Raw genomic sequence first — 41,224 nt, forward strand, 5'->3', positions numbered from 1 at the left:
CGTAAGGGCGAAACCCTAAGCAGCCGTTACCGCAGCAACGGATATTCACCCAAAACGATCAAACAACATCCACACCAACATGAATCGCATCATGCCGCCAAAACTCCAGATCACAATCAATCAACCGCTCATGCTGATCATAATTGACCCGAGCAATCCGTAACCCCGGACTCCCCACAGAAACACGCAAAGCCGCCGCCGCATCCACCGACAACGACGTCGGCACAATCTCGAACCGCACCCGCCCATAGTGCAAATCGTAATGCCGCGCATACAACTCGGTCATCGACTGATTCAAATCAAACCCCAGAATCCCCGGAAAATACTGCGGGTTCAGATAATGCTCCACATACAACACCAGCCGCCCATCAATCCGCCGCGACCGACAAATCTGAATCACGCTCGACAAAGCAGGTAACTGCAACAACGCACACACCGCCACCGACGCCGGCTGCAAGCGCGCCGAAATCACCTCGGTCGACGGCACCCGCCCCTGCGCACTGACCATCGCGTGAAAATGACTGCGCTGCATCAGGTTGTACGCCAGACGTGGTGGCGAAACGAACCAGCCACGGCGCTCCTCGCGATAAATCTGCCCCTGCGCCTCCAGCTGCAACAACGCCTCACGCACTGTAATGCGCGTAGTGCCGAACAACTCACTGAGCTTGCGCTCGGCCGGCAACTTGCTCCCGGGCGCGAGCAGGCCGTGATCAAGTTGCTCCTGCAACACCTGACCAATCGCTGTCACCGCTTTTGTTGCCTCATCGCGCATCAACGTTACCTATCTGGACTAGACCAGCACTGTTTCGGGGCAAAAACCGTACGGCCTGCAAGCCGTTTCCATGTGTTGCAAGCCTAGGCAGTGCAGATGACCGAGAGATGACAAACCTGCCCGACGGTCGCCCTCATGACTTGCAATACATCGGCCAAGTCCCTTGTCTGCCGGGGCTTTGACCTTGGTCTACGCTTACCGGGCAAGCGCCGAAACCGGGCAAATAAAAGGCCTGCCGGGCGACCGCCGACATCAAAGTGTCATCCAGCCCCCTTAAATTGGCTCAGGTATTGCTGACCTAGACCAACACAAACCGCAATCGCAGCGTTGAACACGACCAAGGAGCTTCGGAATGAAACAGCTTTTCCTGGCAACACTGTTAGGCTCGACCATTGCAATGTGCACCTCCGCCATGGCGGCGGGTACCGATTTGAAAACCCTCGAAGCCGCTGCGAAAGCGGAAGGCGCCGTCAACAGCGTCGGCATGCCCGATGACTGGGCCAACTGGAAAGGCACCTGGGAAGATCTGGCCAAGACCTATGGCCTGAAACACATCGACACCGACATGAGCTCGGCCCAGGAAATCGCCAAGTTCGCCGCCGAGAAAGACAATGCCACCGCCGACATCGGCGACGTCGGTGCCGCCTTCGGCCCGATCGCGGTCAAGCAAGGCGTGGTGCAACCGTACAAGCCAAGCACCTGGGATCAAGTCCCGGACTGGGCCAAGGACAAGGACGGCAACTGGGCACTGGCCTACACCGGCACCATCGCCTTCATCGTCAACAAGAAGCTGCTGCACGGCTCCGAAGTGCCAACCAAATGGGCTGACCTCAAGGGCGGCAAATACAAGGTGTCCATCGGTGACGTGAGCACCGCCGCGCAAGCCGCCAACGGCGTACTCGCCGCGGCCCTGGCCAACGGTGGCGACGAGAAGAACATCCAGCCGGCCCTGCTGCTGTTTGCAGACATCGCCAGGCAAGGTCGCCTGTCGATGGCCAACCCGACCATCGCCACCATGGAAAAAGGCGAGATCGAAGTCGGCGTGGTCTGGGACTTCAACGGCCTGAGCTACAAGGCCAAGATGGCCAACCCGGATGACTACGTGGTGCTGATCCCGTCCGATGGCTCGGTGATTTCCGGCTACACCACCATCATCAACAAATACGCGAAAAATCCGAACGCCGCCAAGTTGACCCGCGAATACATCTTCAGCGACGCCGGCCAGACCAACCTGGCGCGCGGCAACGCCCGTCCGATCCGTGCCGATCACCTGCAACTGCCGGAGGACGTGAAAGCCAAGCTGCTGCCGAACGAGCAGTACAAAAAGGTCACGCCGATCAAGGACGCCGACGCCTGGGAAAAGACCTCCAAGGCCTTGCCGCAGAAGTGGAACGAAGAAGTCATCGTAGAGATGAAGTAATCCTGTAAATCCCCACTGCTGGATCCATTGGAGATCCAAATGTGGGAGCGGGATTGCTCGCGAATGCGGTGGATCAGTCAAGCATCTATTGACTGACACTCCGCCTTCGCGAGCAAGCCCGCTCCCACAGGGGATCCAGGTTGAATCTGAAATTTCCTGTTTTCGCGGAGTTTTTGCCCCTATGAAGCACAACGTCATCCTTGTCGTGCTCGACGGTCTCAACTACGAGGTCGCGCGTCACGCCATGGGGCATCTGCAGGCTTACGTTGGCGCAGGACGCGCTGCGCTCTATCAGTTGGAGTGCGAGTTGCCGGCCCTGTCCCGACCGCTTTACGAATGCATCCTCACCGGTGTGCCGCCGATCGACAGCGGCATCGTCCACAACAACGTTGCACGGCTGTCCAATCAGCACAGCATCTATCACTACGCCCGCGACGCCGGTCTGAAAACCGCCGCAGCGGCCTACCACTGGGTCAGCGAGCTGTACAACCGCTCGCCGTTTGTGGCGGCCCGTGACCGCCATACCGACAATCTGTCGCTGCCGATCCAGCACGGGCACTTCTACTGGAGTGACCACTACCCGGACTCGCACCTGTTCGCCGACGCGGAAAACCTGCGCCTGCGTCATGCGCCGAATTTCCTGCTGATCCACCCGATGAACATCGACGACGCCGGCCACAAGCACGGCCTCGATTCCGCGCAATACCGCAACAGCGCGCGCGCGGCGGACATCATCCTCGCCGACTACCTGCAAGTCTGGCTCGACGCTGGCTATCAGGTGTTGGTGACCGCGGATCACGGCATGAACAACGACCGCTCGCACAACGGCTTGCTACCGGAAGAGCGCCAGGTGCCGCTGTTCGTCCTCGGCGACGCCTTCAGCCTCAATGCTGATGCCGCGCCGAAGCAGACCGAGATCTGCGGCACGGTCTGCGCACTGCTCGGCGTGCCCCATGACAAACCTGTGTGCCGGGAGCTGCTCAAGTGAACGCCATGACTCGCGGCAAATGGCTCGCGGCCCTGTGTCTGGTGCCGTTCGCGCTGTTCTTTATCGTGTTCGAAATCGCCCCGCTGGTCTGGGTGATGATCAACAGCCTGCAATCGGAAGAGTTCGGCTGGGGCTTCGCCAACTTCAGCAAGATCTTCAGCTCGAAGTTCTATTTACAGGCGATCCAGTACAGCCTCGAGATCAGTTTCTGGTCGAGCGTGTTCGGCATCATCATCGCCGTGCTCGGTGCATATTCATTGCGCCGGGTCGACTCGAAACTGCGCAACTTCGTGAATGCCTTCGCCAACATGACCAGCAACTTCGCCGGTGTGCCCCTGGCTTTCGCGTTCATCATCCTGCTCGGTTTCAACGGCAGCATCACCATCATGCTCAAGCAGGCCGGGATAATTCAGGACTTCAACCTGTACTCGAAAACCGGTCTGATCATCCTCTACACCTACTTCCAGATTCCCCTCGGCGTGCTGCTGCTCTACCCGGCCTTCGACGCCTTGCGCGAGGACTGGCGCGAGTCTGCCGCGCTGCTCGGTGCCAACGGCTGGCAGTTCTGGCGGCATATCGGTCTGCCGGTGCTGACCCCGGCGCTGCTCGGTACTTTCGTGATCCTGCTGGCCAACGCCCTCGGCGCCTACGCCACGGTGTACGCCTTGACCACCGGCAACTTCAACGTACTGCCGATCCGCATCGCGGCGATGGTTTCCGGGGACATTTCCCTCGACCCGAATCTGGCCAGTGCCCTGGCCGTGGTGCTGGTGGCGTTGATGACTATCGTCACCGTCGTGCATCAACTGCTGCTGAAGAGGAGCTACCATGTCTCGCGCTGAATCCGGCCCGGCCGGCGTCTACCACCGCGTCGTGGTGTATCTGCTGTTCGCGATCCTGCTGCTGCCGCTGGTGGGCACGCTGATCTACTCGATCGCCAGCAGTTGGTCGGCGACCATCCTGCCCAGCGGCTTCACCTTCAAGTGGTACATCCAGTTGTGGAGCGATCCGCGCTTCCTGCATGCCTTCGGCCAGTCGCTACTGGTGTGCGTCGGCGCGCTGGTGCTGTCGGTGGTGCTGATCCTGCCGCTGCTGTTCGTGGTGCATTACCACTTCCCGAAACTCGATGCGCTGATGAACATCCTGATCCTGCTGCCCTTCGCGGTGCCGCCGGTGGTGTCGTCGGTGGGTCTGTTGCAACTGTACGGTTCCGGGCCGCTGGCGATGGTCGGCACGCCGTGGATTCTGATCGGTTGCTACTTCACCGTGGCGCTACCGTTCATGTACCGGGCGATCACCAACAACCTGCAGGCGATCAACCTGCGCGACCTGATGGACGCCGCGCAACTGCTCGGCGCCAGCACCTTTCAGGCGGCATTTCTGGTGGTGCTGCCGAACCTGCGCAAGGGCCTGATGGTCGCGCTGCTGCTGTCGTTCTCGTTCCTGTTCGGTGAGTTCGTGTTCGCCAACATCCTCGTCGGCACACGCTACGAAACCCTGCAGGTGTATCTGAACAACATGCGCAACAGCAGTGGCCACTTCACCAGTGCGCTGGTGATCTCGTACTTCTTTTTCGTGCTGGTCCTGACCTGGATCGCCAACATCTTGAACAAGGACAAAAGCGAATGAGCTATGTCAGCGTCCAACACCTGCAGAAAAACTACGCGGGCACTACGGTGTTCAGCGACATCAACTGCGAGATCAACAAGGGCGAATTCGTCACCTTGCTCGGCCCCTCCGGTTGCGGAAAGTCCACGCTGCTGCGCTGCATTGCCGGGCTGACGCCGGTGGACGGCGGCAAGATCTTGCTCGATGGCGTCGACATCGTGCCGCTGAGTCCGCAAAAGCGCGGGATCGGCATGGTGTTCCAGAGCTACGCGCTGTTCCCCAACATGACCGTCGAACAGAACGTCGCCTTCGGCCTGCGCATGCAAAAGGTCAATGCCGACGACAGCCACAAACGTGTCGCCGAGGTGTTGAAACTGGTCGAGCTCAACGACTTCGCCAGTCGTTATCCGCATCAGCTTTCCGGCGGTCAGTGCCAGCGCGTTGCCCTCGCCCGCTCGCTGGTCACTCGCCCACGCCTGTTGCTGCTGGATGAACCGCTGTCGGCGCTGGATGCACGAATTCGCAAACACCTGCGCGAGCAGATCCGGCAGATCCAGCGCGAACTCGGCCTGACGACGATTTTCGTCACCCACGACCAGGAAGAAGCGCTGACCATGTCCGACCGGATTTTCCTGATGAACCAAGGGAAGATCGTGCAGAGCGGCGATGCCGAAACCCTCTACACCGCACCAGTGGACATATTCGCCGCAGGCTTCATCGGCAACTACAACTTACTTGACGCCGACAGTGCCTCGAAGCTGTTGCAACGGCCGATTAACCACCGTATCGCAATTCGCCCGGAAGCCATCGAGCTGAGCCTCAATGGCGAGCTCGATGCGCAGATCCGCAGCCACAGCCTGCTCGGCAACGTGATCCGCTACCGCGTCGAAGCGCGCGGCGTGGAACTGGTGGTGGACGTGCTCAACCGCTCGGCGGCGGATCTGCATCCCGACGGTCAGCGTCTGGCGCTTTCCATCGATCCGACGGCCCTGTGTGAGGTAGCCTGATGACTTTGCTGACGTTGAAGAGAGAACTGCACTGATGGCCCTGGCAATTTTTGATCTGGACGAAACCCTGATCCACGGCGACTGCGCCACCCTCTGGAGCGAACAGATGGGGCGCCTGGGCTGGGTCGATCCCGAGTCGTTCATGCGCAAGAACAACGAGCTGATGGACGCCTACAGCCATGGCAAATTGCGCATGGAAGAGTTCATGGCGTTCAGCCTCGAACCGCTGATCGGCCGCACCCCGGAAGAAGTCGACCACCTGGTCGGCCCGTGGGTCGAAGATTTCATCGAACCGATCATCTTCAGCGACGCGACCAAAACCATCGCCGCCCACCGCAAGGCCGGCGACCGGATTCTGGTGATCTCGGCCTCGGGTACACACCTGGTCAAACCGATCGCCGAGCGCCTGGGCATCGACGAGATTCTGGGTATCGAACTTGAAGTCGCGCACGGCGTTTACAGCGGCCAGACCGTCGGCACGCTGACCTACCGCGAAGGCAAGATCACCCGCCTGCTGGAATGGCTGGATGCCGAGGAAGAAAATCTGGAAGGCGCGAGTTTCTACTCCGACTCACGGAACGATTTGCCGTTGCTGCTGAAGGTGGATTTCCCGCATGTGGTAAATCCGGATCCGGTGCTGCTGGAGCATGCCGAAAAAGCAGGCTGGCCGATCCATCTCTGGAAATAAACAAAGGTTTAAATGTGGGAGCGGGCTTGCTCGCGAAGGCGGCGGATCAGTCAAGAATATATCGACTGACACTCCGCTTTCGCGAGCAAGCCCGCTCCCACACAGGTTTTTCAGAGTCCTCAGGTGAGGCTGTCGTCGATCACCAACACCACCTTCCCCGAAACCGTATTACTCGCCAGCTCGGCAAACGCCGCTTCGGCATCCTTCACCGGGAAAGTCTTCGCCAGTTGCGGACGCAACCGCCCTTCGGCAAACAACGGCCACACATGCTGGCTCAGGTCACTTAACAGGTCGGCCTTGAACTGATCGTCACGACTGCGCAACGTCGAACCGAGCAACTGCACGCGCTTGGCCAGCACCTGTGCCAGATCCAGCTTCGCCTCTCGTCCGCCCATCAAACCGATCAGCACCCAGCGCCCGTCCAGCGCCGTCAACTTGAGGTTCAGCGCCGCATAATTGCCGCCGACCGGATCAAGAATCACGTCAAACGGCCCGAGGTCGCGCAGGCTTTCCAGATCATCAGTGCGCACCACCCCGCCCTGGGCCCCCAGCGCCTCGCAGTAGGCCAATCGCTCGGCAGACCCGACGCTGACCCAGCATGGATTGCCGAACGCCTTGCACAGCTGAATGGCGGCTGAACCAATTCCACTTGCACCGGCATGCAGGAGAACCTTTTCACCGGGTTTCAGCGCTGCGAGCTGAAACACGTTCAGCCAGACCGTTGCATAAACCTCGGGTAATGCCGCGGCCTCGATCAACGAAACGCCCTCGGGCACCGGCAGCACGTGCCGTCCGTCGACGACCACCTCTTCAGCCATTCCGCCCCCGGCCAGCAAGGCGCAGACCCGGTCGCCGACTTGCCAGGACGAGCCGGCGCCGACCTCGCTGATCACCCCGGAGCACTCCAGACCGAGCACCTGACTGGCGCCAGGCGGCGGTGGATAAAGCCCGGCTTTCTGTAATAAATCGGCGCGATTGAGGCCGGCAGCCGCCACGCGAATGCGCACTTGTCCTACATCACATGCCGGACTCGGCTCTTCAACCCATGCCACTTGCCCTTCAACGCCTTGCAATGCCTTCACAGTGCCTCCATAGTGAGTCTGGACTGAGCCCGAAGCTGTAGCGCCGGGCTTTTTGCATTATGCGACCGGCTCTCGTAGAACCGGCGACTTCAAAGACGGCCTAATATGCGTTATCAATTGTCCCCGCGTCGAATCAGCATGAAGCATTTGCTCCCCAGCACCGCCCTCGCTCTTTTCATCGGTATCGGTTTGTTGCCGATGTCGGGCAAAACATTCGCAGCCAACAGCTGGGACAACTTGCAGCCTGATCGCGACGAAGTCATCGCCAGCCTCAATGTCGTCGAGTTGCTCAAGCGTCACCACTACAGCAAGCCGCCGCTCGACGATGCGCGCTCGGTGATCATCTACGACAGCTACATCAAGCTGCTGGACCCGTCGCGCAGCTACTTCCTGGCCAGCGACATCGCCGAATTCGACAAGTGGAAGACCCAGTTCGACGACTTCCTCAAAAGCGGCGACCTCAACGCCGGGTTTACCATCTACAAACGCTATCTGGACCGCGTCAAGGCGCGTCTGGACTTCGCCATTGCGGAGCTGAACAAGGGCGTCGACAAGATGGATTTCACCACCAAGGAGACCTTGCTGATCGATCGCAAGGACGCCCCTTGGCTCAAATCCACGGCTGAACTGGACGACCTGTGGCGCAAACGCGTCAAGGACGAAGTGCTGCGGCAGAAGATCGCCGGCAAGGATCCCAAGCAGATCCAGGACACCCTGACCAAGCGCTACAAGAACCAATTGGCGCGCCTCGATCAGACGCGCGCGGAAGACATCTTCCAGGCGTACATCAACACCTTCGCCATGTCCTACGACCCGCACACCAACTATCTGTCGCCGGATAGCGCGGAGAACTTCGACATCAACATGAGCCTGTCCCTCGAGGGCATCGGCGCCGTGTTGCAGAGCGACAACGATCAGGTGAAAGTCGTGCGTCTGGTGCCGGCAGGCCCGGCCGACAAGACCAAGCAGGTTGCACCGGCTGACAAGATCATCGGCGTTGCCCAGGGCAACAAAGAGATGGTCGACGTGGTGGGCTGGCGCCTGGACGAAGTGGTCAAGCTGATCCGCGGCCCGAAAGGCACCGTGGTGCGTCTGGAAGTGATTCCGGCCAGCAATGCGCCGAACGACCAGACCAGCAAGATCGTGCCGATCACTCGCGAATCGGTGAAGCTTGAAGATCAGGCGGTGAAGAAATCGATCCTCAGCCTGAAACAGGATGGCAAGGACTACAAGCTCGGCATCATCGAGATCCCGGCCTTCTACCTCGACTTCAAGGCGTTCCGTGCCGGTGATCCGGACTACAAGAGCACCACCCGTGACGTCAAGAAGCTGCTGACCGAACTGCAGAAAGAGAAAGTCGACGGCGTGGTCATCGACCTGCGCAATAACGGCGGCGGTTCCCTGCAGGAAGCCACCGAGCTGACCAGCCTGTTCATCGACAAGGGCCCGACCGTACTCGTGCGTAATGCCGATGGCCGCGTGGATGTGCTTGAAGATGAAAACCCGGGCGCGTTCTACAAAGGCCCGATGGCGCTGTTGGTCAATCGCCTGTCCGCCTCGGCTTCGGAGATCTTTGCCGGCGCCATGCAGGACTACCATCGCGCACTGATCATCGGTGGCCAGACCTTCGGCAAAGGCACCGTGCAGACCATTCAGCCGCTGAACCACGGCGAACTGAAACTGACCCTGGCCAAGTTCTACCGGGTTTCCGGGCAGAGCACCCAGCATCAGGGCGTGCTGCCAGACATCGATTATCCGTCGATCATCGACACCAAGGAAATCGGCGAAAGCGCCCTGCCGGAAGCCATGCCGTGGGACACCATCAAGGCAGCGATCAAGCCTGCGGTCGATCCGTTCAAGCCGTACCTGGCGCAGCTCAAGTCCGAGCATGAGGCACGTAGCGCCAAAGATGCCGAGTTCGTGTTCATTCGCGACAAGCTGGCCCTGGCGCAGAAGCTGATGGAAGAAAAAACCGTCAGCCTCAACGAAGCCGAGCGCCGTGCCCAGCACGCGGACATCGATGCCAAGCAACTGGCGATGGAAAACATCCGTCGCAAAGCCAAAGGCGAAGAACCGCTGAAAGAGCTGAAGAAGGAAGACGACGACGCCCTCGCGGCAGCCGAGCCGGACAAGGTCAAACCAGAGGACGACGCCTACCTGGCCGAAACCGGGCGCGTGCTGCTGGATTATCTGAAACTGAGTAATCAGGTGGCCAAAAAGTAAGATGATGGCAATTTAGTGTTGACGCTCCTCGGAGCGTCATCAAACAGTCATCATTCTGTCGTGAAATAAAGGACTGGGAGCGTCTCTTCAAGCAAGAGCGCTCCCGGTCCTTTTTTTATCGCCAGAGATAGCCATGACCACGACCGAACAGCTGAGTGCCTTGAGCTCGATCCTGACTCAAAGCGGTTTGCACAGTCTGTTCCAGCCGATCATTTGTCTTTCCGAACGTCGTATTCTCGGTTACGAAGCCCTCACCCGTGGCCCGTCCAACAGCCCTTTGCACTCGCCTATCGCGTTGTTCGCCGTGGCCCGTCAGGCCGGGCGTTTAAGTGAACTGGAAATTGCCTGCCGCCAGTCTGCCTGCCGTCGTTTCAACGAGCAGCAATTGCCGGGCAAGTTGTTCCTCAACGTTTCACCGGAATCCCTGCTTGAAGCCGCGCACCAACCGGGGCGGACCCTGCAACTGCTGCAGGACTTCGGCATTCCACCAAGCCAGGTGGTGATCGAACTCACCGAACAGACGCCGATCGACGATTTCCAGTTGCTGCAAACCGCGCTGCATCACTATCGGGCGATGGGCTTTTCGATTGCACTGGATGACTTGGGTGCCGGCTATTCGAGTTTGCGTCTATGGTCGGAGCTGCGCCCGGATTACGTGAAGATCGACCGCCACTTCATCGACGGCATCCATCAGGACGCATTGAAACGCGAGTTTGTCGGCTCGATCCTGCAAATCGCCAAGGCGTCACGGGCACAGGTGATTGCCGAGGGGATCGAGTTGCCAGAGGAACTGGCGGTGCTGACCGAGATGGGCGTCGATCTGGTGCAGGGTTACCTGCTCGCTCGCCCACAGGAGCATCCACCCCGCGATGCCCGGGCCCTGATGCCCAAACACGACAGCAGCGCCGTGGCGCTGAACGACGAGGGCAGCGACCTCAGCGCCCTGCTCAACGACCAACCGGCGGTGCATCGCGACACACCGACCGCTACCGTACTGGAAGCCTTCCGCCGCCAGGCCAATCTGAACTCACTGGCGGTGCTCGATGAACAGGGCCAGCCGTGCGGCATCGTCCATCGCCATTCGCTGTCCGACGCCTTGCTCAAGCCGTTTGCCACCGACCTATTCGCCCGCAAGCCGATCAGCCGCCTGATGAACGACGACTTCCTCGCCGTGGAGATGAGCCAGTCGCTGCAACAGGTCAGCCGCCTGATCACCAGCCGCGCCCGGCAACGCATCGAAGAAGATTTCATCATCACCCTCAACGGCGGATATCTCGGCCTCGGTCGGGTGATCGACGTGCTCAAGCTGATCACCGAACTGAAAATCCAACAGGCCCGCTACGCCAATCCACTGACCCTGCTGCCCGGCAACGTGCCGATCCAGCAATGCCTGACCCGCCTGCTGCAACAAGGCCGCGAATCGATCATCTGCTACGTCGACATCGACAGCTTCAAACCCTTCAACGACATCTACGGCTACGGCCGTGGCGACGAAGTCCTGCTGTGCCTGGCGCAATGCCTCAACGAACGCGTCGACCCATCCCGCGACTTCGTCGGCCATATCGGCGGTGACGACTTCCTGCTGGTGCTCGGCCCGGAAGACTGGCGCAAACGCCTCAACCAGTTGCTCGACGACTTCCAAAGCCAATGCCGCCGCTTCTATCGCCCGGAACATCTTGAGGCCGGCTGCTTCATCGCGCCGAATCGTCAGGGGATGCGGCAGGAGTTTCCGTTGCTCTCGTTATCGATCGGCGTCGTCCACCTGCATCCCACGGCTTGCGCAGAACTGGATGCTAGTCAGCTAGCGGAAATGGCCTCACAGGCCAAGCATCACGCAAAGAATGTTCCGGGGTATAGCGTGCATGTGATTGATAGTCTTGCTGCTGCCGCCCCTCATCAACCGCAACTGATCGGCCAACGCTGATTCCATAGACGACACAGATCCCTGTGGGAGCGGGCTTGCTCGCGAAGGGGGCATTTGAATTAGCCCAACTGTTTCGGCCTTAACCCATATCTGAATCATCGGCGTGATACTTCAATAAACAACTCAACAAAACCTGCATAAACTGACGCTGGTCCTCTACGTCGTCATCAAAATAAGTAGTTATTCTTGTAAATACCTCATCAAAGCTATCACCGGCTTCCAAATAGTACTTCAGTGTGTCGATACACCACTCTCGTTCCTCAACGCTATAAAAAACAAACTCAGGCTTCATAAGAATATCAAATAGCTCAGCAAGCTCTTTCTTGTCATTGACATTCTTCGAGACGATGATTTTTTCACGAGCGTCATCATGAGTATTTTCTATATCAAATAGAAAAAGCAGACCACGCAAAACAAAATATTCAGGCTTACGTTTCAATTCACAAACTCCGTATAAGAGGTTATCGGCTCAGCTGCTCTATTGAGAACTACTACAGCATGTGTTTGCTGTCCATAAACGACTCCTCCCCTTTTGTACCCCTCGCCAACAACCTTACCCATATTCATAGGTTCTTTAGACGCGATTTGACCGTTCCGTCTGAAAATAAGCTGTGCACGATGTATTGCGTTAAGTTGATCTCGATAACTAAAAAAGTGAGTAGCCGCACTGGGTATTTTTGGCTGCCCTGCTCGCCTCCCATTGGTATAAACCTCGATAATTCCAGTTGTTGGATTTCTTCCCGTCAGTGAGCGTTCCTGCTGAGAAGCTAGTGTGGTCTGTTTGCCATGTTTCTCTAAGAAGTGTGCGTCTTGTGTGGCTCTCTCCATTTCATCCAGACGCCGATGAGCATTTTCTTCTGCCACCTCATCAAGCCTCGCCCGCCGCTCCTGCGCTGTCATCTTCGGCAGTGGAGGCGCTCCTTCTTCGACGACTGCACGACCCGCCTCGTACCGCATCGGACGGCGCGGTGTCGGCGGAGGACAGGTGCAGCTCAACCCCAACGGATCCACCCACCCCGTCGGATTCGGCACGTACCGGTACTGATTCAACCCACCCGCCAACTTGATGGGATCCGGCGTCAAATACCGCCCCAACCTCGGGTCGTAATACCGATGCCGGTTGTAATGCAGCCCACTTTCCGCGTCGAAATACTGCCCCTGAAACCGCAGCGGCTGGTCTAGGTAGTCCTCGCCGGCGAGGGTGATCGCCGCGACTTTGCCGTAGGCGTCGTACTGCGCCGACCAGACGATTTCGCCGCTGTAGTCGGTGAGTTCTTGCGGGGTGCCGAGGTGGTCGAGTTGGTAGTAGAACGGGCAGGCGCGTTTCGGGCCTTTGCCGTCGAGCAGCGCCAGCGGGCGGAAGGTGCCGGGTTCGTAGACGTAGCTGCGGTGGTGGGTTTTGCTGCTCTCGGCGACGAGGTGGTCGCCTTGCCAGAAGAACTCAGTGCTCTGCCCACCGACGGTCTTGCGGATGCGTCGGCCGAAGGCGTCGTATTGATAGGTCGCGGTTTGGCCGTCGGGGCGGGTCAGGCTGATCAGGCGGTGTTGGCAGTCGTAGCGGTACTCGGTAACGAGTTGCTGGTCGCGGCCACGACGCTCGCGGATCAGGTTGCCAAAGGCGTCGTAGTCGTAGTGTCGGTCGCCTTGCATCAGCAGGCGGTTGCCCTTGATCCGGGTGGGACCGGGGCGGTCCTGCATCAGCAGGTTGCCAGCGGGGTCGTGGGCGAAGGACTCGGGCAGTTCGTCACGCGAGTGACGCACGCGGATCAAGCGATCGAGGGTGTCGTAGGCGTAGGTGCGCTGGCCGTGACGGCTGTCGGCAATGTGCTCCAGATTGCCGTTGGCGCTGTAGGCATAGTCGCGGCGATACAGCGAGTCGTGCTGATGGCCTACAGCGTGGGCCAACAAACGGCCCTGATCGTCGTAGGCATAGTCGCTGAGCAGCAGGCCTTGCTGGCGTTGTTGTTCGCGACCGCACTGGTAGACGTGACTGGTCAGCAGTGCGCCATTGAGATCGATGGCGGTCAGCGCACCGCCCTTGGCGTAGTGATAATCGAGCTTGCTGTTGTCCGGCAGACGCTGGCGCTTGAGCTGGCCGCAGGCGTCATAGGCATACCGCAAAGTGCCCCAGCCCTGATGCTCGGTGATCAGCCGGTCTTGCAGATCGTATGCGAAGGCCAGTGGATGTTTCAGGCCGTCATCAACACCGATCAACCGCCCCAGGCGATCGTAACGGTAAGCCACCTGAACCCCGTCGGGCAGAGTCTTGAGCAGCAGACGCCCGGCCGCATCACGCTGGTAAGCGGTGACCAGCGTTGAGCCGTCATCGCCGAACTCGGTCTTCTCCAGCAGGTGCCCATTACGATCGTAGGCGTAGGCGGTGCGCCGGCCGTCGAAGCCGGTTTCCTGTCGGATCAATCCGCTCGGCGTGTAGTCCAGTCGATACTTTTCCCCGGACTCGTTCTCGATTTCCGTGAGCAGCAGTTGCGCATGGTCGTAGCGGTACTGCACCCGCGTGCCGTCGGGATTGATCTTGCGCGAGACCAGGTGCAGGTCATCGTCATACTCGTAGCGGGTGATGCGCCCGAGTTCGTCGCGCTCGGCGGTGATCTGGCCATAAGCGCCGTAGCTGTAGGCGCGGGTGGCACCTGTAGGAAAGGTCGTCTGAACCAGTCGGCCAGCCGCATCCCACTGCTGACGGGTAATCGCGCCGTGTTCGTCGCTAGAGGTCGTCCGCCGTCCCAGCGCATCGTAGGAAAAACGCCGCACACCGGCATCGGGCAGGGTTTCTTCGATCAGTTGGCCGAGGTCGTTCCAGACAAAAATGTGCCGACTGGTGTCCGGATAGCGGATCGACAGCAACTGCCCGCGAACGTTGTAGTAGTAATGGGTGACCTGGCCGTCGGGATCGACCGCTTCGGTGACATCCCCTTCAGCGTTGCGCCGGAATGTCCACACCGCCTCACCGCGAGAACGGCTGTGCAGGAAACCGTTGCGGTACTCGTAGGACGTTGGCTCGTCTTCCGGCGGAAGCAGCGCGATCAGCCGTCCGACGTCGTCGTAGCGGTATTCGGTGATCGCACCGAGCGCGTCCTGCTCGGCGATCAGCCGACCCTGATCGTCATAGGCCTTGAGGTGCTCACCGCCATCGGCCTCGACCTTGCGCACCAGCCGTGCGCTGTCATCGTGGACGTAAACCTCTTCGGTGCCATCGACGTAATGCACCGCGACACGGCCGTCGTCGTCCCAGACATACCGCGTGTCCATCTGCGAGAACGACGCCCAGTGCCGCACGCAGCGCGCCGCTTTGCCGGCACGCTCCCACTCCCAGAAAAAGCTTGCGCCGCCGGTCAGTTGCCGCTGCAGGATGACGTGCTGATCGTCGTAGTCGTAACGCTCGCTGTCACCGACGGCGTTGGTCGCGGCCAACAAACGCTGACGGGCGTCGTAGCAATAACTGACCAACGTTTGCTCGGTGCGCCAGCCATCGCCCCCAAGCACCTGGTAATCCACCGCTAACAGATGCGCCTGGTCGTAGCGCAAAAACAGCGAGCGACCTGCGCCGTTATCCAGGCGCTGCACACGGTCGGAATAATCGCGCTGTACGGTCAGACGATTGCCATACGCATCACTGACCGCCGTCAGCCGCCCAGCCCGAAAGTGATAAAACCGCGCCGTTTCCCCCGCCAGCGCGAGGATCAGTTCCTCCGGCTCATTCCCGAGAAAAATCGCCGCCCGCGACAGGCTGTTGTGAATCTGCGGCCGTTCAACGCTGGGCAACGGAAACCGCGTGCGGCGGTTCTCGTGATCGACCCAGACCACCACATCGCCATCAAACTCCAGCCGATGCGCCAGCGAATGACTCCAGCCAAACCCCAGCCCGACATCGATCTCCACCGCGCTGGTGCGGTACAACCGGGTGAACTCGAACGGCAGCAAACCATCGAGCGTGCCATCGCTCAGGGTCAGGAGTTCTTCGCCGGTGACCATCGACACCGGACAGCCGTTGGTGCAGGTCAGCGGCGCGCAATCGGCGCTGTCGCCGTTGGGGTTTTTCGCTTGATCGGGAGCGTTATCGTGGTGCTCGTTTTTCTTCAGGGCGGCATTGCGCTTCGCATCCCAGCGCAATTGCATGCGCCCCTTTTTCACGCCGGCGGCAATACCCCGCGCGGCAACGGTTTTGTACTGGTCGACGTAATGGATGAACGTGTTGACGATGCCGAAAATCGCCTTGACCAGGCGCTTTACAACCGACAGCAACTGGGCCGCGCGATCCGCCAGGCGCAGGGTCAGATAAGCGATCCCTGCGCCAGCCCCGACGAATGTCAACACAACGCCGATCAGCACATCGATCAGCACCTGCACGATCATCATCGACGCCGTTTCAGCGGTTTTGCCGGCGATCTGGCTGGGCGGCAGCATCTCGAACCAGAGGCTCGCCGCACGCAACAGCAAACACAGCGCCGCTTCATCACTGACCAGCAACTGCAGTTTCTGCATGACATCCGGAGCTGATTCTGCGAGATGGATCAGATCAGCCGCGCCGCTTCCCAGGCGCTCGGCAAATGCGCCTGGATCCTTGAGAATGTCCGACAGCATCCCGATGCTGTCCCACACCCCCTCGATCGCCGCCCAACTCCCGGCGAGCATGCCGTTGCTCGCGGCTGTCGCCAGCGACTGCGACCACTGCGGCTTGAACCCCTGCCACTCGCTGCGCAGCCAGCCATCCAGCTCACCGGTCAAGCCATCGTAGGACTTGAACAGCGCCTTGATCTGCTCCGGGGTAACGTCGCTGTGCACCTGCACGCGATAGAACTTGCCTGGCGTACCGGTGAAGGTGCCCCGGCCTTGCGCATCCAGTGCCACGGGCGAGGTTTTTCCATCATCCACCGCCACCACATCCACCACGATGTCGCCCAGCGGAATGTCGTACACCGACTCGAACTTGCTCTCGATCGCCAGCACTCCGCTCTTCGGGCACTGCACGACGCTGGTGGAAAACTCACTGTCGCCAGTGCTGACGGCAGTGACGCGATCGCCGAAGCGAATGATCCGCTCCATGCCCATCAGCGACGGCAGGTCGGCCGCGTGGCTGACCTGGTCGGCCGCGCGACTCAACCAATGCTCAAGTTGTTGGCGATAGAGGTCGAGGGTGTCGGGGAAGCTGTCGAGTTCCTGCTCGATGCGGCTGACGGCGTCCATCAGCGCACACGACGATGCGGGGTGGAATGAAAAACCGGGTCAAACATGAGCGTTCCCTCGCGCAGAAATTAGGCGCGGGGACTTTGCGGGGGATCAGCCAGGAAAGAAGTCAGGCGAGTAGGCGTTTGCTGTAGGACTAATCTGTAAAAAACCAGTTACTACAAAACGTATAGCTATAAACGTAAACGTGGCGTGAGGTTTCCCTCACGCCACGTTATCGGGCCGACACAAATGGATTTACTGGGTTTAATCGCGAGCGCTCAATTCTTTGAGTTTGAGTTCGGCCAAAGGGTGGCCGGCCTTGGCGGCCAAGGTCCACCAGCGCGCAGCCTCTGCTGGATCCGGCCCCTTGCTCGGGGTGCCTGCAAGGCAGATCACGCCGACCTGATAGGCCGCTTTGCCATCGCCGGCGAGTGCCGCCAGACGCAATAGCCGCACACCCTCTTCGCGGGCACCCAGGCCAACCCCGCGAAACGTCAGAATGTGCCCATAAAAGCTTTGCGCGCCAACATCGCCAAGATTGGCCATGCGCGCAAACTGCCCTTCGAGCCACCGCCAGCCTCTGGGCTGGCGGACGAACCACGACCAGTGAAACAGCCTACGTGCCAACCAGTAACTGGCCGACGCCTTGAGTCGTAAGAACACTCAGGCCTCCGCCGATTCCGGGTACTCGTATTCGAAAACCCTGACCACTTCCGACGCATGCCAGGAAGCAGCCGCGACGCCATCGGATGGCCCGGAAAAGCGCCCCAGACGCTCGACGCATTCAAAAAAACCGGTACGTGGCAAACGGCTGGCACCCTGGCTGATCACCAGCGAGCTGCGCAATGGCTGCTCGGCCTTGGCGTCCAGTGCGGCCAGATGCTCAAGTGCCGCGGTCAGCGTCTGCATCGCCGGCGTCGGCAGTTGCAAACGTTCGAGCAAGGCTCGATAGGTCAACAGATGGCGCTGCCTGCGCGCCTGATCCAGCTCCCCGAGCAATCCGTCCCAATGTTGACGACTGATGCGTACGCTCACGATTCATCCCTCCAACCCGGCACCGTCAATTCCCAGGCCAGGCTGCGACGAATCGCGGCGTCAGGTTGACGCTCGCCGCTTTCGATCATGGCCAGATAAGACGGGCTGATGCCTACCGTGCGGGCCAGCGCCTCGATGGCGATGCCCTTCCCTTCGCGCAAACTGCGTAGTTGATCCAGACCTGGAAGAATCGGGTCCGGCGTTGCAGCTGCCGGCGCTGGCGCCTGCTGCTGCGGTGTTTCGTTGATGCCTGCTGCTTTCAGTAGAGCCTGATACTGAACCCATGGCAGAACCGCATATTCGGGTTCGCCATCGCGTGCAATTATCTGAATATCCATGACTACCCCGTAGGACAACAACACTTAGCGAGTCGGCACTTTTCCCTAGAAGTGTAATCCTAACAGCGGCCAAGGTCGCGGGGGGTATCTATCTGTATCCAGGCGAAGTGAATCAGGGCTTTTTCGGACCCTGCAGCTGAAGTTGTTCGGGTGTATCAGGCAGGCGCTCGACCACCGCGAGCTTTTCCGGCTGCTGCCGGCTGCGCCAGAGCCGGAAAGCATTGAGCTCGTCGTCGAGGGTTTTCATCACCCAAGCCAGAACCGCGATGTCATCGAGCATGCCGAACACCGGGATGAAATCCGGGATCGCATCCACCGGACTGAGGAAGTACATCAGCCCCGCTACCACCGAAACCATGGCTTTCGGGCTGATGGCCCGATACTCGCCACGCCAGTAAGCCAGGCACAGTGCCTGGAGCAGACGCAGATCATCCTTGAGTTTGCCAAGACGATTGCCTTGCGCGGCACCTTTGCTCGCCACCGCGAACAACAGAGTCGGCAGACGCCCACGCGCCAGCAATCGACCGGCGAGGGGCAGAAATCGGGCGAAATTCCACGGCGCTTTCATCTATTTCTCCCGTTGAAATGTTATCCACACAAATTGTGGATAACCTTGTGAACAGAGCTGCATTTCAGCGCTGAAAGCCCCGTTTTATAAGGGCCGCGCTCAGATCGGGCGTTTTTTACTCACATAAAAAACCCCAATATTTCATTGACTTGGCAGCTCAGGGCGTCTAGCGCTGGCGGCCTCAATCTCTAGGACTGCTGCGAGCCGCATCCGTTCGCTCTGTTTACCGCCAGCTTCGTCCAGATGCAACAACGCCCCGCATAAGCGAGGCGTTGTTGGCGAAGCCGTTAACGATGCCTGTTACTTGGCAGCAGCGGCGTCTTCTTTGGCTGGATCCTTGATGGCCAGCAGTTCCAGGTCAAAGACCAGGACCGAGTTGGCCGGGATCGCCGGGCTCGGCGATTGCGCGCCGTAAGCCAGATCGCTAGGGATGTACAGCTTGTACTTCTCACCAACGTGCATCAGTTGCAGACCTTCAACCCAACCCGGGATCACGCCGCTGACCGGCAGATCGATCGGGCTGCCACGTTCAACGGAGCTGTCGAACACGGTGCCGTTGGTCAGCTTGCCGGTGTAGTGAACGGTCACTACGTCGGTAGGCTTAGGCTGTGGGCCGTCGGCTTTCTTGATCACTTCGTACTGCAGACCGGATGCAGTAGTGGTCACGCCGGCCTTCTTGCCGTTTTCTTCGAGGAATTTCTTGCCGGCAGCTGCCGACTCTTCGCTCATCTTGGCCATACGCTCTTCAGCACGCTTCTGCAGCGCGGCAAAGGCTTCGACCAGTTCTTCGTCTTTCAGCTTCTGTTCTTTCTTGCCGACGGCATCTTCGATGCCCTGGGCTACCGCTTTGGAGTCCAGATCATCCATGCCTTCCTGAGCAAGGCTCTTGCCCATGTTCAGGCCGATACCGTAGGAAGCTTTTTGCGCCGGGGTTTTCAGCTCTACGCTGGTCTGCGAATCACAACCCGCGAGGACCAGGCTAACCAGGGCTACCGCCGCCGCCAACCGATGCTGTTTCATGCTATTTCCTTGTTCATGCGCCGAAAGGGCAATCGAGTAAAGCCGCGAGCTTATCAGGCCGCCACGACCAATGGCTACCGGCATGAGAGCAGGAAACGTCCGATAAGTTCAGGGATTAAAACGCATTCGGGAAAAGGGACGATGAAGCTTCTGTCATCTTGGCCCGACAGAGACTGAAGAGACTTCCTACCACAGTTGGCGTAATGGCCACTTGCCGCACCCGCAACAGCTGGGGCATAACAGCGCAACAACTCGACAAGGATGTTTAACTTGCGCCTTCTCTACCGTGTGCTGACCCTGATCATCGTGCTGCTGGGCTTGGGCCTGGCCGTGGTTTTGTACTACGTCGCCAACCCGAAATTACCGTTCTACTCCCCCGCCCAAAAGGTGCATTACCTGAACCAGTGGAGTGAAGAAGAACGCCAGACCTACTACTTCACCCCGCAGGGCACACAGGTCAAAGGCCTGCGTTATGAATGGTTCGAGGCGCTGGAATTGCCCTTCTCGCAGCAGCGTTTCGCGTCCCCGGAATACCTCGCACGCTTCGGCTTTCTGGTTGATCCGCAACAGAAAGCCACACCGAACAACCCTGGCAATCTGCCGGTCGGTTTCGCCCGCCATCGAAATCCCGGCGGTAACGAGCAATATCTCGATATCACCTGCGCCGCTTGCCACACCGGCGAATTACGCTTCAAGGACCAGGCCGTGCGAATTGACGGCGGTTCGGCGCAGCATGTCTTGCCTTCCAGCGTTCCGACATTGCGCGGCGGCAGTTTCGGACAGGCATTGGTCGCCAGTCTGACCTCGACTTACTACAACCCATGGAAATTCGAGCGTTTCGCCCGCAATGTGCTGGGCAATGACTATGAGGCGCGCCACGAGCAACTGCGCAAGGACTTCAAGGCGTCTCTGAACACGTTCCTGAAAGTCGCCTGGAACGACACTCACCGAGGCCTCTACCCCACCGAAGAAGGCCCGGGACGCACCGATGCGTTCGGCCGCATCGCCAACGCCACCTTCGGCGACGCGATCTCCCCCACCAACTACCGGGTGGCCAACGCCCCGGTGGACTACCCGCAACTGTGGGACATGTGGACGTTCGACTGGGTGCAATGGAACGGCTCGGCACAGCAACCGATGGCGCGCAATATCGGGGAGGCACTGGGTGTCGGCGCCACGTTGAATTTCTTCGACAGCAATGGTCAGCCGCTGCAGGGCGATGCCCGTTACGCCTCCAGTGTCCGCGTGCGTGATCTGCACAAAATCGAAGAAACCCTGCAACACCTGCAACCACCCGCCTGGCCGGAAGAGGTCTTGGGTGCGGTGGACAAGCCACTGGCCGCCAGGGGCCGCGCGCTGTTTGCCGAGAACTGCGCCGGTTGCCACGTGCCACGCGAGACTCAGGAGGGCGAACGCTGGGTGCAGCATTTGCACATGCTGCCGGTGGAGGTGATCGGCACCGATCCGAATGCAGCGACCAACATTGCCAACCACCGTTTCGACCTGACGCCGCTGCAATGGGATCTGAAGGAGCTTGAGCAGATGGATGTGAAGCTGCATCCAACGCCCAAAGAGCCATTGGACCTGAGCCAGCTATCGGTGGCCAAGGGCCTGGCTTACGTCACCGCATTCGTCGAAAACCGCGCTTATCGCGAGGCCGGTGTCACCCCTCAGGAAAAGCCACAACTCGATGGCTTCGGTCTGCCGATCGGCGTGCGCGAAAAAGTCGCTTACAAGGCCAGACCACTGGCCGGGGTTTGGGCCACCGCGCCATTTCTGCACAACGGTTCGGTACCGAGTCTTTATCAACTGCTGTCGCCCCAGGATGAACGCGCCACCACCTTCTATAAAGGCACTCTCGAGTACGACCCACGCCACTTGGGATATCGCACCGAGGCCTTTACCAACGGCTTTCTGTTCGACACCCGGATTAGCGGCAACCACAACAGCGGTCATGAGTTCCGCGCCGGCGAGCGTGGCAATGGCGTCATCGGTCGACTGCTGCAACCGCAGGAACGCTGGGCATTGCTGGAGTACCTGAAAGTCCTGGGCGGACCGTTGGAGGCTCAATTGCCATGATGATCAATTCGTACAAAAGACCGTCCATGCTCGCCCGCCTCTGGTTGTGGCTGGGACGCCTGCTCGGCAAAACCCTGCTGGCATTGCTGATTATCGGCCTGCTGGGCTGGGCCATCGCGAGCGCATGGTTCGCCTGGCAACACCGCGGCCCGGTGTCGGCGCAAGAACAGATTCCCGCCGGTGAAGCGGCGATGACCCAGGACGTGATCCAGACGGCGGTGCGCATCGTCGATCAACACCGCGAAGGCACTCGCTACCTGCGCGACGCGCATGCCAAGGCCCACGGTTGCGTGAAGGCCGAAGTGACGGTGCTGCAGGAACTGGCGCCAGCGTTGCGCCAAGGCGTATTCAGCGAGCCGGGTAAAACCTGGCAGGCGATGATTCGCCTGTCCAATGGCAACGCCTATCCCCAGTTCGACAGCATCCGCGACGCCCGGGGCATGGCGATCAAACTGCTTGATGTCCCCGGGAAACAGCTGCTAGGCGACCGTCAGGAGCGCCACGAACAAGACTTTGTGATGTTCAGCCATGCGAATTTCTTTGTCAGCGATGTCGCCGAGTATCGTCAGAATGTAGCGGCTCAGGCTGATGGCAAAAAGATCATGGCATTTTTCCCCGGCTGGGATCCGCGCACCTGGCAGATCCGCCACTTGCTCATCGCCCTGGCAACACTGTCGCCGCCACCGGACAGCCCGACAGGGACGACTTACTTTTCGGTATCCCCCTACAAATTCGGTGAGGCCAATGCGAAGTTTCGGGTAGCACCGGATCCTGATAATTGCCCGGCGTATGCCCTGCCCCCGCAAAACCATGACCTGCCGAACTTCCTGCGCAGTGCCTTGAATCAGCAATTGTCGACGGATCGGGTGCCCGCGTGTTTCGTGCTGCAGATTCAGCGCCAGGATGCGAACAGGTACATGCCGATCGAGGACACCAGCATCGAATGGCGCGAGCAGGATTCACCGTTTGAAAGCGTGGCGCGGATTACCCTGCCTGCGCAGGACTTCGACACTCCGGCACTGAATCTAGAATGCGACAACCTGTCGTTCAACCCATGGTTTGGTATTGAGGCGCATCGGCCGATTGGCGGGATCAACCGCTTGCGCAAAGCGGTGTATGAGGCGGTGAGTGACTATCGGCACAGTCGCAATGCCGAACAGTGAGAATTCCTCTGTAGGAGCTGTCGAGTGAAACGAGGCTGCGATCTTTTGATCTCTAAAAGCAAGATCAAAAGATCGCAGCGTGCCGCAGCTCCTACAGAGGAGATCGAGTGATTTCACAAATCGCAGACAGCAAAAAGCCCGCACTAGGCGGGCTTTCTGTGGTGACCTGGCGTTCAGTGGGTCCAGGTGACCGAATATGGCGCAGCGGACGGGACTCGAACCCGCGACCCCCGGCGTGACAGGCCGGTATTCTAACCGACTGAACTACCGCTGCGCGAAACGCTTGAAACGAATGGTGGGTGATGACGGGATCGAACCGCCGACATTCTGCTTGTAAGGCAGACGCTCTCCCAGCTGAGCTAATCACCCTTCGCTTCGTTACGGGGCGCATTATGCCACAAGTTTTCGTAAAGTGTTGATTTAATTGAAGTTTTTTTCAAAAAATCCGAAAACCGGTGAAACGACACAACCCGATGGAACAAGGTACAAACGTGAGACAGAAAAAAACCCGCTTTAGCGGGTTTTTCCGTGGTGACCTGGCGTTCAGTGGTCCAGGTTACCGAATATGGCGCAGCGGACGGGACTCGAACCCGCGACCCCCGGCGTGACAGGCCGGTATTCTAACCGACTGAACTACCGCTGCGCTAAACACTTGAAACGAATGGTGGGTGATGACGGGATCGAACCGCCGACATTCTGCTTGTAAGGCAGACGCTCTCCCAGCTGAGCTAATCACCCTTCGCTTCGGTGTGGCGCGCATTCTACGGAGCGACCCAACCTCTGGCAAGCACTTTTTTAATTAATTTTCTCAGGCCTTCCAAAGGCTTAGAGAAGGGTTGGCCTATGACCCGGCGAAGACAATAATGCCCCCCTTTGTATAAAGGAGAGACTCACCCCATGTGGTTCAAAAACCTGCTTATCTATCGCCTGACCCAAGACCTGCCTGTCGATGCCGAGGCGCTGGAAACTGCACTGGCCACCAAACTGGCGCGTCCATGTGCAAGCCAGGAGTTGACCACCTACGGTTTCGTCGCGCCATTCGGCAAAGGCGAAGATGCTCCACTGGTGCACGTCAGCGGTGACTTCCTGCTGATCGCTGCGCGTAAAGAAGAACGCATTCTGCCGGGCAGCGTCGTGCGCGATGCGGTCAAGGAAAAAGTCGAAGAGATCGAAGCCGAGCAGATGCGCAAGGTCTATAAGAAGGAACGCGATCAGATCAAGGATGAAATCATCCAGGCGTTCCTGCCGCGCGCCTTTATCCGTCGCTCGTCGACTTTCGCCGCCATCGCGCCGAAACAGGGCCTGATCCTGGTCAACTCGGCCAGCCCAAAACGCGCCGAAGACCTGCTCTCCACAATGCGTGAAGTGCTCGGCACCCTGCCCGTCCGTCCGCTGACCGTGAAAACCGCGCCGACCGCCGTGATGACCGAGTGGGTCACCACCCAGCAAGCGGCCCCGGACTTCTTCGTTCTGGACGAGTGCGAGCTGCGCGACACCCACGAAGACGGCGGCATCGTGCGTTGCAAGCGTCAGGACCTGACCAGCGAAGAAATCCAGTTGCACCTGAGCACCGGTAAAGTCGTGACTCAGTTGTCGCTGGCCTGGCAGGACAAGTTGTCGTTCATGCTCGATGACAAGATGACCGTCAAACGCCTGAAGTTCGAAGACCTGCTGCAGGATCAGGCGGAACAGGACGGTGGCGACGAGGCCCTGGGCCAACTGGACGCCAGCTTCACCCTGATGATGCTGACCTTCGGCGACTTCCTGCCGGCGCTGGTGGAAGCGTTGGGTGGTGAAGAGACGCCGCAGGGGATCTAAACCCCTTGTGAAATCCCAATGTGGGAGCGGGCTTGCTCGCGAAAGCGGTGTGTCATTCAACATTGACTTGGCTGACCCGCCGCTTTCGCGAGCAAGCCCGCTCCCACAATTGGTTTTGTGGTGTAACTAATAATAAGGAACAGGCCATGCGCGCACTGGCTGCACTGAGTCGCTTTGTCGGCAATACCTTCGCTTACTGGGTTCTGATTTTCGCGGTGATCGCGTTCCTGCAACCGGCGTGGTTCCTCGGCCTCAAAGGCGCAATCGTGCCGCTGCTGGGGCTGGTGATGTTCGGCATGGGCCTGACCCTCAAACTCGATGACTTCGCCGCCGTCGCCCGCCATCCGTGGCGCGTGGCTTTGGGCGTGGTCGCACATTTCGTGATCATGCCCGGTGTGGCGTGGTTGCTCTGCCAGATCTTCCATCTGCCACCGGAAATCGCCGTCGGGGTGATTCTGGTCGGCTGCTGCCCAAGTGGCACGTCTTCGAACGTGATGACCTGGCTGGCCCGGGGCGACCTGGCGCTGTCGGTGGCGATTGCCGCTGTTACCACCCTCCTCGCCCCGCTGCTGACCCCGGCGCTGATCTGGCTGCTGGCTTCGGCGTGGTTGCCGGTGTCGTTCATGGAATTGTTCTGGTCGATCCTGCAAGTGGTGCTGCTGCCGATCGTGCTCGGCGTGGTCGCGCAACGTTTGCTCGGCGATAGAGTGCGGCACGCGGTGGAGGTGTTGCCTCTGGTGTCGGTGGTCAGCATTGTCATCATCGTCACCGCCGTGGTGGCCGCCAGTCAGGCGAAGATTGCCGAATCCGGGCTGCTGATCATGGCGGTGGTGATGCTGCATAACAGCTTCGGCTACTTGCTGGGCTACTTCACCGGGCGCCTGTTCAAGTTGCCACTGGCGCAGCGCAAGTCGCTGGCGCTGGAAGTCGGCATGCAGAATTCGGGGTTGGGCGCGGCATTGGCCAGCGCGCACTTTTCGCCGCTGGCGGCGGTGCCGAGCGCGTTGTTCAGCGTCTGGCACAACATTTCCGGGGCGTTGCTCTCGACGTACTTCCGGCGCATGAGCGAGAAAGAAGACCGTGAGGCGCTGGCGCAGCAGCCGGCCGACTGACCGGGAAGCTTGATCCCCGGATTAATGCTCGGCAGACTATTGCGCTACGCGGGGACGACCCTGCGGCTCGATCGAGTTATCAATCTGGGGACGGCCCCGTCAATCGATGGAGGTCTTTCATGTCCTGGATCATTCTGTTTTTCGCCGGCCTGTTCGAAGTCGGCTGGGCCGTCGGCCTGAAATACACCGACGGTTTCACCCGCCCGCTCCCCACCGTACTGACCGTCGCAGCGATGGCAATCAGCCTCGGCCTGTTGGGCCTGGCAATGAAGGAATTGCCGCTGGGTACGGCTTATGCGATCTGGACCGGGGTCGGTGCCGTAGGCACGGTGATTGCCGGGATCATTCTGTTTGGCGAGTCGATGGCGTTGATTCGGCTGGCCAGCGTGGCGTTGATCATTACCGGTTTGATCGGCCTCAAGGTCAGCGCTTAGGCCACTGCCGCTTTCGCGAGCAAGCCCGCTCCCACAGGGATCTCCGGTGAACACAAATCTTGTGTAAATCCAGAAAACCTGTGGGAGCTGGCTTGCCAGCGATGGGGCCAATTCAGGCAACAACTATTTGACAGTCCCGCGCAACGCCCCCACCAACCCCTGCAATTTCGCCGGCTGCGCCGCCTCCACCGCCACCGCCGAACCCGCCACCAACGTCACCCGCGACCACAACCGCTTGAACAAGCCCTTGTTCGGATCGCGACTGAAGAAGCTCCCCCACAATCCCTGCAGCGCCAGCGGAATTACCGGCACCGGGGTTTTTTCGAGAATCCGCGTCAGCCCGCCCTTGAACTCGTTGATCTCGCCATCGGTGGTCAACTTGCCTTCCGGGAAGATGCACACCAGCTCACCGTCCTTCAGGTACTGGGCAATCCGGGTGAAGGCTTTTTCGTAGATCTGGATGTCTTCGTTGCGTCCGGCAATCGGAATCGTCCCCGCCGTGCGGAAGATAAAGTTCAGCACCGGCAGGTTGTAGATCTTGTAGTACATGACAAAGCGAATTGGCCGACGCACCGCGCCGCCAATCAGCAGCGCATCGACGAACGACACGTGGTTGCACACCAGCAATGCCGCGCCCTCGTCCGGAATCGCTTCGAGGTTACGGTGTTCGACGCGGTACATGGAATGGCTCAGCAGCCAGATCATGAAACGCATGCTGAACTCGGGGACGATCTTGAAGATGTAGGCGTTGACGCCGATGTTCAGCAGCGACACCACCAAAAACAGCTGTGGAATCGACAGCTTGACCACGCTCAGCAACACGATCGAAACGATCGCCGACACCACCATAAACAGCGCGTTGAGAATGTTGTTGGCCGCGATCACCCGCGCCCGTTCGTTCTCGGCGGTGCGCGACTGGATCAACGCGTACAGCGGCACGATATAGAAGCCGCCAAAAATACCGAGGCCGAGAATATCGACCAGCACCGCCCAGGTATGGGCAAAGCCCAGCACTTGGGTCCAGCTATGGCCGGTGACGCTCTCCGGGATTCCACCGGAATGCCACCACAGCAGCAGGCCAAACACGGTCAGACCGAACGAACCGAACGGCACCAGTCCGATCTCGACCTTGCGCCCGGAAAGCTTCTCGCAGAGCATCGAACCCAGCGCAATCCCTACCGAAAACACAGTCAGGATCAGAGTGACCACGGTTTCATCACCGTGCATCCACTCCTTGGCGTAGGCCGGGATCTGCGTCAGATAAATCGCCCCGACAAACCAGAACCACGAGTTGCCGACAATCGAGCGCGACACCGCGGGCGTCTGGCCCAGACCGAGTTTCAGCGTGGCCCAGGACTGGCTGAAAATGTTCCAGTTCAGGCGCATTTCCGGCGAAGCCGCCGCAGCGCGAGGAATGCTGCGACTGGCGAAATACCCGAGCACCGCAATCCCGACAATCGCGGTCGACACCAGTGGCGCGTAATGCGTCGAAGACATGATGACGCCAGCGCCGATGGTCCCGGCAAGGATCGCCAGGAACGTGCCCATCTCCACCAGTCCGTTGCCGCCGACCAGTTCATCCTCGCGCAACGCCTGCGGCAAAATCGAATACTTCACCGGCCCGAACAGCGCCAAATGCGTGCCCATGGCAAACAGCGCCACCAGCATCAGCGACAGGTGATCGAAGAGAAAACCGATCGATCCTACGGCCATGATCGCGATTTCCGCGAGTTTGATCAGACGGATCAGCGCGTCCTTGGCGAATTTTTCCCCGAACTGCCCGGCCAGCGCCGAGAACAGAAAGAACGGCAGGATAAACAGCAGCGCACACAGGTTGACCCAGATCGAACGGTCACCTTCGATGGTCAGCCGATACAGAATGGCGAGGATCAGCGACTGCTTGAACACGTTGTCGTTGAACGCGCCCAGCGACTGCGTGATGAAAAACGGCAGAAAGCGCCGGGTGCGAAGCAGGTTGAACTGTGAGGGGTGACTCATCTTCCGTGTTTCCCTGAGGTCGGTAGAGAATGGCCTGGATCTGCTTATTGGAATCTCGATCGGCGATCCAGGCCACACATTACCTAAACTTTTCAGGTTATTTCTTCAACCCTGCAATACAAGGTGAGACAAACAGCTCGCCGCGCCACGCGCCTTGCACGGTGCGTTTACCGACGATCAGCCACATCACTGCCAGCAGGCTCACCAGCACACAGCCCATCACGCTGAAAAAACCGAGGTTCAGCGTGCTGGCGAGCTTGAGGGTCGCCAGCGAATACACGCCCAGCGGGAAGGTGAAACCCCACCAGCCGAGGTTGAACGGGATGCCGTCGCGCAGGTAACGCGCGGTGATCAGCAGCGCCATCAACATCCACCACAAGCCGAACCCCCACAGGGTGATGCCGGCGACCAGCCCCAGGCCCGCAGCGATTTCACCGATGCCCGGCAGGCCGTTGGCGGCGAAGATCGCCGGTGCATCAGCGCCCAGCAGCAACATGCCCAACGCGCCAGTGCCGATCGGACCGAGGGCCAGCCAGCTCGAGGCGGCCATGTTTTCGTGGGGCAGTTTGTGCAGCGCCATGCGCAGCAACAGGATGGTCAGAATGCTGAACGCCACGGGTAGGGAAAATGCCCAGAGCACGTAGCTTGTCGTCAGCACCACCAGTTGCGCGTGGGCATCGGCCAGGTGCGGCGCGAGCAAGCCGCCGCTGGCCGCCGCCACTTCCGCCGCCACCACCGGCAACAGCCAGACCGCCGTCATCTGGTCGATGCTGTGTTCCTGGCGGGTAAACATCATGTAGGGGATCAACACACCGCAGGCCAGCGACATCGCCACGTCGAGCCACCACAGCACTTCGGCAAGATGAATCACGCCTTCGCCCCAGCGTGGCAGGCCGAACAGCAGAAAGCCGTTGATAATCGTAGCCAGGCCCATGGGGATGGTGCCGAAGAACATCGAAACGGTGGAATGGCCGAAGATCCGCCGCGCTTCATCGAAGAAGAGAACCCAGCGCGCGGCATAGGCGAAGGTAAACAGGGTGAACAACAGAATGTTGAACAGCCACAAACCTTCGGCCACCGCGCGCAACCCGGGGATCGCCACCGGCAGTTGCGCCAGGGCCAGGGCCAGCACACCGGTGCCCATGGTCGCGGCGAACCAGTTGGGGGTGAATTGACGGATCACTTCACGCGGATGCTGAAGCTGGCTGAACGGCTTGATGCCGGGTTTGGCTATGTTGGGGCAAGTCATCATGAACTCCTGTCCTCAGGTGAGGTTGAGTCCATGGTAGAACCGAATCGAATATCTATATAACGGGTAATTTCTCTATCTGTTATCTACTTTACAGATAAGCGTCTAGACACTGCCTTCGCTTTCAATCACCAGAATCCGCGCCACTCCCTGCGGATGCGCCACGTGCTCGGTGCCGACCGAGGCGTAGAAGATATCCCCGACCTCAAGCAGCACATGCTTTTCTTCGCCCTGTTCGCGATAGCGCATCTGCACCTGACCATCGAGCACCACGAACACTTCTTCACCATCGTTGACGTGCCATTTGTAGGGCTGATCGGTCCAGTGCAGACGCGTGGTGATGCCGTTCATGTTGGCGATGTCCAGCGCACCCCAGGCACGCTCGGCGGTGAACGACTTGCTGCGGATAATCTTCATCGGTCGATCCATGCAAAGAAGGGCCGCCCAAGGCTAACTGAAACCGCCACACTTATGGAGCGCTGCAAACCTTGGTCGCTTGCGCACGCAAGCTGAGCAGGAGCGCGGCGACGGCCAGCACGATCAATGCGGCGACGTAACCGTCGGTGGTCGCGAGCAAGCCGTAGGTGCGGGTCAAGTGCCCGGCGAGCAGTGCCGGCAAGCAAAACGCCAGATAACTCAGCGCGTAATACGCCGACATCAGCCCCGCTCGTTCATGCGGCAAAGCCAGCGGCACCAGGCTGCGCACTGCCCCGAGAAACCCCGAACCAAAGCCGCAACCGGCGACCAGCGTGCCGAGGAAAAACAGCCCCAGACTGGCGCTGTGCACGCCGAGCAGAATCAGCAGCACACCGATCGGCAGCAGACTGGCGCCCAGTTGCAGGGCGCGGGTCGCAGGCCGATTGCGCAACGTGAAAATCATCAGCGCGCCCGTCACCGTCAGCGCCGAGACGGTCGCACCGCCGATCAGGTTGGAAGTCGAACCGGTGGCGGTGCGCAGCAGCGACGGCGCCAGCGAGGCAAAAAAGCCGCCGAGGGCCCAGGTTGCGGTGTTCAGCGGCAGCACACGCCACAAGGTCGAACGCGCCTGAACCGGCACATGCAGGGTCGGCCGCAGCGAAGCCCAGGCCCCGGCTTGCGGGGTGACGCTTTCCGGCAGACGCCAGACATACACTGCCTGCAACACAAACATTGCCAGCAGCAACCAGTAAGTCAGTTGCAACGGCGCCGGAGCGAACTCGGCCAGCAAGCCACAGCCCATGCTGCCCAGCGCCATGCCGAGCAACGGTGCGACGCTGTTGATCAACGGCCCCTGCTGGCGGTCGGTGTCGAGCAGCGTCGCGCTCAGAACAGCGGTGGCCATGCCGGTGGCAAAACCTTGCAGCACGCGGGCGCTGATCAGCCAGGCGACGCTGTCGGCGTGGATGAACAGCAGCATCGCCAGGGCATTGAGCAGCACCGCGGTGAAAATCACCGGTTTGCGCCCCAGATGATCGGACAACGAACCGACCGTCAGCAGCGCCGCCAGCAGACTCAGGGCATACACGCCGAAAATCAGGGTCAGCACTGCTGCCGAGAAGTGCAGTTGATCCTGATACAGGTGATACAGCGGCGTCGGCGCCGTGGAGGCGGCGAGAAAACTGAGTAAGGTGATCGCCAGAAAAATCAGGCTGGCACGGTTGGAAGCAAGGCTGGTCATGGGCACACTCCGCAAAAGCTAATTTTTTGCTTTTGCGGAGTGTGCTCTCGGCTTTGGCTTAAAGCAAATTCTTTGTGTTAAGGTCTGGCGCATGGCTATTAAAGAAGGTTTACGCCCCGGCGGCCGCAGTGCCCGGGTGCAAGAGTCGATTCATTCGGCAGTCCGCGCGCTTCTGCAAGAACAGGAGCGCAGCACCGTGACCGTCCCGCAAATCGCTGCGCGGGCCGGGGTCACGCCCTCGACGATCTATCGGCGCTGGGGCGATCTGACGGCGTTGCTGGCGGACGTCGCCCTCGCCCGCATGCGCCCCGACAGTGAACCGGCGGTGACCGGTGATCTGCGCGGTGATATCCGCGCCTGGGCCGAGCAGTATCTGGACGAAATGAGTTCGGAGCCGGGGCGCAACATGATGCGCGACGTGCAGGCCAGCGCCACGCCGGGGTATTGCGTGACGATCATTGGCGCGCAGTTGCAGACCATCATCGAGCGTCACCCAGACGAGCCGGCGCCGAGCGTTGATCGGTTGATCAATCTGGTGGTGGCACCGGTGGTGTTCCGGATTCTGTTTGCTGCGGCGGCGCTGGAGGTGGATGAACTGCATCGATTGATCGATATGGCGTTGAAACAGGACTGACGCCTTCGCGAGCAGGCTCACTCCTACAATTGGAATGCGTTCCACCTGTAGGAGCGAGCCTGCTCGCGAAGAGGCCCGACCAGTCACCTCAGAACCACCCGGTTTCAAACCTGCGACACCCCGCCACGCCACGACCTTGGTCGACACTGACTAACCGCCGCACTCATGCGAGACTGTCCGCCCGGGCAGGAATGCCGGGGAGTCTTCTGTCGGGAGTGTTGCATGTCGTTGTCCACCGGGCTGATCGCCGCCGTCGCCCTCGCCTATATGGCCATCATGTTCGCCATCGCCTTCTACGGCGACCGTCGCAGCGCGCCATTGCCGCCGCGGATGCGCGCGTGGGTGTACAGCCTGTCGCTCGCGGTTTATTGCACCAGCTGGACGTTCTTCGGTGCAGTCGGACAGGCGGCCGAACAGCTGTGGTCATTCCTGCCGATCTACCTCGGGCCGATCCTGCTGTTGCTGGGCGCACCGTGGGTTCTGCAGAAAATGGTGATGATCAGCAAGCAGGAGAACATCACCTCGATTGCCGACTTCATCGCCGCGCGCTACGGCAAATCGCAATCGCTGGCGGTGGTGGTAGCGCTGATCTGTCTGGTCGGCGTCCTGCCTTATATCGCCCTGCAACTCAAAGGCATCGTCCTTGGTGTAAACCTGCTGATCGGCGCCGGTGCCGACGCCATGGGCACCCGCGCCCAGGACACCGCACTGATCGTCTCGCTGGTGCTGGCGCTGTTCACCATCGTCTTCGGCACGCGCAACCTCGATGCCACCGAGCACCACCGGGGCATGGTGCTGGCGATTGCGTTTGAATCGCTGGTCAAGCTGTTCGCCTTTCTCGCCGTCGGCGCGTTCGTGACCTACGGGCTGTACGACGGTTTTGACGACCTGTTCAATCAGGCGATGCTCGCACCGCGCCTCGAGGAGTACTGGAAGGAAACGATTAACTGGCCGTCGATGGTGGTGCAAACCGGGGTGGCGATGATGGCGATCATCTGCCTGCCGCGGCAGTTTCACGTCACAGTGGTGGAGAACATCGACCCGCAGGATCTGCGTCTGGCCAAGTGGGTGTTCCCGGCCTATCTGGCGCTGGCCGCGCTGTTCGTGGTGCCGATCGCCCTCGCCGGGCAGATGATGCTGCCGAGTCACGTGCTTCCGGATTCGTTCGTGATCAGCCTGCCGTTGGCCCAGGCCCATCCGGCCCTGGCGTTGCTGGCATTTATTGGTGGTGCGTCGGCGGCCACCGGCATGGTGATCGTGGCCAGCGTGGCGCTGTCGACCATGGTCTCCAACGACATGCTGTTGCCGTGGCTACTGCGGCGTAATAACGCCGAGCGCCCGTTCGAGGTGTTCCGCCAGTGGATGCTCTCGGTACGCCGGGTGAGCATCGTGCTGATTCTGCTGCTGGCCTACGTCAGCTACCGCTTGCTCGGCTCCACCGCGAGCCTGGCGACCATCGGCCAGATCGCCTTTGCCGCTGTCACCCAACTGGCCCCGGCGATGCTCGGCGCGCTGTACTGGAAACAGGCCAACCGTCGTGGGGTGTTCGCCGGTCTCGCGGCGGGCACGTTCCTCTGGTTTTACACATTGATCCTGCCGATTGCCGCCCACAGCCTCGGCTGGTCACTGAGCACTTTTCCCGGTCTGGCGTGGCTGCACAGCAACCCGCTGAACCTGCCGATCACCCCGCTGACCCAAGGCGTGGTGCTGTCGCTGGCGGGCAACTTCACGTTGTTCGCCTGGGTCTCGGTGCTGTCGCGCACGCGGGTTTCGGAACACTGGCAGGCCGGGCGCTTTATCGGTCAGGAAATCAGCGCGCGGCCGAGTGCGCGTTCGATGCTGGCGGTGCAGATCGATGATTTGCTGCAACTGGCGGCGCGCTTTGTCGGCGAAGAACGTGCGCGGCAGAGCTTCATTCGTTTTGCCTACCGTCAGGGCAAAGGCTTCAATCCGAACCAGAACGCCGATGGCGAATGGATCGCCCACACCGAACGTTTGCTGGCCGGCGTGCTCGGTGCTTCTTCGACGCGCGCCGTAGTAAAAGCCGCCATCGAAGGTCGGGAAATGCAGCTGGAGGACGTCGTCCGTATCGCTGACGAAGCCTCGGAAGTCCTGCAGTTCAACCGCGCCTTGCTGCAAGGCGCGATCGAGAACATCACCCAAGGCATCAGCGTGGTCGACCAGTCGCTGAAACTGGTGGCCTGGAACCGCCGCTATCTGGAGCTGTTCAACTACCCGGACGGCTTGATCAGCGTCGGCCGGCCGATTGCCGACATCATTCGCTACAACGCCGAACGTGGCTTGTGCGGCCCCGGCGAGGCGGAAGTCCACGTCGCCCGACGCCTGCACTGGATGCGTCAGGGCCGCGCGCACACTTCCGAACGTTTGTTCCCCAACGGCCGGGTGATCGAGCTGATCGGCAACCCGATGCCTGGTGGCGGTTTCGTCATGAGTTTCACTGACATTACCGCGTTCCGCGAAGCCGAGCAGGCGCTGACCGAGGCCAACGAAGGCCTGGAACAACGGGTCAGCGAGCGCACGCAGGAGCTGTCGCAACTCAACGTCGCACTGACCGAAGCCAAGGGCCATGCCGAGGCGGCGAACCAGTCGAAAACCCGCTTCCTCGCCGCTGTCAGCCATGACCTGATGCAGCCGTTGAACGCCGCTCGCTTGTTCTCTGCCGCCCTCTCCCATCAGGACGACGGCTTGAGCAGCGAGGCGCAGAAACTGGTGCAACACCTCGACAGTTCGCTGCGTTCGGCAGAAGACCTGATCAGCGACCTGCTGGATATTTCCCGCCTGGAGAACGGCAAGATCAACCCCGATCCCAAGCCGTTCGCGCTCAATGAGCTGTTCGATACGCTCGGCGCCGAATTCAAGGCGCTGGCGCAGGAACAAGGCCTGAAGTTCCGTGTGCGCGGCAGCCAGTTGCGCATCGACAGCGACATCAAGCTGCTGCGACGGATTCTGCAGAACTTCCTCACCAACGCCTTCCGCTATGCCAAGGGCCCGGTGCTGCTGGGCGTGCGTCGGCGTGATGGCGAGCTGTGTCTGGAAGTGTGGGATCGCGGGCCGGGAATTCCGGAAGACAAACAACAAGTGATTTTCGAGGAATTCAAACGCCTCGACAGCCATCAGACCCGCGCCGAGAAGGGCCTGGGTCTGGGCCTGGCGATTGCCGACGGTTTGTGTCGCGTGCTCGGCCATACCCTGCGCGTACGTTCGTGGCCGGGGCGCGGTAGTGTGTTCAGTGTCAGTGTGCCGCTGGCCCGGGCGCAATCGCTGCCACAGAAAACTGCGGTGGAGTTGAACGGCAAGCTGCTCAGCGGCGCGCAGGTGCTGTGCATCGACAATGAAGACAGCATTCTGATTGGCATGAACAGCCTGCTGACTCGTTGGGGCTGTCAGGTGTGGACGGCGCGCAATCGCGAGGAATGCGCGGCGTTGCTGAACGAGGGTGTGCGACCGCAACTGGCACTGGTCGACTATCACCTCGATCACGGCGATACCGGGACCGAGCTGATGGCATGGCTACGCACCACGTTGGGCGAACCGGTACCGGGCGTGGTGATCAGCGCTGATGGCCGACCGGAGACGGTGGCGCAGGTGCATGCGGCGGGGCTGGATTATCTGGCCAAACCGGTGAAACCGGCGGCGTTGCGGGCGTTGTTGAGTCGGTATGTGCCGTTGTAACCGTTCGACTTGAGTGTTGCAGCGCTACCGCTGACGCCTTCGCGAGCAAGCCCGCTCCCACCTTTGGAATGCATTTCACTGTGGGAGCGAGCTTGCTCGCGAAGCTCTTCGGGTTATTCCGGGAGTTCGACCAGTCCATCGACATCGGTCATCGCCCGCTCCAGCAGATCCGCCGGCAAACTCTTGCTGGCCCGCGCACCGAGCAATTTGAGCTGCTCACTGCGGCTGACCAGGTTGCCGCGCCCTTCCGTGAGTTTGTTGCGCGCCGAGCTGTAAGCCTTGTCCAGCTGTTGCAGGCGATTGCCGACTTCGTCCAGATCCTGAATGAACAGCACGAATTTGTCGTACAGCCAACCGGCTCGCTCGGCGATTTCCCGCGCGTTCTGGCTCTGCCGCTCCTGCTTCCACAGGCTGTCGATCACCCGTAACGTCGCCAGCAACGTGGTCGGGCTGACGATCACGATGTTGCGGTCGAAGGCCTCCTGGAACAGCGTCGGCTCAGCTTGCAAGGCGGCGGAAAATGCTGCTTCGATCGGCACGAACAGCAAGACGAAATCGAGGCTGTGCAGGCCTTCCAGACGTTTGTAGTCCTTACCTGCGAGGCCTTTGACATGGCTGCGCAGCGACAGCACGTGCTGCTTGATCGCGATCTGGCCGAGGGTGTCATCTTCAGCGGCGACGTACTGCTGATACGCCGTCAGGCTGACCTTGGAGTCGACCACCACCTGCTTGTCGCCCGGCAGGTAAATGATCACGTCCGGCTGGAAGCGCTCGCCATCCGGCCCCTTGAGGTTGACCTGGGTCTGGTACTCACGGCCCTTCTCCAGACCCGCGTGTTCGAGCACTCGCTCAAGAATCAGCTCACCCCAGTTGCCCTGGGTCTTCTGGCCTTTGAGGGCGCGGGTCAGGTTGGTCGCTTCGTCACTCAGGCGCAGGTTCAATTGCTGCAGACGCTCCAGCTCCTTGGCCAGCGAGAAGCGCTCGCGAGCCTCGGCCTGATAGCTCTCTTCCACGCGTTTTTCGAAGGACTGGATGCGCTCTTTCAGCGGATCGAGCAACTGGCCGAGGCGCTGCTGACTGGTCTCGGCAAAGCGCTGTTCACGCTCATCGAAGATCTTCCCGGCGAGTTCGGCGAACTGCGCGCGCAGCTCATCGCGCGAGCCCTGCAGGTCGTTGAGGCGTTGCTGATGGCTTTCCTGCTGCTCGCGCAATTCGGCGTTGAGCGACGCAGCCTGCGCGTCGAGGCGACGCAATTCGGCTTCTTTGTTGGCGCGCTCGATGTTCCAGGCGTGCGAAGCGTCACGGGCGTCATCACGCTCGATCTGCAGCAGCTCGACTTCGCGGCGCAGTGCAGCCAGCTCCGCCTGCTTGGCGGCATTGGCCTGGCCGAGGTCGACGATTTCATCGCGGCTTGCCTCAAGCTGGGCGTTGAGCCCGTCCTGCGCCAGTTGCGCCATGGTCAGACGCTCTTCGAGCAAGGCGACCTCGGCTTGCCGGTCGCTGGCCCGCCGTTGCAGTTGCCAGGCCAGCGCCAGCAGCGGCAGTCCCGCGCCCGCCAGACCCAGCAACACGCTGGTCAAGTCCATAGCCATAGCCACTCCTGCCGATCCGATAAAGCCTGAAGGTTAACCAAGGCGTGGGACGTTGGACAGCTCAGTCTTCGAGCAGACCGAGTTCCTGTTGTGCACGCCGGTCACCGGCGCGGGCGGCCTGACGCAACAGATCCTGACCGATGCGCCGATCCCGGGCATTGCCGCACTCGCGGCACATCAACTGACCGAGACGACTTTGCGCCGCAACCACGCCTTCGCGTGCCGGTTGCTTGAGCAGACGCCCCGCCAGATGCTTGGCATTGCGGCTATCGCCCAGACGCGGGCTGTCGAGCAGCCATTCGGCCACACGCACGGAAAATCGCTTGGGAGAGGTAACACGAGGGTGTTCGGAGGTAACAGAGCCTGATACTGAGCGAAACTTCATAAAACACTGTGGGACAGATCTGAGGGCGCGCCACTCTACTCTCTTTTTCGTACAGGTAAAGTCAAAAAAAACCCGGCACGCCCGTGCTAGAGCAAGCGCTAGGGACAATCCACAGAAGCTGTGGATAACTCAGTGGACAACCGCTCCCGAACTCGCGCAAAGCCTTGTGGAATGGGGCCCGCAGTCAAACTGACGATTTTTTCACCAACAAAAAAAGACGATATTTTTCATTGACTTAAACTTTTGATGCAGGCAGCTACCGGGGTCAGGATTGATATGACAGTGAGGTTACGGTCTGCGCAACTAATGTGCACAAGTACCTGTTACCCGGTTATATCGATGCGCTTTTTCGGGTCGTTTTGCTTCTCGGGCTGGGGATAAGCGGGTTGGTGACGGATATGCCTGCACGCTTTTGTGGCGACCGGCGGTTCATCAGGGTGATCCCTTCGCGAGCAGGCTCGCTCCCACACTGGATGGTATTTCCCATGTGGGAGCGAGCCTGCTCGCGAAGAAGCGGGACACCACCTCAATGCTTGGCGATTCACGAAATCTTTTTTACAAAGGGGTTTGCATTGCCCAAGACGTTCCGTTACTATCCGCGGCGTTAGTACCAAGCTGAAAGTCAATTCCGGTCGAACACATCCCCACGGTCAACCTTCTTCCAAGAAGCCCTTCACCGAAAAAAGCGGGAACGACCCCTCGATGGTTTCCAGGTAAATCTTGCGCCGACACTGCCTTTGAATGAATGCAAAGGGTGTTGCGAAGACCACTTACTCTGACCGAACCAGCCTGCAAATTGATCAGGATCTTCACCCCGGGCCCAGAACCTTTGCCCTTGATGTGTTGCCTGTCCTCCTAAGTACCTACCTGCCAGCCCAAGCGCGCCAACTTAATAGCGCTTCAAACTGGCTGCTTTGTTCCAGTCGGGTTCTTTGTTCGACCAACGGTGGTCGACATTACTGGAACGTTTTAACGTTGCACGGTTCTTATCCGTGTCATTTGTAGGAACACCTAATAACTATGTCTACTCAAATCCATACTCAGGATGCCATTCGCACCCTAACCAACGCTTTTGCCCCAATGAACTGCCTGATCATGGCCGCTCGCAAAGGCTGCTTCAGCTTCACCGTGGTCAATGAACACGGGATCGCTCGCCACAGCGAGCGTCTGTACCCCGATCAATACTCCAGCGCCGAACCGCTGCAGGCCGTGATCGATCGTACACGTCAGGCCCTGATTGCCTGAGAGCCGAAAAGGCTGCAAAAGCAAAAGCCCCGCACAAAATGCGGGGCTTTTTATTGCCCGATGTTTCGCTTTTAGCCCTCCGCGCCTAAGCACCATCGGATATAACGCTTTTGGCTCGCGGCTGGAAATATTTTAAAAACAGGCCTTTACGTCGCGAATATGACACTACACTTCAACTCAAGCGGCTTGATCCGCTTTCGGCGAGCCTGATTCGATCCACCGCTGCCAAGGCCCCTTCAGGTATCGCCGCCCAATTACAAGAATCGAGGGCATTATGGGTATCGCTGCCAGCGAACTGTGCCGCTATGTGATCCGTCCCACACTGATCTATCTGGGACGCCACTGCGCAACCGCCGAATCCCTGCTACTGGGGATCGCCGCCAGCCAATCCGCCCTCGGCTCCGCCCTGCATGACCGCCGTGGCCACGGCCTCTACCGGATTGCCGAGCACCGCCATCAGGCTCTCTGGGACCATTACCTGGCACTCGATCCGGAACGCGCAAGCCTGGTTCGCGGCCTCGCCAGCCAACATGCTTTTTTGAGCGGCCCGCACCTCGAACTGACCGTCAACCTGCGTTACGCCACCGCCATTGCCTGGCTGTTGGTCGAAGAACAAAACACTCAGCTCCCCGACGCCGATGACCTGCTGGGCATGGCGCGAATCTGGCGCCAGACCTTCCAGCCCCAAGGCCGCCTGCGCGACTTTACTTACGCCTGGCACACCTGTGTTTCACCTGTGAATCAGGTCGCATGTTGACCCTGCAGTTTCCAAAGATCGGCCAACAGGTCAGGATTTTGGTCGGATTGTCCTACAAAACCGCTCTAACTCAGGCTATACGGACTATAGCGCTGGGACGAAAATGTTGGTAATTTTCGCCCCGGTGATCACCAGGAGTTCTAATAATGAAAAAAGTCATGCTCAAAACCACCCTTAGCCTCGCCGTTACCATGGCATCCACCCAGATCTTCGCAGCTGGCTTTGCCATCAACGAACACAGCATCAGCGGGATGGGCACTGGTTACGCTGGGCGATCTTCCTCTGCCGACGACGCAAGCACTGTTTATGGCAACCCTGCCGGCATGTCGCGCCTCACGCGCGAACAAGTCACCGGCGGTGTGGCATTCCTCGATGCCAAAACCGATATCAGCGACGCCAGCTCCAGCCCTAACGGCGGCAGCAACAAAGGCGACATGGTGCCCTTCACCTCCGTACCTATGGGCTTCTACGTCAAACCGATCGACGAGCATTGGGCATTCGGCCTCGGCGTGTACGTGCCGTTCGGCCTGATTACCGACTACGAAAAAGGCTTTGCCGGCCGCTACTTCGGCAGCAAGTCCGAAGTCCAGGTCATCACCTTCCAGCCGACTGTCAGCTACAAGTTCAACGACGTGGTCTCGGTAGGTTTCGGTCCGACCATCAACCGCATCGACGGCACCCTCGAGTCGAACCTCTCGGTGACTCAACTGGCGCCGGACGGCAAGGTCAAGATCAAGGGTGACGACACCGCGCTGGGCTACAACATCGGCGTACTGGTACAGGCCACCGACACCACTCGCCTGGGTCTGACCTACCACTCGAAAGTCGACTACAAGCTCGAAGGCAACACCAAGGTCAACTACGGCGCACTGGCTGCAGTCGGTCTGGGTGCCAGCCAGAAGTACGACGCTTCGCTGAAGATCACCACACCTGAATCCGTGGACTTCTCGGTTACTCAAGCGATCAACGACCGCTGGAACGTCTACGCCGGTTCGACCTGGACCCGCTGGAGCCAGCTGAAGAAGATCACCGTTGAAAACTCGGGCGTGCAGCCGCTGCTGGCCGGTCAGTTCGGCGAGATCACCGAAGAACAGAACTGGCACGACTCCTGGGCCTACGCCGTGGGTACTTCGTACCAGCTGAACAAGGAATGGGTACTGCGTACCGGTCTGACCTTCGACCAATCGCCGACCAACAACGTCGACCGTTCGCCACGTATCCCTACTGGCGACCGGACCATTTTCAGCATCGGTGCCGGCTGGAGCCCGACCGAAGACCTGACCATCGACGTCGCTTACTCGTACCTGAAGGAAGAGGCGGTCAATATCCGCAACCAGAACGATCGTGGCCAGACCTACGACGCCAAGTATGAAAACTCGGCAAACGGCTTCGGTGTCGGCGCTACTTACCGCTTCTGATGCTGCACGGCGAGGCTAACCCCTCGCCCATTGAAAAGCCCCGCTCTCTCTACAGAAAGCGGGGCTTTTTTGTGCCTGCATGACCGCCACTGTAGGAGCTGCGGAAAGGTTTGACCTTTTTTTCCTGAGCTTT

The 41,224-nt window shown here is 59.9% G+C and carries 33 protein-coding genes and 4 tRNA genes; 18 read left to right on the plus strand and 19 right to left on the minus strand.

Annotated features, from left to right (window positions below):
- Positions 1-58: 58 nt before the first annotated feature.
- Positions 59-772, minus strand: coding sequence for a UTRA domain-containing protein (locus AC27VU_RS25960; protein ID WP_025113378.1), 714 nt, complete (start codon positions 770-772; stop codon positions 59-61).
- Between the two features lie 352 nt (positions 773-1,124).
- On the opposite strand from AC27VU_RS25960, the gene AC27VU_RS25965 reads away from it, so the two are divergent.
- The 6 genes from AC27VU_RS25965 (at position 1,125) to AC27VU_RS25990 (ending at position 6,483) form a co-directional block, all read left to right on the plus strand.
- Positions 1,125-2,192: an ABC transporter substrate-binding protein gene (locus AC27VU_RS25965; RefSeq protein ID WP_473019154.1), complete on the plus strand. Its 1,068-nt coding sequence runs from the start codon at positions 1,125-1,127 to the stop codon at positions 2,190-2,192.
- 181 nt (positions 2,193-2,373) lie between these two features.
- Positions 2,374-3,180, plus strand: a complete 807-nt coding sequence (locus AC27VU_RS25970) for an alkaline phosphatase family protein (protein WP_488725208.1) — start codon at positions 2,374-2,376, stop codon at positions 3,178-3,180.
- A gap of 5 nt (positions 3,181-3,185) precedes the next feature.
- Positions 3,186-4,022: an ABC transporter permease gene (locus AC27VU_RS25975; RefSeq protein WP_163005303.1), complete on the plus strand. Its 837-nt coding sequence runs from the start codon at positions 3,186-3,188 to the stop codon at positions 4,020-4,022.
- Positions 4,009-4,809, plus strand: coding sequence for an ABC transporter permease (locus AC27VU_RS25980; protein ID WP_003223125.1), 801 nt, complete (start codon positions 4,009-4,011; stop codon positions 4,807-4,809). The genes AC27VU_RS25975 and AC27VU_RS25980 overlap by 14 nt, the downstream gene beginning before the upstream one ends.
- Positions 4,806-5,795 (plus strand): ABC transporter ATP-binding protein, encoded by a 990-nt coding sequence (locus AC27VU_RS25985; RefSeq protein WP_003223124.1) that lies wholly within the window; start codon positions 4,806-4,808, stop codon positions 5,793-5,795. Before AC27VU_RS25980 ends, AC27VU_RS25985 begins: the two co-directional genes overlap by 4 nt.
- 34 nt (positions 5,796-5,829) lie before the next feature.
- Positions 5,830-6,483, plus strand: a complete 654-nt coding sequence (locus tag AC27VU_RS25990; RefSeq protein WP_488725209.1) for an HAD family hydrolase — start codon at positions 5,830-5,832, stop codon at positions 6,481-6,483.
- Between the two features lie 119 nt (positions 6,484-6,602).
- On the opposite strand, the gene AC27VU_RS25995 is transcribed toward AC27VU_RS25990, so the two are convergent.
- The gene (locus AC27VU_RS25995; RefSeq protein ID WP_488725210.1) at positions 6,603-7,565 is read right to left on the minus strand and encodes a zinc-binding dehydrogenase; all 963 of its coding nucleotides are present in this window, start codon (positions 7,563-7,565) and stop codon (positions 6,603-6,605) included.
- Between the two features lie 138 nt (positions 7,566-7,703).
- On the opposite strand from AC27VU_RS25995, the gene AC27VU_RS26000 reads away from it, so the two are divergent.
- Together AC27VU_RS26000 and AC27VU_RS26005 are read left to right on the plus strand one after the other, a co-directional pair.
- Positions 7,704-9,788, plus strand: coding sequence for a carboxy terminal-processing peptidase (locus tag AC27VU_RS26000; RefSeq protein WP_488725211.1), 2,085 nt, complete (start codon positions 7,704-7,706; stop codon positions 9,786-9,788).
- Between the two features lie 133 nt (positions 9,789-9,921).
- The gene (locus tag AC27VU_RS26005) at positions 9,922-11,712 is read left to right on the plus strand and encodes a bifunctional diguanylate cyclase/phosphodiesterase (protein WP_488725212.1); all 1,791 of its coding nucleotides are present in this window, start codon (positions 9,922-9,924) and stop codon (positions 11,710-11,712) included.
- Between the two features lie 79 nt (positions 11,713-11,791).
- Here AC27VU_RS26005 and AC27VU_RS26010 read toward each other — a convergent pair whose 3' ends face one another.
- The 7 genes from AC27VU_RS26010 to bamJ form a co-directional block, all read right to left on the minus strand.
- Positions 11,792-12,151 carry a hypothetical protein gene (locus AC27VU_RS26010; protein WP_488725213.1) on the minus strand — a complete coding sequence of 120 codons (360 nt, stop codon included), beginning with the start codon at positions 12,149-12,151 and terminating at the stop codon, positions 11,792-11,794.
- Positions 12,148-16,914: an RHS repeat-associated core domain-containing protein gene (locus AC27VU_RS26015; protein ID WP_488725214.1), complete on the minus strand. Its 4,767-nt coding sequence runs from the start codon at positions 16,912-16,914 to the stop codon at positions 12,148-12,150. The genes AC27VU_RS26010 and AC27VU_RS26015 overlap by 4 nt, the downstream gene beginning before the upstream one ends.
- A gap of 246 nt (positions 16,915-17,160) precedes the next feature.
- Positions 17,161-17,559 (minus strand): SEL1-like repeat protein, encoded by a 399-nt coding sequence (locus tag AC27VU_RS26020; protein WP_103483772.1) that lies wholly within the window; start codon positions 17,557-17,559, stop codon positions 17,161-17,163.
- Positions 17,560-17,931, minus strand: coding sequence for a hypothetical protein (locus AC27VU_RS26025; protein WP_003223109.1), 372 nt, complete (start codon positions 17,929-17,931; stop codon positions 17,560-17,562).
- Positions 17,928-18,269, minus strand: coding sequence for a helix-turn-helix domain-containing protein (locus tag AC27VU_RS26030; protein WP_027613366.1), 342 nt, complete (start codon positions 18,267-18,269; stop codon positions 17,928-17,930). Before AC27VU_RS26030 ends, AC27VU_RS26025 begins: the two co-directional genes overlap by 4 nt.
- Positions 18,270-18,381: 112 nt before the next feature.
- Positions 18,382-18,837 (minus strand): YkvA family protein, encoded by a 456-nt coding sequence (locus tag AC27VU_RS26035; protein WP_003223105.1) that lies wholly within the window; start codon positions 18,835-18,837, stop codon positions 18,382-18,384.
- 300 nt (positions 18,838-19,137) lie between these two features.
- Positions 19,138-19,857 carry a BamJ family beta-barrel-assembly machinery protein gene (gene bamJ, locus AC27VU_RS26040; RefSeq protein WP_003223103.1) on the minus strand — a complete coding sequence of 240 codons (720 nt, stop codon included), beginning with the start codon at positions 19,855-19,857 and terminating at the stop codon, positions 19,138-19,140.
- 270 nt (positions 19,858-20,127) lie between these two features.
- On the opposite strand from bamJ, the gene AC27VU_RS26045 reads away from it, so the two are divergent.
- Both AC27VU_RS26045 and AC27VU_RS26050 read left to right on the plus strand, forming a co-directional pair.
- Positions 20,128-21,936: a di-heme-cytochrome C peroxidase gene (locus AC27VU_RS26045; RefSeq protein ID WP_488725215.1), complete on the plus strand. Its 1,809-nt coding sequence runs from the start codon at positions 20,128-20,130 to the stop codon at positions 21,934-21,936.
- A 26-nt stretch (positions 21,937-21,962) separates the two neighbouring features.
- Positions 21,963-23,099, plus strand: coding sequence for a catalase family protein (locus AC27VU_RS26050; RefSeq protein WP_488725216.1), 1,137 nt, complete (start codon positions 21,963-21,965; stop codon positions 23,097-23,099).
- Positions 23,100-23,296: 197 nt separating this feature from the next.
- On the opposite strand, the gene AC27VU_RS26055 is transcribed toward AC27VU_RS26050, so the two are convergent.
- The 4 genes from AC27VU_RS26055 to AC27VU_RS26070 all read right to left on the minus strand — a co-directional run bounded on the left by AC27VU_RS26055 (position 23,297) and on the right by AC27VU_RS26070 (position 23,837).
- Positions 23,297-23,373 (minus strand) — tRNA-Asp (locus tag AC27VU_RS26055).
- 19 nt (positions 23,374-23,392) lie between these two features.
- A tRNA-Val gene (locus AC27VU_RS26060) sits at positions 23,393-23,468 on the minus strand.
- Between the two features lie 197 nt (positions 23,469-23,665).
- Positions 23,666-23,742 (minus strand) — tRNA-Asp (locus tag AC27VU_RS26065).
- Positions 23,743-23,761: 19 nt separating this feature from the next.
- Positions 23,762-23,837: transfer RNA gene (locus AC27VU_RS26070), tRNA-Val, on the minus strand.
- 159 nt (positions 23,838-23,996) lie between these two features.
- On the opposite strand from AC27VU_RS26070, the gene rdgC reads away from it, so the two are divergent.
- The 3 genes from rdgC to sugE all read left to right on the plus strand — a co-directional run bounded on the left by rdgC (position 23,997) and on the right by sugE (position 26,463).
- Positions 23,997-24,917 (plus strand): recombination-associated protein RdgC, encoded by a 921-nt coding sequence (gene rdgC, locus AC27VU_RS26075; protein WP_003223096.1) that lies wholly within the window; start codon positions 23,997-23,999, stop codon positions 24,915-24,917.
- 146 nt (positions 24,918-25,063) lie between these two features.
- Positions 25,064-26,029 (plus strand): bile acid:sodium symporter family protein, encoded by a 966-nt coding sequence (locus AC27VU_RS26080; protein WP_488725217.1) that lies wholly within the window; start codon positions 25,064-25,066, stop codon positions 26,027-26,029.
- Between the two features lie 119 nt (positions 26,030-26,148).
- Positions 26,149-26,463, plus strand: coding sequence for a quaternary ammonium compound efflux SMR transporter SugE (sugE, locus tag AC27VU_RS26085; RefSeq protein ID WP_003223093.1), 315 nt, complete (start codon positions 26,149-26,151; stop codon positions 26,461-26,463).
- Positions 26,464-26,586: 123 nt separating this feature from the next.
- Here sugE and AC27VU_RS26090 read toward each other — a convergent pair whose 3' ends face one another.
- From AC27VU_RS26090 to AC27VU_RS26105, 4 genes are all read right to left on the minus strand, one after another.
- Entirely contained in the window at positions 26,587-28,461 is a 1,875-nt protein-coding gene (locus tag AC27VU_RS26090) for an MFS transporter (protein WP_488725218.1), read from the minus strand.
- 97 nt (positions 28,462-28,558) lie between these two features.
- Positions 28,559-29,710, minus strand: a complete 1,152-nt coding sequence (locus tag AC27VU_RS26095; protein WP_488725219.1) for a TDT family transporter — start codon at positions 29,708-29,710, stop codon at positions 28,559-28,561.
- A gap of 105 nt (positions 29,711-29,815) precedes the next feature.
- Complete coding sequence (locus tag AC27VU_RS26100; protein ID WP_473019142.1) at positions 29,816-30,127, minus strand: cupin domain-containing protein; 312 nt, start codon at positions 30,125-30,127, stop codon at positions 29,816-29,818.
- Positions 30,128-30,179: 52 nt separating this feature from the next.
- Positions 30,180-31,367, minus strand: a complete 1,188-nt coding sequence (locus AC27VU_RS26105) for an MFS transporter (RefSeq protein ID WP_488725220.1) — start codon at positions 31,365-31,367, stop codon at positions 30,180-30,182.
- Between the two features lie 91 nt (positions 31,368-31,458).
- Here AC27VU_RS26105 and AC27VU_RS26110 point away from each other — a divergent pair, with 91 nt between their 5' ends.
- Positions 31,459-32,001, plus strand: a complete 543-nt coding sequence (locus AC27VU_RS26110) for a TetR/AcrR family transcriptional regulator (RefSeq protein ID WP_003223085.1) — start codon at positions 31,459-31,461, stop codon at positions 31,999-32,001.
- A gap of 222 nt (positions 32,002-32,223) precedes the next feature.
- Positions 32,224-35,694, plus strand: coding sequence for a hybrid sensor histidine kinase/response regulator (locus AC27VU_RS26115; RefSeq protein ID WP_103486112.1), 3,471 nt, complete (start codon positions 32,224-32,226; stop codon positions 35,692-35,694).
- A 113-nt stretch (positions 35,695-35,807) separates the two neighbouring features.
- Here the strand turns inward: AC27VU_RS26115 and AC27VU_RS26120 are convergent, their stop codons facing one another.
- Together AC27VU_RS26120 and AC27VU_RS26125 are read right to left on the minus strand one after the other, a co-directional pair.
- The gene (locus AC27VU_RS26120; RefSeq protein ID WP_201138550.1) at positions 35,808-37,172 is read right to left on the minus strand and encodes a DNA recombination protein RmuC; all 1,365 of its coding nucleotides are present in this window, start codon (positions 37,170-37,172) and stop codon (positions 35,808-35,810) included.
- A 175-nt stretch (positions 37,173-37,347) separates the two neighbouring features.
- The gene (locus tag AC27VU_RS26125) at positions 37,348-37,671 is read right to left on the minus strand and encodes an SEL1-like repeat protein (RefSeq protein WP_080593230.1); all 324 of its coding nucleotides are present in this window, start codon (positions 37,669-37,671) and stop codon (positions 37,348-37,350) included.
- Between the two features lie 1,020 nt (positions 37,672-38,691).
- Between AC27VU_RS26125 and AC27VU_RS26130 the strand changes: the two genes are divergently transcribed.
- The 3 genes from AC27VU_RS26130 to AC27VU_RS26140 all read left to right on the plus strand — a co-directional run bounded on the left by AC27VU_RS26130 (position 38,692) and on the right by AC27VU_RS26140 (position 41,091).
- Positions 38,692-38,916 (plus strand): hypothetical protein, encoded by a 225-nt coding sequence (locus AC27VU_RS26130; protein WP_003223079.1) that lies wholly within the window; start codon positions 38,692-38,694, stop codon positions 38,914-38,916.
- Positions 38,917-39,190: 274 nt separating this feature from the next.
- A complete protein-coding gene (locus AC27VU_RS26135) occupies positions 39,191-39,673 on the plus strand; it encodes a hypothetical protein (protein WP_003223077.1) in 483 nt (160 codons plus the stop codon).
- Between the two features lie 146 nt (positions 39,674-39,819).
- A complete protein-coding gene (locus tag AC27VU_RS26140) occupies positions 39,820-41,091 on the plus strand; it encodes an OmpP1/FadL family transporter (RefSeq protein WP_226500401.1) in 1,272 nt (423 codons plus the stop codon).
- Positions 41,092-41,224 lie beyond the last annotated feature (133 nt).

It is taken from the genome of Pseudomonas sp. 14P5.3.2 (genome assembly GCF_057799175.1).

Coding starts and splice junctions, on each gene's coding strand:
- AC27VU_RS26015 (WP_488725214.1), bottom strand. CDS start 16,914: ATGGACGCCGTCAGCCGCATCGAGCAGGAACTCGACAGCTTCCCCGAC.
- AC27VU_RS25970 (WP_488725208.1), top strand. CDS start 2,374: ATGAAGCACAACGTCATCCTTGTCGTGCTCGACGGTCTCAACTACGAG.
- AC27VU_RS25975 (WP_163005303.1), top strand. CDS start 3,186: ATGACTCGCGGCAAATGGCTCGCGGCCCTGTGTCTGGTGCCGTTCGCG.
- AC27VU_RS26090 (WP_488725218.1), bottom strand. CDS start 28,461: ATGAGTCACCCCTCACAGTTCAACCTGCTTCGCACCCGGCGCTTTCTG.
- AC27VU_RS26140 (WP_226500401.1), top strand. CDS start 39,820: ATGAAAAAAGTCATGCTCAAAACCACCCTTAGCCTCGCCGTTACCATG.
- AC27VU_RS26050 (WP_488725216.1), top strand. CDS start 21,963: ATGCTCGCCCGCCTCTGGTTGTGGCTGGGACGCCTGCTCGGCAAAACC.
- AC27VU_RS26030 (WP_027613366.1), bottom strand. CDS start 18,269: ATGGATATTCAGATAATTGCACGCGATGGCGAACCCGAATATGCGGTT.
- rdgC (WP_003223096.1), top strand. CDS start 23,997: ATGTGGTTCAAAAACCTGCTTATCTATCGCCTGACCCAAGACCTGCCT.
- AC27VU_RS25980 (WP_003223125.1), top strand. CDS start 4,009: ATGTCTCGCGCTGAATCCGGCCCGGCCGGCGTCTACCACCGCGTCGTG.
- AC27VU_RS25960 (WP_025113378.1), bottom strand. CDS start 772: ATGCGCGATGAGGCAACAAAAGCGGTGACAGCGATTGGTCAGGTGTTG.
- AC27VU_RS25985 (WP_003223124.1), top strand. CDS start 4,806: ATGAGCTATGTCAGCGTCCAACACCTGCAGAAAAACTACGCGGGCACT.
- sugE (WP_003223093.1), top strand. CDS start 26,149: ATGTCCTGGATCATTCTGTTTTTCGCCGGCCTGTTCGAAGTCGGCTGG.
- AC27VU_RS26080 (WP_488725217.1), top strand. CDS start 25,064: ATGCGCGCACTGGCTGCACTGAGTCGCTTTGTCGGCAATACCTTCGCT.
- AC27VU_RS26035 (WP_003223105.1), bottom strand. CDS start 18,837: ATGAAAGCGCCGTGGAATTTCGCCCGATTTCTGCCCCTCGCCGGTCGA.
- AC27VU_RS26005 (WP_488725212.1), top strand. CDS start 9,922: ATGACCACGACCGAACAGCTGAGTGCCTTGAGCTCGATCCTGACTCAA.
- AC27VU_RS26095 (WP_488725219.1), bottom strand. CDS start 29,710: ATGACTTGCCCCAACATAGCCAAACCCGGCATCAAGCCGTTCAGCCAG.
- AC27VU_RS26000 (WP_488725211.1), top strand. CDS start 7,704: ATGAAGCATTTGCTCCCCAGCACCGCCCTCGCTCTTTTCATCGGTATC.
- AC27VU_RS26100 (WP_473019142.1), bottom strand. CDS start 30,127: ATGAAGATTATCCGCAGCAAGTCGTTCACCGCCGAGCGTGCCTGGGGT.
- AC27VU_RS25990 (WP_488725209.1), top strand. CDS start 5,830: ATGGCCCTGGCAATTTTTGATCTGGACGAAACCCTGATCCACGGCGAC.
- AC27VU_RS25965 (WP_473019154.1), top strand. CDS start 1,125: ATGAAACAGCTTTTCCTGGCAACACTGTTAGGCTCGACCATTGCAATG.
- AC27VU_RS26105 (WP_488725220.1), bottom strand. CDS start 31,367: ATGACCAGCCTTGCTTCCAACCGTGCCAGCCTGATTTTTCTGGCGATC.
- AC27VU_RS26135 (WP_003223077.1), top strand. CDS start 39,191: ATGGGTATCGCTGCCAGCGAACTGTGCCGCTATGTGATCCGTCCCACA.
- AC27VU_RS26110 (WP_003223085.1), top strand. CDS start 31,459: ATGGCTATTAAAGAAGGTTTACGCCCCGGCGGCCGCAGTGCCCGGGTG.
- AC27VU_RS26130 (WP_003223079.1), top strand. CDS start 38,692: ATGTCTACTCAAATCCATACTCAGGATGCCATTCGCACCCTAACCAAC.
- bamJ (WP_003223103.1), bottom strand. CDS start 19,857: ATGAAACAGCATCGGTTGGCGGCGGCGGTAGCCCTGGTTAGCCTGGTC.
- AC27VU_RS26125 (WP_080593230.1), bottom strand. CDS start 37,671: ATGAAGTTTCGCTCAGTATCAGGCTCTGTTACCTCCGAACACCCTCGT.
- AC27VU_RS26115 (WP_103486112.1), top strand. CDS start 32,224: ATGTCGTTGTCCACCGGGCTGATCGCCGCCGTCGCCCTCGCCTATATG.